Source organism: Burkholderia sp. AU16741, from assembly GCF_002223345.1.
GTDB classification, from domain to species: domain Bacteria; phylum Pseudomonadota; class Gammaproteobacteria; order Burkholderiales; family Burkholderiaceae; genus Burkholderia; species Burkholderia sola.
This window is the reverse complement of record NZ_NKEZ01000003.1, coordinates 1,137,079-1,194,749: the sequence shown is the minus strand read 5'-3', so window position 1 is coordinate 1,194,749 and position 57,671 is coordinate 1,137,079. Positions and strand designations below refer to the sequence as shown.

The following is a 57,671-nucleotide window of genomic DNA, read 5'->3' as shown; positions in this document are numbered from 1 at the left end:
CGCGGCAAGCGCGGCGGCACTACGCGTCATCAATCCTCCGTTCGGTCGCGCGGGACCGTGTAACTCTGCGCCATCGCGACGACGACCTTGCGCGGCCCCTCGAACGGGTCGCGTGCATGCGCGGTCAGCATGTTGTCGAGCATCAGCACGTCGCCGGTGCGCCACGGGAACACGATGCGCTGCTGGTCGAGCACGCCGCGGATCTGCGCGAGCGCATCGGCCTCGAGCGGTTCGCCGTCGCCGTAATACACGTTGCGCGGCACGTTCTCGAGCCCGACCGCGTCGACGAGCGCTTCCTGCATGTCGTCGTCGAGCGCCGACAGGTGAAACAGGTTCGCCTGGTTGAACCACACTCGGTCGCCCGTGCGCGGATGACGCGCGACGGCCTGGCAGCGTTCCCGCGTGCGCAGCAGCAGTTCGCCGTCGTCGTCCGTGCGCCATGCGCATTCGATGCCGCGCGCCGCGCACATCCGCTCGACCTCGGCCGGCTCGTCGGTGCCGAACGACTGCTGCCACGGCAGATCGAGCCCCTGCCCAAAATTGCGCACGTACAGCAGCTCGCGCTTCTCGAAGCGCGCGACGAGCGCCGGATCGAGCGCGCGGTACACGGCGCGGCTGTCCGCGATCGGCGTCGCCCCGCCCTTCGGCGCGGCGAGCGCGCAGTGGAACCAGATCCGCAGCGGCCATTCGCGCGTGTACGACTGCTCGTTGTGCAGCGGAATCGCGCGGTGCGGCGGGTATTCGGTCGACGTGTAGACCGCGCCCTCGACCTGGCTGCGCGGCGTCGACGCGTATTCATAGCCGATCAGCGGATCGCCGAACGAGGCCGCGAATTGCTGGAACGTGTCGATCGACGGCACGCGAAAGCCCGTGAACAGCACGCCGCCCGCCCGTTCGAGCGTGTCGGCCGCGATCTCGCGCGCGAGCGGCGCGACGTCGTCGATCGACATCCCGTCGTTGCCGCGCGGCGACACGACGGTGGGCAGCCCCGGCTCGATACGCAGGTCGTCGAGCGTCGGCAACGAAAGCAGGGTCATGCAACGTCCTCTTCAGGTGACGCGCCGCACATGCGGCGCAACGGGTCACGACGCGCGCGTTGCGCGCTCGCCGTCCATCGCGCGGCGCAGGCTCGCGGGGCGCATGTCGGTCCAGACGGTTTCGATGTGCGCGAGGCAGTCGGCCTTCGGGCCGCTCACGCCGACTTCCCGCCAGCCGGCGGGCACGGGCCGGAACGTCGGCCAGATCGAATACTGTTCTTCGTCGTTGATGACGACCGTATAGACGAGATCGTCGGTGTCGGCGGAAGGCGTCGGGGCTTGCGTCATGATCGGAAATCGCTGGGCGGTTGAAGGAAGCGAAGCGGCGAATTCGGCCGCTCCTGTCTGATAGACGGTTGGGCGGCGCGTTTTTTTACCGCCGCCGTGCGCGACCGCCCAGGAACACCGGGCAGGCGACGCCGCGGTGGCACGCGTCGAGGCATTCCGCGCAGTGGCGCTCCGCGTCGCGCACCATGAAATGCACGAGCGTCTGCGACACGTTCAGCGCGCGCGCCGCGGTCTGCAGCGTCTCCTCGCGCAGCCGCACCATCTCGAACGCCGCCCGGCTGCGCGCCGGCAGGTCGTCGAGCGCGGCCCACACGCGCCGCAGCGTGTCGCGCGTCATCAGCGCGGCTTCCGGCGTCGGTTCGGGCGACGGCACGTCGTAGCCGTCGTCCTCTTCCGTGTGATAGACGTTTTCGAGGCTTTGCCGGCGGCACGCGTCGATCGATGCGTTGCGCACCATCCGCGTCACGTACGCGACCGGCTGGCGCACCGCGTCCTGATTGGGGAATTCGACGAGCTTCACGAATACGTCGTGCACGATGTCCTCCGCGCGGCTCGCGCAGCCGACGAAGCCGCGCGCGACGTTGACGAGCATCGCGCGATGCGAGATCAGCACGTCGAGCAGCGCGCCCTGCGCACGGGGCTCGGACGCCCGGCGCACGCGCGGCGCGGCGCGCGCCGGCAAGTCCGGATAACTGCCGAGGAACGGGTTTGCCGCTGCCGCCGTCGGTCGGTCGAGCACTTCCGCCATCGCCATCGATCTGCTCCGTCAAATTCCGAGATAAGGGAATTTAACGTAAACGCAAATCATTCTCAATCCGATTACGAGATGACCCTTTGAATTGTCGGGATTTGTCTGATCAATTGCCGGAATGTCCGCGTTGACGGACGGGATGAACGCGAGGTGTCCGCGGAGCACGGCAAGCTTTCCGCGCCAAAGGAAATTGCCGGACGGCCGAAACGGCCGAGGTCCATGATGTCGGCCCCGCCCTGCATCGACGCGCGACGCCGGCCGCGCGATCCGCACGGCTTGCGTGACGCCGGCAAGCTGTTTCCGCGATCCGACGGCACGCATGCCGCCGCGCCCCCCGCCGTCAGTAGATGAACAACCGGATCGTCGCCGTCGCATCGAATCGTCCGATCTTCGGCGGCCCGAACGACTTCAGCACCGCGTCCATCGGCACGCTCTGGTTCATCACGTTGGACGCGAACTGAGCCAGCGTGAACTGCTGGTTGAACGGAATGGCCTTGCCCTGGCCATCCTCGATGCCAATCCCGAAATTGCTGTCCTTCGCCGGCACCAGCAAGCCGTTCTGGACCGGAAAGCTCGTTTCGAAATACCCGTCCACCCGCACCGCGACGTTGCATTTCTTGGTCAACGACAGCGAAAAACGCTTGCGCGGCACCGCCGGCATGAAGCCGTTACCGGCCGCCTGCACCTGCCCGAAATTGACGATGCCCGGTTCGGGCGTCACGAGCACGTCGACGAAGCACGGCGTCGGCTTGAGGTTGCGCAGGCCGCTCAGCCGGTACTGGAAGCTCGTGCCGAACGCATTCAGCCCGAACTCGCCGTCGAACTGGAACACCGTGTAGATATCGCTCGGCGGCTGGACCCAGTTGCCCTTCTTGCGCACGACGACCTGGTAGTCGATGCTGATGTTCGTGCGTTGGCAACGCCCGCGGTCGAAGTCGTACCGGCTGCACGGCGGCACCGCATAGCCGGTAAACACCCCGCCGCCGCGATTGCTGGTCTTGTCGAAATAATCGACGCCCTTGTAGCGGATGCCGATCTCGAGCCCCCACGCGACAGGGTCCGTGCGATTCGGATTCGCGTAGAAGTAGACGTTGTCGACGACCTTCAGGCTGCCGGCGTCCCCCAGATCCTTGTAGCAATACCCCGACGTCGTGCGCACCGGCGACACCCAGATCACGTAGCCGTCGGGCGCGTCGGTCGGATACGACGCCACGCCGCCGATCGGCTCGGTCAACGACGTCGCGCCGCTGTTCGTCAGGCAGCGCAGCGCCCACGCCGGCTGCACGGCCGCGATCAGCAGCGCGAGTACGACCCAGCGCAACCATGCCGCCGGCGCCGCCCGATCGCGCATGCCCGCGCTCATTTCTTCACGCTCTTGCACGCACCCGCGTCGCACGCATACTCGACCGCCACCTGGCCGCCGTAATCGTCGATATGCGTGACGAACAGCGTCGCTGGCGTCGCGGCCTTGAACGGCACGTCGGCCGTGCTCATCGGGCTCACCATCACCGGCTCGATCGGCACCGGCGTCTTCTGCGCGCCCGCGCTCACGTCGACCACCGTCACGTGGTACGGCGTCGGGTTGTCGAACACCAGCTTGTGCGCGGCCGCATCCACCCGCAGCGTCATCGGCAGCGTCCAGTCCTCGTCGCGCGCGGGCTGCACCGCCTTCGGCCGGTAGAACAGCTTCATCTGCGTATGCAGCGCGATCTGCAGCGTATTCGGCGTATCGGTCTTCGGCGGCACTTCGCGGATGTTCAGGTAGAACACCGTTTCGCGATCGGCCGGCAACCCGGTGCCCGGCAGCTTCGCGATCCGCAGCACGTTGCGCTCGTTCGCCTCGATGCGTTGCAGCGGCGGCACGACCATCAGCGGCGACGTGGTCCTGTTGCCCTTCGCGTCCTCGAGCCACGACTGCACCAGATACGGATACGTCGCGCTCTTGTTGGTGATCGTCACGATCGCGGCCTGCTCGCCTTCGTTGAAGATCACGCGCGTGCGATCGGGCACGATCGCCGCCTGCGCGGCGCCTGCCAGCATCGCGCCGGCGCTCGCGAACACGCACAGCGCGCGCCGCGGGAAAGAAAGGGAGAAAGCGTTCTTCATCGCTGGATCCATGAAAATCATCGGTCGACCCGCGCGGCCGCCGCATGCGACTCGCCCGGTGTCCGGCACGTCACCGGAATCGGCGTGCCTTCGAGTTGGAGCTGGTTCGGCAGTGCGTCGATCGTGCACAGCGTGCGTTCGCCCGCCCGCACCGCCAGCGCGGATTTCGGCTGAACCTGGGTCAGGAACGCCGCGCCGCCCTCGCCGACGATGCCGAGTTCCTTGCCGTTCGCCGCGTCCTGCACCGACGCGCCGAACGGCAGCGCCTTGCCGGCCGCGTCGGTCAGCGTCAGGTACAGGTTGCTGCCGCGCGCGGCGGAGAACTTCACGAAACCGATCGCGCCGTCGGTCAGCACCATGCGCTGGATCGGGTTCGTCACCTGCACTTCGAGCGGCAGCTTCTCGACGTTCACGGTCGCGTCGTACACGTTGTAAGGCGAGATGCCGTCGAGCACCGCGTAGCCGCGCGAATCGGTGCGCGTGAGCGTGCCGGACAGCGGCACGTCGGGCACGCCGTCGGTCGACACCAGCAGCCGCGTATCGCCCGCATTGCCGTTCGCGTGCGCGGACACGCCGTACTGCGTCGCGACGAACGAGCCGTCGACTTCGAGCGACGCGGCCGCATACGCATTGGCGAGCGTCGATGCCTGCGCGGTGAGCTGGTACGCCGACGTGCGCTGCCGGAAGCTCGCGTTCGCCGACGCGCGGCCGTCGGTCTCGCCCGCATTGACCTGATAGGTGCGGCCGGCCGGATCGTCGTAGATGTAGCCGGCGTTCACGCTGGTGCTGCCGTTGCCCGTCGTCAGGTTCGACGTGACGGTGTGGCGGCCGCCGATCGGCAGCGTCGCGGTGACCGAGAACTGGTTGCCGCTCGCACCGGCGCTCTGCGTGCGGAATGCCGACACGCTGACGTTCAGGTTGCGCAGCGTGCCGATCGAGAACGCGCGCGTGAGCGTCAGGCCGACGCGCTGCTCGTTCGCACGCGCCCAGTAGGTCGTCTGGTCGTAGGAAAAATAGGTCGACGTGTCGCCGAAGCGCTTCGACAGCGTCGCCGAATAGCGCTGCTTGCTGTTGGCGAGGCCGTACGCGGTCGGGTCGCCGGAAAACTGCGCGAAGCTGGTGTACTCGCGCTCCGAGAAGCGGTAGCCGAAGAAGCGCACGTCCGCGTCGAGCCCGTCGAAGTGCTTCGAATAGTTGATGCGATACGAATTGCCGTTGCGTGTCGCGCCGTTCCACCACAGGCGCGCCCGCGCATGCGTGACGTCGGCCGACACCGCGCCGAAGGCGCCGAAATCGCGACCGACGCCGAGCGCGATCGACGTATAGCCCGACGCGGCGATGAAGCCGCCATAGGCGGTGACGTCGAACGGCAAACCGTACGCGATTTCGCCGAAACCGAAGAACGGCGTGACGCCGGCGCCGCCGAACAGGCGCGGCTTGCCGACCGCTGCCTTGTAGCGCAACTGGCCGGTGCGCGCGAGGAACGGCACGGCGGCCGTCGTCACCTGGAAGCGCTGCACGCTGCCGTCCTCTTCCTCGACCGCGACGTCGAGCGTGCCCTGCACGCTCGTGTTGACGTTCTGCAGCGCGAACGCGCCCGGCGACACGCGCGTCACGTACAGCACGCGGCCGGCCTGCGACACGGTGACGGTCGCGTTGGTGCGCGCGACGCCCGAGATCAGCGGCGCATAGCCGCGCAGCGACGGCGGCAGCATGCGGTCGTCGCTGCGGATCGACGCGCCCGTCAGCGCGAACGTGTCGAAAATGTCGGAGCTCAGGTAGTCGTCGCCGAACGTCACCGTCGACTGGATCGACGGCAACGCGCGAAACGCATACAGCCGGCTGAAGCGGAACGTGCGGTCCGCGTACGCGGTGTTGCCCACGTTCGATTGCGCCTGGTAGTCGCCGCGAACACGCCACGCCTCCCAGTTCGCGCCGACCGTCCCGTACGCCTGGATCGCGTTCGTCTGGCCGCCGCCCGCACCGAAGTTGCGGTTCGTGTTCGCGATCACGCGATAGTCGAGCATCGCGCCGGGAATCCCTTCGGACCAGTGCTCCGGCGGCAGGTAGGTCGAATCGGTGAACTCGAGCGCGGCCTGCGGAATCGTGATCTTGAGCCGCCCGTCGCTTTTCAGGTAACGCACGGTCGCCCCTTCGATCGCGGCCAAGTCGACGCAACTGCCGCCCCGGAAGCGCGGCAGGTCCTTGACCAGCGACGGCTTCAGGCCGAACCGCGCGACGAGCGCCGGTCGCAGGCACGGCTTGCCCGCGCCCGTCGCATCGACCGCGACGAATTCGATCGGCTGCAATCCGAGATACAGGTCGTTGACCTGCACGTCGAGCATGTACTCGCCGGGCAGCGTGAAGTCGGCTTGCGAGAACTGCGACAGGTCGACGTTGCGCGTTCCGTCGATGTCGAGGAACGACGAATTGAATTCCGTCGCCTGGCTCTGGCTGCCGACGACCAGCACGGAGACGCAAAGGAAGGAATGTCTGATTCGCACGCGGTGCTACCGGGAGTCCGAGGAGAACGGAAACGGGAGGAAAGATGAAGGAGGACGGCATGCACGCCCCCTCCTCCGGTACGGACGCTTACTGGTAGCGGACCGTGAAGTTCGCGACACCGTCGGCGGTACCCGGCGTCACGCCGGCTGCCGTCGCTTCGGACATCGCCGCGAAGCGCGCGACGTTCGTGCCGTTCTGCAGCACGGTCGGCGCCTTCTGCTCGGCGCCGTTGTCGAGGTATTCGCCCGACGCGGCCTGCAGGCGAATGCCGACGTTGGTTGCCGAACCGATCGTGGCGAGCAGCTTCGGCTGGCCCGCGCTCGACGTGCCCGTGAACGTGAAGTACGCGTTCTTCGCGACGCTCGTGTCGCAATCGGTCAGCTTGATGTCGAAGTTGGTCGGCGTGGACTTGTCGCCGGCTTGCTTGAACACGTTGGTCGGCACCTTGCCGAGGTTCACGGTCTGGTTGACCGAGCCCGAATCGATGCCGCATGCGCCCGCGACGATCTCGCCCGTGAAGTTGATCGTGCCGGTGCCCGCCGCGAAGGCCGAGGTGGACAGGGCCGCGAGTGCGACAGCGCTCAGGATGGATTTTTTCATGACGTTTCCCGTGAAAAATGCAAATGGAATGGACAACGTGACGGATACAAACGGCAGCGTATGGCGGCTCCCGCCCGGCACGAGGCGTGCATTATCGAGATAACCATGAAAGATTTCTGTAAATCATTGTCAAATGCATCTGACAATGTTCGATTTACCCCTCTAAAACGCCATTCTTTCTTTTTGATTTCCAATGACAGGGATTTTATCCGCAGTCCTTTTTGATTTTCCGGAACCGATTGAAAATTAAGGGCATTTCTTTCCGACAATCACCGGCACCGCGTTCTTCCTTGCTGGCATTGGCTTGTGCAGGGCCGACACTCAAAGGACAAAACATTGTCCAATGCCGCCATCGTTGTCCGATTACAACTCGAATATCGAATCATTTTCAACTGACAAGAAATTAACGATGGCATTTCATCAACACGGATTTATCACGCAAACGATTGCGCAAGAATACAAACGTTTTACCGCGACACTTTGCCGTCGCCATTCATTCCAATATGTTGATTAATCCAATCGTCAATTACCGAACTTGAATCGCATGCATGCGCGGCCGCTGGAACGCGGCCGGCATGCCCGATTGGACGAGATGAAACGGGAAGGAACGCGACACACGTTTGCGCCGGAGCGCGACACGATCGGTCGCCGGGTGCGGATGGCGGGCAAGCGGCCTGCGCCCTGCCGGGAGATGAAAAGGATGCGGGGAACAGCGCCAGGAAGCGCCGATGCCGAGCGGCAAAAGGCGGCCGCACGACGCATCGTACGGCCGCCTCCATGTCGCCCGACCCGCTGCGGCGTCAGGCGATGCGTGGCACGTCGCACGTCACGCGGAAGCCGCGGCCTCCGCCGTAGCCGGCGCCCAGCCGCCGCCGAGCGCGCGATACAGCGCGATCGCGTTCGCGAGCCTGAGCTGCCTGAGCCGGATCAGCTCCTGTCCCGACTCGTACGTGCTGCGCTGCGCGTCGAGCAGCTCGAGATAGGTCGCGACGCCGCCCGCGTAGCGGCGCTCCGCGAGCTTCAGCCGCGCGCCGTCCGCCGCATACACGTCCTGCTGCGCGGCGAGCTGCCGGTCGATCCAGTCGCGTGCGGCGAACGCATCGGCCACTTCGCGAAACGCGGTCTGCACCGCCTTCTCGTATTCGGCGACCGCAATGTCCTTGCGTGCGTGCGCGACGTCGAGATTCGCGCGATTGCGGCCGCCCGCGAAGATCGGCAGCGTGATGCGCGGCGCGAACGTCCACACGCTCGTGCCGGCCGCGAACAGGCTCGAGAACGCGTCGCTCACCGACCCGTAGTCGGTCGTCAGCGCGATGCGCGGGAAGAACGCCGCGCGCGCCGCGCCGATGTTCGCGTTCGCGGCCTTCAGCCGCGCCTCGGCCTGCCGGACGTCCGGCCGCCGTTCGAGCAGCGCGCTCGGCGCGCCGGGCGCCACGGGTGCGATCGACAGCGTGTCGAGCGCGGTCGCGTCGTCGGGCACGTTGCGCGCGAAGTCGCCCGCCAGCAATTGCAACGCCCGTACGGCCTGCGCATGCTCGCGCTGCAGCGCGGCCTGCGACGCGCGCGCGGACGCCACCAGCATCTCGGCCGACCGCAGCTCGATCGCGTCGCTCGTGCCGGCGGCATAGCGGCGCTGCGTGAGCGCGGCCATCCGTTCGCGCGCATCGAGCGTGCGCCGAGCGAGTGCCCGTTGCTCGTGCAACGATCGTTCGGAAACGTACGCGCCCGCCACTTCGGCGATCACGCCGATACGGACCGTGCGCTGCGCATCGGCGGTCGCGAAATACTCGGCGAGCGCCGCGTCGGACAGGTTGCGCACGCGGCCGAACAGGTCGAGCTCGTATGCGCTGACGCCGACGCCCGCCCGATACAGCCCGCTGATCGCGCTTTCGCGCACGACCGGGTCGTACTGGCGCGCGCGTTCATAGCCGAGATTCGCATCGACCGACGGCATCCGGTCCGCGCGCTGCACGCCGTACAGCGCGCGCGCTTCCTCGAGTCGGCCGGCCGCGATCCGCAGGTCGCGGTTGTTCGCGAGCGCCGCGTCGATCCACGCCTGCAGCGCGGGATCGGTGAAATAGGCATGCCAGTCGTCGAGCAGCGCGGCATCCTGTGCCGCGCTCGATCGGGTCACCGGCGCCGTACTGCCGTCGACCGGCGCATAAGTCGCCGGCACGGGCGCCGTCGGACGCTCGTAACGCGGTGCGAGCGAGCACCCGGCGAACCCGGCGAGCGCGAGCGCGGCGGCCAGCGCGAGCGGAGCCCGCCGCGCGGCGCGTGCATTCAGCGCGAACATCATGGTTGCGAACCCTCCATCGTCGTCGGCTGCGCGCCGCCGCGCCGGCGCGGCCCGACGTCGAACAGGCGGCCGACGATCACGAAAAACAGCGGGACGAGGAACACCGCGAGCACGGTCGCCGTGATCACGCCGCCGAGCACGCCGGTGCCGATCGCCGTTTGCGCGCCGGACGCGGCGCCCGACGCGAACGCGAGCGGCAGCACGCCGACGCCGAACGCGAGCGACGTCATCACGATCGGCCGCAGCCGCAGGCGCGCGGCCTCGAGCGCCGCGTCGACGAGCGACATGCGCTGCGCGACGAGATCCTTCGCGACTTCGACGATCAGGATCGCGTTCTTCGCGGACAGCCCGATCGTCGCGATCAGCCCCACCTTGAAATAGATGTCGTTCGGCATCATCCGCAGCGTCACGCCGAGCACCGCGCCGATCACGCCGAGCGGGACGACCAGCATCACCGCGAACGGAATCGACCAGCTCTCGTAGAGCGCCGCGAGCACGAGAAACACGACGAGCACCGACAGCGCGAACAGCATCGGCGCCTGCGCGCCCGACAGCCGCTCCTCGAACGACTGCCCCGACCACGCATAGCCGATGCCGGCCGGCAGCTTCGCGGCGATCCGCTCGATCGCGGTCATCGCCTCGCCGCTGCTGTGGCCGGCCGCGGCCGAGCCGTTGATCGTGAACGACGGATAGCCGTTGTAGCGCGTGAGCTGTGGCGGCCCCATCGTCCAGTGCAGCGTCGCGAACGCGGCGAGCGGCACCATCTCGCCGCGCGCGTTGCGCACGCGCAGCTTCTTCACGTCGTCCGGATCGAGCCGGTGCCGCCCGTCGGCCTGCACCATCACGCGCCGCACCTGTGTGCCGTGCATGAAGTCGCCGATATAGTCCGAGCCGAACATCACCGCGAGCGTCGTGTTGATCTCGTCCATCGACACGCCGAGCGCGGACGCCTTCGCGCGATCGATGTCGAGCTTCAGCTGCGGCGCGTCCTGCGTGCCCGCGAACATCAGGTCGGTGAGCGCGCGATCCTTGCCGCCCGCCGCGAGCAGTTGCTCGCGCGCGGCGCTGAACGTCGCGTAGTCGAGCCCGCCGCGGTTCTGCAGCCGGAAGTCGAAGCCGCTCGACGAACCGAGGTCGGGCAGCGCCGGCGAGTTCATCGCGAACACCGTCGTGTTCGGCGTGCCCGCGAAGCGTTCGTTGATGCGTGCGACGATCGACTGCACGTGATCGCGCGCGGCCTTGCGTTCGTTCCAGTTCTTCAGCGTGACGAAGATCATCCCGCCGTTCGGCCCTTCCCCGTACAGGTTGAAGCCGCCGAGCGCATATGTATAGGCGGCCGGCTCGTCGCGGCGGATCGCCGACTCCACGGCGCGCACGCTCTGCATCGTTTCCGCGAGCGGCGTGCCTTGCGGGCGGATCACCATCACCATGAAGTTGCCCTGGTCCTCGTCCGGCAGGAAGGCGCTCGGCAATTGCGTGAGCATCAGCACCGCGGCCGCGGTCAGCGCGCCGTACACGACGAGCCAGCGCACCGGCTGCTTCAGCATCGTGCCGACCCGCGCCGCATAGCGCTGCGTTGCGCGCGCGACGAAGCGGTTGAACCCGCCGAAGAAGCCGCGCTTCTCGTGATGGTCGCCTGACACCGGCTTGAGGAGCGTCGCGCACAGCGCGGGCGTCAGCGACAGCGCGAGGAACGCCGAGAAGCCGATCGACACCGCGAGCGACAGCGCGAACTGCCGGTAGATGTTGCCCACCGCGCCGCCGAAGAACGCCATCGGCACGAACACCGACGTCAGCACCACGGTGATTCCGACGATCGCGCCGCTGATCTGCCGCATCGCCTTGACGGTCGCGTCGTACGGCGCGAGCCCCTCCTCGACCATCAGCCGCTCGACGTTCTCGACGACGACGATCGCGTCGTCGACGAGGATGCCGATCGCGAGCACCATCCCGAACATCGTCAGCACGTTGATCGAGAAGCCGGCCGCATACATCACGCCGAACGTGCCCGCGAGCGCGACCGGCACGACGAGCGTCGGAATCAGCGTCGCGCGCAGGTTCTGCATGAACAGGAACATCACGAGGAACACCAGCATGCCAGCCTCGATCAGCGTCGTGACGACCTTGTTCATCGACACGCGCACGAACGACGACGTCTCGTACGGGATCTGGTATTTCACGCCCGGCGGGAAGTATCGGGACAGCTCGTCCATCGTCGCGCGCACGCGCTTCTCGGTGGACACCGCGTTCGAACCCGGCGCGAGCTTGATGCCCATCCCGGTCGCGACCTTGCCGTTCACGTACGACGGATAGTTGTAGTCGTTGCCGCCGAATTCGATGCGCGCGACGTCGCGGAGGAACAGCGCGGCGCCGTCGGCCCGCGCGCGCAGCGCGATCGCGCCGAAATCGGCCGGCGTCTTCAGCGGCGCGTCCGCGAACACGGTCGCCGCGATCGGCGCGCTGTCCGGCACCGCGCTGCGGCCGATGTCGCCGATCGTCACGCGCGCGTTGTGCGCGCGCACGGCCGACGCGATATCCGACGCGGTGAGGCCGTGCCCGGCCAGCTTCACCGGGTCGGGCCAGATCCGCATCGCATATTCGGCGCCCCAGAACTGCACCTTGCCGACACCCTCGACGCGGCGCAGCGCCTGCACGACGTTCGCCGACGCGTATTCGCCGAGCTGCACGTCCGTCATCCGGCCGTCGTCGGACGTCAGCGACACGACGAGCTGGATGTTGTCGGCGGCCTTCTCGACCTGGATGCCGTCGCGGCGCACGGGCTCGGGCAAGCGCGCATCGACCGTCTTCAGCCGGTTCTGCACTTCGACGGCGGCAAGATCGGCGTTCACGCCCTGCTTGAACGTCAGGTACAGCGACGCCGCGCCGGCGCTGCTCGTCGCGGACGTATACAGCAACCCCGGCGCACCGTTCATTTCGCGCTCGATCAGCGCGGTCACCGATTCCTCGACGACCTGCGCGGACGCGCCCGGGTACGCCGCATAGATGCTGACGACGGGCGGCGCGATGTCCGGGTACTGCGCGACGGGCAGCGCGCGGATCGCGAACAGGCCACCCAGCATGATGAAAATGGCGATCACCCACGCGAAGACGGGGCGATCGATGAAGAAACGTGCCATGTTGGTTTGAACCGGTCAGGTTTGACGGGCGGCCGCCTGCGATGCGGCTGCTGCCGGCGCCGCCTTCGACGGCGGCGCCTTTTCGACGGGCTGGACGGCCGTATCGGGCGCGAACTGCGCGACGTCGTCGACGATCACGCGCTCGCCGCCCGCGAGGCCGCGCGTGATGCGCCAGCCATGGCCGCTCATCTGGTCGGCCGCGACCTCGACGTCCTTGACCTTGCCGTTCGCGCCGACGACACGCACCGACGTACGGTCGGCCGTGCGCAGCAGCGCGTCGCGCGGCACGAGGATCGCCCGCTGGTCCACCGCCGTGTCGAGCGCGATCCGCACGTACGCGCCCGGCAGCAGCTCGCGCTCCGGATTCGGGAACAGCGCGCGCATCGCGACGGTGTCGGTGGTCGGATCGACCGCGAGATCGCTGAACAGCAGCTTGCCCTTCAGCGGATACGCGGTGCCGTCGGCGCGCAGCAGCGTCACCGCGACGTCGTGCTGCGCGATGCCCGTCGCGCGCCCGCTCTTCACCGCGCGGCGCAGTGCGTCGACATCGGCGGCCGGCTGCGAGAAGTTCACGTAGATCGGATCGAGCTGCTCGACGGTCGTGAGCGGCGTCGCCTGGTCCTGGCCGACGAGCGCGCCCTCGGTCACGAGCGCGCGCCGTGCGCGGCCCGCGATCGGCGCGGTGACGGTCGCGTAGTCGAGTTGCAGTTGCGCGCGCGCGAGTTCGGCCTTCGCCGACGCGACCTCGGCCTTCGCCTGCGTATCGGCTGCGACGGCTTCGGTGTGGTCGCGCTCGCTCACCGCGCGATCGCGCACGAGATCGTCGTAACGGCGACGCTTGTCGGTCGCCGCGAGCGCGGCGGCCTGCGCCTTCGCGAGCGCGCCCTGCGCGGCGTCGCGCGCGGCCTTCAGCGGCGCGGGATCGATGCGGAACAGCACCGCGCCCTGCTTCACTTCCTGGCCTTCCTCGTAGGTGCGCGCGGTGACGATGCCCGCGACTCGCGCGCGGACTTCCGCCTGCCGGTACGCGTCGAGCCGGCCCGGCAGTTCGACGGTCATCGGCACGGCCGTCGGGCGCACAGTCACGACGGTGGCCTGCTTGGTCTCCGGCGCTGCGTCCTTATCGCTCTTTCCGCATCCGGCCACGGCCAGCAGCGCCGCGAGCGCGAACGGCGCCAGCCGCATGCGGCGCCACAGGGTGCGTGTGTTATTCATGTTCCGACCTCGGATCGTTCGCCGCCGATACAATGCGGCGGCTCAGGGTGGCCGATTATAATCAGTCACGACTGATTAAATACATCCGCTTTCAATCGGCTGACGCACTGTCTCAATAAAACGACAGCGAACTGTAAGGAATTTCACGACATGGCCCGCAAGACCCGGGAAGAATCGCTCGCCATCAAGCACCGGATCCTCGACGCCGCCGAGCTCGTGCTGCTCGAAAGAGGCGTCGCGCAAACCGCGATGGCGGACCTCGCCGAGGCGGCCGGGATGTCGCGGGGCGCCGTCTACGGCCACTACCGCAACAAGATGGACGTGTGTCTGGCGATGTGCGATCGCGCGTTCGCGCGCACGTCCGAAGGATTCGACGCGGGCGACGGCCTGCGGCCGCTCGCTACATTGCGGCGCGCCGCGTCGCACTACCTGCAGGAATGCGGCGAGCCGGGCCCGATGCAGCGCGTACTCGTGATCCTCTATACGAAATGCGAGCAGAGCGAGGAAAACAGCGCGCTGCTGCGGCGGCGCATGCTGCTCGAGCTGCAGATGCCGCGGATCACGAAGGCGTTGCTGCGTCGCGCGATCGCAGCCGGCGAAGTTGCCGCCGATCTCGACGTGCATCTGGCCGCCGTCTATCTCGTATCGCTGCTCGAAGGCGTGTTCGCGTCGATGATCTGGACCAACCGGCTGCGCGGCAACCTGTGGAACGACGCCGAGGCGATGCTCGACGCCGGTTTCGACGCCGTGCGCACGTCCGCCGCGCTGCGTCGGCGCACGCAAAAATTGCCTGACCAACGAAAATCGTCGTAACAAATGCTGATTTAACCCGACTTACCGCAGTGCGAAACGAGTGAGCCGACCCTCTTTAAAATTTTTAACGTTTCGCGGAACATCGGTAGACTGACGCTGTCATCTTTCTTTAGCGTCTTCGTGATAACCGGGTTCGACCCGGTATGCACGCCGCCGTTCGAAGCGGGCACCGCCCCGCAGGTTGGGTCGAACGGAAACGACACAGGCCCCAGGCGGGGCCTGTTTTGTTGCACGCCCGCCGCCCGCCCCGTCGCCGTTCGACGGATGTGCCGCCGGCGGCCCCCGCCCACACCCCTTTGAACCGCTTTCCTGGATGTGGACACCTTGGTCAAGCCTGTCGCAACCCCTGATGCCGTCGCGCCCGGTCGCGCGCAGCGCGCCGTGCGCGCGCTCGTGCCGGCCGCCGTGCTCGGCGCCCTCGCCGCATTCGGCCTCGCCGCCGCGCTGCCGGCCGTGTCGCAACTGCCGGGCGCCGTCGATTCGGGCACGGCCGCGCTGCCGCAGCGCGTGCTGTCCGATACGCCGTTTCCCACCGCGCAGCATTTCGTGACGAGCGAGCTCGCGCGCACGATCGGCGAGCGCAACGAACATCTCGATCGCAACAACGATCGCAGCCTGCAGCCGGGCCTGTTCGCGCCGCTCAGCGCGCATCGCAACGACATGCTCGGCTACACGAGCCTGTTCCAGTTCGCGTCGCCCGATCACCGGCAAGGGATGCGCGCGGGCGACATCGAGCTCACGCTGTCCGATACGCTGAACCGTCTCGACGTGCCGCCCGAAGTGCGCATCCAGCTCGGCGACCTCGTCACCGGCAAGGTCGCGATGCGCGCGAGTGCGCAGCGCGGCGACTATTACCGCGTCGCGTTCGACACGAACGACGGCACGCCGCGCCTCACCGCGCTCGAGCTGCGCGTCGCCGGCCGCACGTTCGGTGCGATCTGGTTTCGCGCGCCGGGCGCCGACCACGGTGCGTACTACACGCTCGACGGTTCGCCGCTCGAAGCCGCCGCGTTCACGATGCCGGTCAAGTGGACGCGCATCAGTTCGTTCTTCGGCGAGCGCATCCATCCGCTGTCGCAGGCGATGGCGTTCCACACGGGCGTCGATCTCGCCGCGCCGAGCGGCACGCCGGTCGATGCGGCGGCCGACGGCGTCGTGTCGTTCGTCGGCACCGATCCGGGCGGCTACGGCCGCTATGTGATCGTCGATCATGCGGACGGCTATTCGACGTACTACGCGCACCTGTCCGCATACGCTCGCGGGCTGAAGGTCGGCGAAACCGTGAAGCAGGGCCAGCGCATCGGCTCGGTCGGGATGACGGGCGCGGCCACCGGCCCGCACCTGCACTTCGAGGTGCGGGTTGCGAACGATCCGGTCGATCCGCTCGTCACGCTCGCGAACGCGCAGACGGGGCTGTCCGACATGCAGCTCACCGCGTTCCGCCAGGAAGCCGCGCAATGGCGCTTCCGCCTCGCGTCGATCAACAAGACGCCGTTCGCGTTCGCGCAGAACGACGGGCCGCTGTGGGGGGATTTCGCGACCGGTTCGTCGACGCTGCGCGCGGTTTTCGATACGCACTACTCGGCGGAACGAGGCTGACTCCGAGGCACACGGTCCTGGCGGTTGGAGAAGAGCGTACGGTTGTCAGAATGCTCGCGTGCTCTTCTCTACACCGTCGGCTGGTCACGGGCTTGAGCCGACGTTTTGGTGCGGGATAAGGGCAGACCTCCGCCCGATACCGCCGGCGGGGTGCACTTACCCCTCGCAATTGACCGAGATAGGTTCCGTCATGACAAACAAGACCGCGTTTATTCAGAACTGAGCAGTCAGCTGAAAACCGAGCGTCACTCGCGCAGTCGGAAAACCCGACGGCTTGTAGATAGGCGTACCCGCGAAGCAATCGTACGCATAGGCTCCGAATCGCGTGCCCACGCTGCCCTTTATGCCGATCACGGCGCCGGCCAATTGCGTCCCGACGAGGACGACAGGCTGCGGGCCCCATACGCGACCATAGTCGAGTCCCGCATAAAGTGCCTGCCCCGTCTGGCCGATCGCCGCCTGCAGTTCGTTGCGCCAGTAGAAGCCGCGTGCGGCGGCCAGCATCGTTTCACCGTCGAAGCCGCGTACCGTGTAGCGGCTGCCGATCGTCAGGTCGTCGATGTAGTACAGCGTGTTCCCGGTGTACTGGCCGTGGAATGTGCCGACATAGCGGAATGGCTGCTTGCCGATCGCGAACGGCACCGACAGGTTCGCGTCGAACACCGCCATCTTGAAGCGATAGGTTGGCCCGCCACCGGCCGCCAACGTGTCGTCCTGTGCGCCCAATCCACCGACACCTTGACGATATGCAAGCGAGTCGTCGAGCTGTGCGCCGCCGAAGTAGTGGCGATCGGTCAGGCCGAGTTCGATCATCGTGTTATTGCGGCGCTGCTGTGAGATCTCGGTGTCTTCGATAAAGCTTTGTCCGAAACGGCGCGACAGGCGAACGTAGGCGCCGAATACGTCGTTCTGACTACGCGACAACACGCGGGCCAACTTGAAATCAACCGTCTTCGAATTGCCGCTCGCGACGAATGTCTGGTTCACGCCGGCAATCTGCTGGTAGTACGTGTTCGTGTAGGCGGACAGCGTGGCCGTCCAGTAGCCCCATGGAATCGAGTAGAAGCTGTTCCAGCCGTGCGAGCCAAGGCGCTTGTCGCCGAATTCGAGATCCTGGCTCACGCCGATGTTGAAGACGTCGTTCAAGCCGAGTGGGTTGTCGATGCCAAGCGACAGGTTGCCTTGCAGCTTGCCGGTCGCGCGCGTGCCGGCGTTGTCGACCGATGCGACGACCGTCCACGGCTTGCCGCGCTTTACGTCGAGCACGACGTCGCTTTCGCCAGGATGTTCGCCCGGAACGATTTGCATCGACACGTCCTGGCTCGATACGCGCTTCATTTGCTCGAGGCCTTGTTCGAGGTCGCGCAGGTTCAGCACCTCACCGTCGCGGGTGGGGAAAGCTGTTTTCCATGTACCCCGCAGTTTTTCATCAGCGAAGCGCACATGGTGAATCGTGCCCGGAATCAGCGAGAGTTTGAGCGTGCCGGTCGATAGGTCTTGCTCGGGAACGAGCACGCGTGTCGTGACGTAGCCGCGCGCCAGAATTGCCTGGGATAGCCCTTTGACTAACACGTCGACGCCTTGCTTACCGACGCATTGCCCTGCGTAGTGGTTCAGCCATGCACGGCGTTTCGGCAGGAAGCGCCGGATACGCTTCGGCCTTCGGTACATCGGAACGCACGGAAGGAGTACGCACGGCCGCGTCGCGCTGCTGCACGTCACGGTGCTGCTGCGCCTGTCGATCCTGCTCGGCGTTCGCCCGTGCTGCGGCGGCTTGGTCCGCATGCGTCTGGGCCTGCTGTGTATATCCCGTCATTGGTACAAGGAAAGCAATCGACAGAAGGACGACGGGCGTGCTGATTCTCATTCGTAAGCGTGCGTTGAGTTTGTTTTAGGGTTTGGGGGCAAGGTGACCAGGAATCCAGACCCACTCCGTCCCACTCCATTTCCAGAACCCCATCACCCACGTCATGGTCGACCATGAAGGAAGGACGGGCGACATCTCTGGTTTGGAAGGCGGGCGCGGCGGCGCGTCGGGTGGCACTGTTTCACATGCCGCGAGCAAGGCAAGCATAGCAACCGACGTGATTAAAAATATTGCTTTCAAAATCCCCTTTTCCCCTCACGCAATCATTTCCATTTATCTTCGTCCAGCTTCATTTTCTCATCAATATAAGCGTCAGTTTCTTTATCCAGCGGCTCATCAGCAGAAAGTTCCACAACCTCTTTGACCCCTTTAACAGGAAGCAGTGAAGCCAATGTGTCATGATCAGAAATCTCTAAAAGCCCCCACTCAAGAAGTGCAGTTAAATAGCCGCGCCACACAGACGCGACCTCGGCCGTAGGGCCTCGCCATTCCAATTGACGCAGAATTCTATTTCTTAATTCCTCTACTGTCGGATATCCATTAATCAAAGCTGTCATTTCGGCACCCTCGGGACGTACACCGTCCCCTGTGAAGTAATAATAGTAATGCTTTGAATTTTTTCTCCAGATCCACTATCACGACTCAATGCTCGACTAATTCCACGCGTTGCAATTTCCGGCGTCATGCCAGCCTGATTCCTTGCATCGATAATAATGCCACCGGATTGCCCGCGCGCGTCCATCGCCGTGCTCGAAATCGCCTTCGACAATCCGTCGGAATCCTGCTTTACCACGTTGGTCATCGTCTTGAGTTCGTACTTCTTGCCATCGATAAGGAAGTCGCCGGACCGGCCAACGTTACTCGACGGAATCACCTCGACAGTTCGGCCGCCGCTCACCATCTCGTTGATGAAGCCGCGCTCAGCTGCGGTTAGGTTTTCCGTCGAACCGATCAGCTTGCCAGCGGCAGCAGCCCCGGCACCCGCTACAGCCGCCCCCGTGCCGGCCGGCATCGCTCCGCCAGCAGCCAAATCGCCGACAGTGATCGCCGCCTGATTTCCGCAGAGGATCGGATTCGCCGCACAAGCCTTGATCGCTGTACCAATTGCTGTCGCTGTGTCCGGAAACAACGCCACGCCGCCCGTTACCAATGCGGCCACCGCTGCGGCAGAGGAAGTTAGCGTACTGTACTTTTCCTGCTGAGCCTTGTCTCGATTGGCCGAACTCGCGACCGCTTGTGCAGGCGGCACATTCATGCCTACGCCATTCGGATAATACTTCCCGTACATCGCTACGTTGGCCTTTTGATCCGGCGTCGCGTAGAACATATATCCGGGGCCACTATTTCCATCAGCAGGAAGCAACCCATGCGCTTGATTCAGAAAGGCGTTTGCGGCCTGATTGAGTCGGATGTCGGCCAATTACGACTTAAACCATTGGGAAACTCGGCCAATTAGCCCCTGCGAAGGCGGCACCCACCCCGACTTCAGAAAATCGTAGACGTCATCGTAGTGATCGAGAGGCTTGACCGGCATCAGCCCCATCGGCACAAGCGGATGATCGACTTCAATTTGGATTCCACGACGCCAGCAAATCTTTGTCTCAAGCGTCCCAAGATATGAGATGAAGTCCTCCAAATCCGGCCAAGCGCTCTTGATGTTTGCGTGCCGCTTCTCGATCAGCGACCTCAATCCCGCAGCATCGCGCGATAGAAGTAAGGAGAAAAAATACTCGCCGCTTTCGATCGCTTGCCGATCAGCCTTGATTCCCTTTTTCCTCACTTCCTCGATAAGCGCCTCCAGCTCCCGATCTTTACCCAAGATCGCGAGCTGGAATCTGTATTGCAGTGCCGCTGCCGATTTTGGATCGCCTCTTCCGTCAAGCAGGACTGAGGTCTCAACCTTTGCAGCTCGCTCGATAATGCCCTGATCATCGGATAGAATTGCACAAAGCAACTCAAGTCCCGTTGTGAAACTAGCACCTCCATCCAAACCACTGCTCTCAATAGAAAGCTTTGAAGATAGATAGAAATTCTGCTTGCTGGCTGATATATCGCTATCTCCAAAATAATCAACAACAGCTTGCGAACGTGCGCGGCTTGCCAGCCCACTGTAGACTGCACCAAGGCGGACTTTTGTTCGCCGATATACGGCGTCATGAACGAGCTCAGGTAGCAACTTCTGCTCATTCCGAACGAGATTCATCAACTTTTCCAAGGCTACTTGATTGCTCATGGCGTATTCCGAGGGACTTTTACTATCACCATCCCGTTAGAGTCAACGACAGACCCTTGACAAGGATGTCAATGCCCTGCTTGCCGACGCACCGGCCCGTCAACTTCAATTTTGGGTGCTCTAGCTTCTTGGAAACGCTGCGCTAATGAGATGTTCGTCATGTCAATATCCCAGTCTGCGATACGGATCTACTTTTGCATGGTCTTGCGGCCACCGAGGCACGAATTCCTTCCCACCATCACGGGCGGGGACGGGCTCGTGATTCAGTTCCATCGATCGTTCAGTTGTTGCTGATCTTCTGGAATATCCTCCGGTGGACTGAACTGCTTTATGAAACCACTCCTTATCAAGGCCAGTGCAAGCGCGCCGACTGTGTTCAGCGTGCTGCCAACCTCAGTTCGCAATCCATTCTTCTATACCGTAGACTTCTCAATCGCCCCCCTCACGACATCTTGAAATTCTCCGCGTTTCAAAATAACTTGCCGAACACTGCTAAGGTCTTCCCTGACCCCAGAGATCAGCTTCGCCCGCTCTCCGAGCTCCACAAGAAAGAGGTAATACCCTTCATCAGAGAGGCTTTCCGGTGATACGAGATGCGTGAAATCGCTGACCTCGGCACCCGAATCAATTGAGGGAAAAGCGAGTTTGCAAAGTCGCTTATATGCAGAATCCAGCGGCAAATTAAACACCTCCTCGTTTTCGACAGGATGATTCATGGCGTTCAGCAGACTTAGTCCATGAAGATCGACTCCGATCGTAGACCGCAGGGACCAAATCAATTCTCCCGCGACGAAGCAACCAAAGCATCCATTCTTGAAACTATCGGTCGACCAAGATTCAACTGAGTCGAACCAAATGGCGAACGTATCAGGGTTGCCAGATAACATTTACTTCCCCTTAAAACCGAGTGATCGTCTGACGTCGATCGGAATCTTCGAAACGTTGAGCGGCGCGGATAAATCGCCAGTAGAGCCGGACCAGTGATAAACGCCATTTCCGTCCGAGTAGAATCGATTGATGTTGCCGCGGGAATCGATAGCATAACGCACGTTGTCCCCTCCCGGAATTGAGGAGTTAAACAGGTCCAGCGAATTGCCAGGTTCAGTACCCGAGCAGGCTGGTTTCGCCCTTCGGCACGCCGACGCCCATGTAGTCGTTCGAGATCGTAAACGCCGGGATCTCGTAGTTCTGCTTGTCCGGCACGTTCGCGAGCAGGCCGATCAGCTTCGGGCCATCCTGAGTGATCGCCTGCACGTTGCCCGCGCGCAGCGCGGCGAATGCGAACGGCGTGTCGTCGTACGCGACGATCGTCGCCTTCGGGAATTTCTCGCGCAGCGTGATCTCGTTGGTCGTGCCCTTGTCCGCGCCGACGCGCAGGCCGTTCAGCTGGTCGGCCGACTTCAGCACGCCCTTCTTCGCGAGAAACTGCTGGCCCGACGAGAAATACGGGATGCTGAAGTCGACCTGCTTCGCGCGCTCGTCGGTGATCGTGAAGTTCGCGACCACGAGATCGACCTTGCCGGACGTCAGGAACGGGATGCGGTTCGCGGGGTTGGTCGGTTGCAGTTGCAGCTTCACGCCGAGCGTGTCGGCAAGCGCCTTCGCGTAATCGACGTCGAGACCGACGATGTGGTTGCTTTTCGCGTCGACATAGCCGAACGGCGGATTGCTGTCGAACGTCGCGACGCGCAGCACGCCGGCCTTCTTGATGTCGTCCAGACGATCCGCATGCGCGACGGTGCCTGCGGTGATGAGCGCGACCCCGATGAGCCACGCAGCGAGCGTGTTGATTTTCATGAGCACGACCTGATTTGTCATGGAGGCCGCCGCGGATCGCGCGGCGGCACGGTTCGAAGCACATCGCGACGGAGTATGCCGTCGCGAAGCCACTAACGTATCAGCGCGTGCGGCGAATCCGAACCAACAAATGGCGCTTTGCTCTGCGGATTTCGTGATGAAGCGCGGCCCACGCATCGCGCGCGTTCATCACGCCGCCCCACGCTCGCGCTCACTCGTCGCCGTCATCCGTGCCGCCGGCGGTGGACACCGCACACAGAAATTCACCGTCGCCATTGTCCTGCAGGTAGTCGAGCGACCGGTCCATGCTCAGGAACGACAGCGTGCCCGATGCGCCAAGTGCGAACAGCGTGCGGTGGTCCGGCGCGAAGATGGCCTGCGACACGCCGCCCGTCACCGGAAATTCGCCGACCGTGCGGCGCGTCGCGGTCTTGATCACGCGCAACGGCTTGTCGTCGTATCCGGTCACCGCGATCAGCGTGCCGTCGCCATTGCCGTCGAAACCGTGCATCGACGTCTGGCAGACCGGATAGCTGTCGCGCGCGACCAGGCTCGACGCGTCGCGCCACTGCACCGACGACGCGTTGTAGAACCACGTTCCCGCACCGTTCGCGCCCGGCATCGCCTGAATGAAATCCTGATCGACCGGATAGGTCTGGACCGGGGCATTCGTCGCCGTATCGAACGCGACGATCGCGCCCTTCTGCATCGCGTAGGCATACAGTCGCCGGCCATCGGGCGACAACCACATCGACAGCGCGCGGCCGAACTCGACGCCCGCCGCATCGTGCTCGCCGAGCGGCAGCGTCGCGATGACCTGCGGCCAGTGCGCGAGGCTGACGACGGAGATCGTGTCATCGAGGCTGTTCAGCACGTAGAGCCTGTCGTTCGAGGCGGACGCGACGACCGCGCGCGGAAACCGGCCAAGCGCCACGCCGTCGACGATCGCGCCGCTGTTCAGGTCGATCCGCACGAGGCCGTTCTGGCGCATCGACGCGACGTAGGCGTACCGCTCGTCCGGGCTCACATAGACGCCGCTCGCGCCGCGCCCGCGGCACATATTGCCCGGGCAGCCGTCGAGCCCCGTCTTGAACGGCTCGCCCGTGACGGTGCGCACGACCGCGCGTCGATTGACGTCGACGACGACGAGCGTGTTCGCGTCGATGTCGGTCACGTACAGGCGCTTGCCGGATGCTCCGAGCACCATCGCGTACGGCGACTTGCCGACCGGCACGACCGTGCCGGCGGCCTGCTCGGCTGACACCGGTGCCGGACGGTGCTGCTCGTCGTCGCGGATCTGCGCGTCGATCGCCGCCGCCTGCCGTTTCGCCTGACGCTGCGCGGCGTCGTGCGCCATCTCCCGATCCATCTCGACACGCCACGCCTGCAATTCCTCGCTGCCGGCCCGCTGCGCGGCGAACAGCATCGCGGCGCTGCCGAGCACCGCAAGCATGAGCGGCACGACGACACCGCCGCGGACCTGCCCCGGCCCGCCGGCGCCGTAGATCAACCAGCCGGCGACGAAGCCGGCGATCACGCCGCCGAGATGCGCGGCCTGGTCGATGCCGCCGATGAAGAAGCCCGACGCGAGATTGATCGCGATCACCTGCCCGACCGCACCGAGGTTGATCACGCCCGGCGCGTCGTGCCCGCCTTCGCGCGCGCGGCGCAGCGCGAAGGCCGCGGCCGCACCGGCCAGCCCCATCAGCGCGCCCGACGCGCCGACGCTCACGACCGGCTTGATGCCGCTCGTCTGAAGCGCGACACCGAACGCGAGGCTGGTGCCGGCGACCTCGTGATAGCCATGCCACAGCGCGCTCAACAACGAGCCGCCGAGTGCGGACAGCAGATAGACGACGCCGAATCGCAGCGTCCCGCCGACGCGTTCGAGCACGGCGCCGAGCACGACGAGCATGTACAGGTTCAGCGCGAGATGCGTCCAGCCGCCGTGCAGGAACGCGCTGGTCAGCAGCCGCCACGGCTGCCCGGTAAGCGTATAGGGCGCGAAGTTCGCGCCCCAGTCGAGCAATAGCCCGTTCGATAGCGGGCCATACGACGCTTGCCGCCACATCAGCATAAAGATGACTGCATTGACGACGGCCAGCAGAATCGTCAGCCACGGCATCGGGCGTTGTTGTTCTCTCATAGGGATCTTGGTATGGGTTGCCGCGCGCAAGCCGCGCGAGCGCCATTATATTTCGCGTCCCGTCAGGAGAACGTGGCGACACTGGCCTGCGGATCCGGAATAAAAAGACGCCCGCTGCACGCAGCGGGCGCGAATCCCAGTCAAGGAGGTGTCACAGGAACTACGCAGCCAGATTAAGGAAATCGCGCGCCACGGACAACGAATCGATTTCCATATCGATATGACGGGCCGCGCTCATGTCGACATTCCCCGGGTCGAGCCGCCACGACCACCGCACGCGTCATCGCCCGTCGCAAAAAAACGTCCCGCCGATCGGCGGGACGTTCGTCATGATGCACGAGCGCGCAACACGCGGCCGATCACGGCTCGTGACGCAGATACCCTTCCTTGCTCGGATCGCGCATCCGCCACGACACGATCAGCGAGATCGCGCACAGCACGGTCACGTACCAGTAGAACGTTTCCTCGCTGCCGATCGACTTGAACCACAGCGCGACGTACTCGGCCGAGCCGCCGAAGATCGCGTTCGCCACCGCATACGACAGGCCGACGCCCATCGCGCGCACTTCCGGCGGGAACATCTCGGCCTTGATCAGGCCGCTGATCGACGTGTAGAAGCTGACGATCGCCAGCGCCACCGTGATCAGCACGAACGCGGCGACCGGGCTCGTCACGGTCTTCAGCGCATGCATCAGCGGCACCGTGCCGATCACCGCGAACGAACCGAACAGGATCATCGACGTGCGGCGGCCGATCTTGTCCGACAGCGCGCCGAACACCGGCTGCATCAGCATGTAGACGAGCAGCGCGACGGTCATCACGTTGCTGGCCGTCTTCGCATGCATGCCGGCGGTATTCACGAGGTACTTCTGCATGTACGTCGTGAACGTGTAGAAGATCAGCGAGCCGCCGGCCGTGAAGCCGACCACCGTGAAGAACGCGCCCTTGTGCTGCCATACGCCGCGGATCGTGCCGGCATCCTTCTTGTCGCGCGATGCGCTCGTCGACGTCTCGTCGAGCGACTTGCGCAGGTACAGCGAAATCAGCGCGGCCGCCGCGCCGACCACGAACGGAATGCGCCAGCCCCACGCTTTCAGCTCGCCGGCCGACAGCGTCTGCTGCAGGATCACGAGCACCAGGAGTGCGCACAGCTGGCCGCCGATTAGCGTCACGTACTGGAACGACGCGAAGAAGCCGCGCCGCCCCTTCAGCGCGACTTCACTCATGTAGGTCGCGCTCGTCCCGTACTCGCCACCCACCGACAAGCCCTGGAACAGGCGCGCGACCAGCAGCAGCGCCGGCGCGAGCGCGCCGATCTGCGCATAGGTCGGCAGCACCGCGATCACCAGCGACCCGCCGCACATCATCAGCACGGAGATCATCATCGCCGTGCGCCTGCCGTGGCGGTCGGCGATGCGGCCGAACAGCCAGCCGCCGATCGGACGCATCAGGAAGCCGGCCGCGAACACGCCCGCCGTGTTCAGCAGCTGCGTCGTCGTGTTGCCGCTCGGGAAGAACGCCGGCGCGAAGTACAGCGCGCAGAACGAGTAGATGTAGAAGTCGAACCATTCGACGAGGTTGCCCGATGAGGCGCCGACGATGGCGAACACGCGCCGCCGGGTGTCGTGCGCGGACAGCGCAGCTTGGTCGGTCTGGACGTCCATGGGGTGGTCTGTTCCTTGTAGTACTTTCTGGGCGAGACGGCTGGGGCCGCCGCGTGCGATCGCACGTGGCACCGGTTCCGGCGCACGGCGCTAGGGGATTTTAGCGAAATGTAAAGTAACAAGCGCTCCGGGTTCGTCCCGATGTAGAAGATTTTTCTCCCGCCACGCGTTCGTCATATGAAAACGCCAGCCCGAAGGCTGGCGTCCGATGCAAACATGGTCGACGCGACGATCACACGCGCACTTCCGGCGGCACGTAGCGGCACTCGTAGCGCTTGCGCACGGTGCCGGCCTCGTCGACGCTTTCCAGGTACACGTCGAACTGCCAGAGCCGCGCCATGTGCTTGAGCACTTCGTCGCTGTCGTTCGACAGGTGGCGGTTGTCGGTCATGAAGTGGCGCAGCGTGAGGCTGCGGTCGCCGCGCGTGTTGACGGCCCACACCTGGATGTTCGGCTCGCGGTGATGGATGTCGTACTGCCGCGACAACGCCTGCCGCACGTACTGGTAGCCGGAGTCGTCGTGGATCGCCGAGACCTCGAGCGAATCGCGCATGTCGTCGTCGAGCACCGAGAAGAGCCGCATCTCGCGGATCAGGTTCGGCGACAGGTACTGCGCGATGAAGCTCTCGTCCTTGAAGTTGCGCATCGCGTAGTGCATCGCCGGCAGCCACGGCGTGCCCGCGATCTCCGGAAACCACTTGTAGTCTTCCTCCGTCGGCGCTTCGCAGATCCGTCGGATGTCGCTCATCATCGAAAAACCGAGCGCATACGGGTTGATCCCGCTGTAGTACGGCTTCGTGACGGGCGGCTGGTAGACCACGTTGCTGTGCGAATGCAGGAACTCCATCATGAAGCCGTCTTCCAGCTTCCCCTGGTTGTACAGCGTATTGAGCAGCGTGTAGTGCCAGAACGTCGCCCAGCCTTCGTTCATCACCTGCGTCTGCCGCTGCGGATAGAAATACTGGCCGATCTTGCGCACGATGCGGATCACTTCCCGCTCCCACGGCTCGAGCAGCGGCGCATTCTTCTCAGCGAAATACAGCAGGTTCTCCTGCGGCTCGGACGGATAGCGGTCGTCCTGCTCCTCCGTGAGCTCGGGTTTCTTGCCCGGCAGCGTGCGCCACAGCTCGTTGACCTGCGACTGCAGGTACGCCTCGCGCTCGCGCCGCAGCGCCGCTTCCTTCGACAGCGACGGTTTCTGCGGCCGCTTGTAGCGGTCGACGCCGTAGTTCATCAGCGCATGGCACGAGTCGAGCAGTTCCTCGACGCGATCGAGGCCGTAGCGCTCCTCGCATTCCGCGACATAGTTCTTCGCGTACACCAGATAGTCGATGATCGCGTGCGCGTCGGTCCACAGCCGGAACAGGTAGTTGCCCTTGAAGAACGAATTGTGCCCATACGCCGCGTGCGCGATGACGAGCGCCTGCATCGTCATCGTGTTCTCTTCCATCAGATACGCGATGCACGGGTTCGAATTGATGACGATTTCGTAGGCGAGGCCCATCTGGCCGCGGCGGTAGCTCTTCTCGGTCGCGAGGAAGTGCTTGCCGAACGACCAGTGACGGTAGTTGACGGGCATCCCGACCGACGCATACGCATCCATCATCTGCTCGGCGCTGATCAGTTCGAGCTGGATCGGGTAGATGTCGAGCTCGTATTGTTCGGCGACCTGCGCGATGTGCGTGTCGTATTCCTCGAGCAATTCGAACGTCCAGTCGGACGGGCACGGCAGCGGCTTGCGTTCGGCAACGTTCATACGCGCTTCCTTCTGCCCGGAACCGGGCAAGTCGGCGGCCGGCGGCGGCGGTTCGGCCTGCGCGCGTTGCTGCGGTGCGGCAGGGCCGGCCGTGTCGTCGCCGGAGGGGCGCGGCTCGTAGCCGCGCGACTCGTTGTGCAGGTGGCGGGTCGTCATGACATTTCCACCTGCTTTTCGAACAATTCGCGAAACACCGGGTAAATGTCCGCAGCCGATTCCACTTTTTTCATCGCGAGATGCGGTTGCGACAAGGCCAGTTGCGCGTATTCCAGCCACAGATTCTGCTCTTCCGGCGCGACCTGGATATACGCGAAGTAACGCGTCTTGGTGAGGATATCCTCTTCCAGGATTTTGCGACACTTGGGCGAATCGTCAGTCCAGTTGTCGCCGTCGGACGCCTGCGCGCCGTAGATGTTCCACTCGGTCGGCGAGTAGCGCTCGTCCATCACCTTGCGCATCAGTTCGAGCGCGCTCGACACGACCGTGCCGCCGCTTTCGGTCGAGTGGAAGAAGGTGTCCTCGTCGACTTCCTCGGCGCGCGTGTGGTGACGGATGAACACGACTTCGATGCGCTCGTAGTTGCGCTTGAGGAACAGGTAAAGCAGGATGAAGAAGCGCTTCGCGAGATCCTTGCGCTGCTCGTCCATCGACCCCGACACGTCCATCAGGCAGAACATCACGGCCTGGCTCGACGGTTGCGGCTGCTTCACGCGGTTGATGTAGCGCAGGTCGAACGGATCGATGAACGGAATCCGCCAGATGCGCCCTTTCAGGTGATGAATCTCGGCCTCGAGCGTCGCGATTTCCGCGCGGCGGTCTTCGGGGTCGCTCTTCAGCGCTTCAAGCTGCGCCTCGAGCTCGCGCAGCTCGTTGACGAGCGGCGAACCGAGCGCGATGCGCCGGCCGAGCGCGCTGCGCAGCGAACGCACGACGTCGATGTTGTTCGGCGTGCCTTCCGCCGACCAGCCCGCGCGCACGTTCTTCCAGCTCGGCACCGTCAGCAGGTGCGTCTTCACGAGGCGCGGCAGTTCGAGATCGTCGAAGAAGTACTGCATGAACTCGTCGCGCGACAGCTCGAACACGAAGTCGTCCTGCCCTTCACCCTCGTTGCTCGCCTGACTGCCGCCGCCGCCCGAGCCGCCCTGCGGACGCGGAATCTTGTCGCCGCGCACGTAGTCTTCATTACCCGGGTGCACGTATTCGCGACGCCCGCCCGGCGCGTGCCGGAAATTCGGCTCCGCGATGTCCTTGCGCGGGATCGTGATGCTCTGCGTGCTCTGGATATCCTTGATGCTACGGCCGCGCACCGCGTCGGACACGGCACGACGAATGTAGTTCTTGACGCGACGCAGAAAGCGTTCGCGATTGGCGATGCTCTTGTTCTTGCCGGCCAGCCTGCGGTCGATGATTTGATGAAGCACTCCCGGTCTCCCGCTCGAAAGTCGATCTGCCGGGGCACTCGCCGCGCATGCCGTGTGCCGTCATGCGGGCGGCGCCTCTGAAAGCGCCCGTACGGACTCGCCGTACGGGCGCGATACCGCGCGCGTCATGACGACTTGCGCACGCGCAGGTACCAGTCGCAAAGCAGCCTTACCTGCTTCGGCGTATAGCCCTTCGCGACCATCCGGTTCACAAAGTCCTCATGCTTGCGCTGCTCCTCCGCCGAACCCTTGGCGTTGAATGAAATGACAGGCAACAGTTCCTCGGTGTTCGAGAACATCTTCTTCTCGATCACGACGCGCAGCTTCTCGTAGCTCGTCCACACCGGGTTCTTGCCGGCGTTCGCCGCCCGTGCGCGCAACACGAAGTTGACGATCTCGTTGCGGAAATCCTTCGGATTGCTGATCCCGGCCGGCTTCTCGATCTTCTCCAGTTCCGCATTCAGCGCGGCGCGGTCGAAGCTCTCGCCCGTGTCGTGATCGCGGAATTCCTGATCCTGGATCCAGAAGTCCGCATACGTGACGTAGCGATCGAAGATGTTCTGGCCGTATTCCGAATACGACTCGAGATACGCCGTCTGGATCTCCTTGCCGATGAACTCCGCGTAGCGCGACGCGAGCACGTCCTTCACGAAGGACAGATACTTCTGCTCGGTTTCCGGCGGGAACTGCTCGCGTTCGATCTGCTGTTCGAGCACGTACATCAGATGCACCGGGTTCGCCGCGACCTCGCTCGTATCGAAGTTGAACACGCGCGACAGGATCTTGAACGCGAAGCGTGTCGACACGCCGGTCATCCCTTCGTCCACGCCCGCGTAGTCGCGATACTCCTGGTACGACTTCGCCTTCGGATCGGTGTCCTTCAGGTTTTCGCCGTCGTATACCTGCATCTTCGAGAACAGGCTCGAATTCTCCGGCTCGTGCAGGCGCGACAGCACCGAGAACTGCGACATCATCTTCAGCGTGCCCGGCGCGCATACGGCCTCGGCCAGCGACGAGTTGCGGATCAGCTTCTCGTAGATCTTGATCTCTTCCGACACGCGCAGGCAGTACGGCACCTTCACGACGAAGATCCGGTCGAGCAATGCCTCGTTGTTGCGGTTGTTGCGGAACGCCTTCCACTCCGATTCGTTGGAGTGCGCAAGAATCACGCCGTCGAACGGAATCGCGCCGAAACCTTCGGTACCCTTGAAGTTGCCTTCCTGCGTGGCGGTCAACAGCGGGTGCAGCACCTTGATCGGCGCCTTGAACATTTCGACGAATTCGAGCAGGCCCTGGTTCGCGAGACACAGGCCGCCCGAGTAGCTGTACGCGTCGGCATCGTCCTGCGCGTACTGTTCGAGCTTGCGGATATCGACCTTGCCCACCAGCGACGAGATGTCCTGATTGTTCTCGTCGCCCGGCTCCGTCTTCGCGATGCCGACCTGCCGCAGGATCGACGGATAGCGGCGCACCACGCGGAACTGGCGGATGTCGCCGTTGTATTCGTGCAGGCGCTTGACCGCCCACGGACTCAGGATGCTTTTGAGGTAGCGGCGCGGAATGCCGTACTGTTCCTCGAGGATCGGGCCATCCTCGTCGTAGTCGAACAGCCCGAGCGGCGATTCGTTGACGGGCGAGCCCTTCAGCGCATAGAACGGCACGCGCTCCATCAGTTGCTTCAGGCGCTCGGCGATCGACGACTTGCCGCCGCCCACCGGGCCCAGCAGATAGAGAATCTGCTTCTTCTCTTCAAGACCTTGCGCAGCGTGGCGGAAGTATGCGACCACCTGCTCGATCACCTCCTCCATTCCGTAGAACTCACGGAATGCCGGATACACCTTGATGACCTTGTTCGCGAAGATCCGCGACAGGCGCGGGTCGTTGCGGGTATCGATCTGTTCAGGTTCCCCGATTGCTTCCAGCATGCGTTCACCAGCCGTCGCGTACGCGGATGGATCGTTCTTGCAGAGCGCGAGATACTCCTCCAGCGAGAGCTCTTCCTCTCGCGTTTTTTCGAAGCGGTTCGCGAAGCTGCTGTAAATATCCATGCTACCTCCCTCGCCTGAGTCTGAAGACGTGCCTGCCTTCGTACGACTGCGCAGAAGCAAGCGCGTTCGAATTCATCCTAAACCCTTTCTTATTTTTTTTCACGAACTCTTCGTATGAAGTTCGTCATTCTCGACAACACCGCTTGGACAACGCATTTCGTCGTTTTACAATCGACCTCCCGAGCCGCAGAAACTGCATCCGCCGCGTCTCGTCGAACATCGAAACGTCTCGTGCGTTGGACACCTCCGACGTCGCCGCTTCTCCCCTTCATCCCTATACGTTCGAGCGCTCGCGTGCGATGACACGCCGCGCGCACCGTTACAAATTTTTTTCGCAGTCCCTTACGGACATACCCGTACGACGAACGCGGGAACACGACGCGCACGCAGCGCTTCCCGGGGGATCCGTCGGCGCACGACGCGCCACGCACGTGCCGATGCACGCTCGATCGTCCGCGCTGTCACATTCGACCGGTCGCGGAAACGACGACGCCCGCAATCGCGGGCGTCGTGCGTCGCCAAATGGGGATAGATACGCGACGCGCGTGGATCAGAACGTCTCCCAGTCGTCGCCGCCCGCGGTCGCGGCGGCCGGCGCGGGCGCGGGCGCCGCCGATACGGCGGCAGGCTTGCGCGCCGGCGTCGCGGCGGCCGCGCGTTTCGGCGCGGCGTCGCGTTCGACGCGTGCGGCAGCCGGTGCGGGCGCCGCAGCCGAGACGGAAGGCACGGCAGACGCGCGCGGCGCGGGACGCGCCGCCACCGCAACGACGGCGCCCGCGCGGGCCGCTGCGTCGTCGAGCTGGAATACCGCCGCCGTTTCGCGCAGGCGGGCCGCCTGTTCCTCGAGCGACTGCGCGGCAGCCGCGGCTTCCTCGACGAGTGCGGCGTTCTGCTGCGTGACCTCGTCCATCTGCGTGACCGCGCGCGCCACCTGGTCGATCCCGCTGCTCTGCTCCTCGGACGCCGCCGCGATCTCGCCCATGATGTCCGTCACGCGCTGGACCGCGCCGATCACGTCGCTCATCGTGCGCCCTGCTTCGTCGACCAGCGTCGAGCCGGTCCGGATACGCTCCACCGACGCGTCGATCAGCGCCTTGATTTCCTTCGCCGCGCTCGACGAACGCTGCGCGAGGCTGCGCACTTCGCCGGCGACGACCGCGAAACCGCGGCCTTCCTCGCCCGCCCGCGCGGCTTCGACGGCCGCATTCAGCGCAAGAATGTTGGTCTGGAACGCGATTCCCTCGATGATCGCGATGATGTCCGCGATTTTCGCCGAGCTGTCGTTGATTTCGCCCATCGTGCCGACCACCTGGCCGACCACCGTATTGCCCTTGTTTGCAATCTCCGACGCATTCGCGGCCAGCGAGCTCGCCTGACGCGCATTGTCCGCGTTCTGCTTCACGGTGCCGGTCAGTTGCTCCATGCTCGACGCGGTTTCCTGCAGCGCCGAGGCCTGTTCCTCGGTGCGCGACGACAGGTCGATGTTGCCGGCCGCGATCTGGCGGGCCGCGGTCGCGATCGACTCGCTGCCGCCGCGCACGGTGCGCACCGTGTCGACGAGCCCGCGCTGCATCCTCGCGAGGCCTTCCAGCATCCGGCCCATCTCGTCGCGCCGGTCCACGACGATCGGCCGGCGCAGGTCGCCCGCGGCGATCGCGTCGAAATGCGACAGCGCGTCGGCGATCGGACGGCCGATCGCGCGGCTCAGCGCCAGCCACGACAGTACCGCGGCGCCGATGCCGGCCAGCAGCATGACGATCGCCAGCGCGCGCATCGTCCCGAACACCGATTCCGCCTGATCGAACCGCGCCTGCGCATTGGTGAACTGGAAGCCGCGCAGCGCTTCACCGGCCGCGGCCAGCTCGGTATAGCGCGCCTGAAGCTGCTTCGCGCCGTCGCCGATCCGGTCGTGATCGCCGGCCACGACCGCACTCGCGAACGCGTCGCAACTGCCCTGCAGCACCTTGCGCCGGGCGGCGACGTCCTGTGCAAGCCGGTCTTCGTCGGCTTCGCGCGGCAGCGCAAGGTATTTCTGCCACCAGGCGTCCGATTGCGCCCGCATCGCGCGGCTGCGCTCGATGGCCGCCGCCGAGTCGGGCGTACCGACCAGCAGCGCCGCACGGTCGAGGGCGAGACGCTCGCGCGCGGAGAACATTTCCGCCATCGCCACGTCGACCGCGCTCGGCATCTGGTTCGTGAAAATCTCGCGCATCGAATCGTTCGAGCGCGTCATCCCGTGCAGACCGAGCACGCCGGTGACCCCGAGCAGTACCGCCAGAAACGCCATCGTCAAACCGATGCGCGCACGAATCGTCAGGTTCCTGAACACCATCATCCATCCTGTGTTGCGTCGTCATGAACGGGCCGGGCCCGTTGGCTCGAAGCATTGCTTCACTCGGTGCATTTACGACCGCGCCACGCATAACTTGATGGTTTTGGCGTGTTTACTTCAAATTATTCGTCCGTATATTGAATAAGTCTGAATAAATGACGAAATTCGGGGCTGGATGGAGAATCGGGGTAAAGGCCTGGGGGAAGCGGCAACGGATTGCCGGCGGCGCGGCCGGCCGTCTCATGCGACGGACCCGGCAGCACGGCGAGCGGGAAACCGGTGATCCGGCCCTAGTCGGCCAGTTCGGCACGCGTCGGAATCGACGGCTGCGCGCCCGCGCGCGTAACCGACAGTGCCGCCGCGCGTTGCGCGAAGCGGATGGCTGTATCGACATCCGCGCCGGCCGCGAGCCGTGCGGAAAACCCGCCGATAAAGGTGTCGCCGGCCGCCGTCGTGTCGACGGCCTGCACGACCGGCGCCGGATAGTGGCGCGCGGTGCCGTCGGCCGTCAGCGCCAGCACGCCGCGCGCACCGAGCGTGATCAGTACGTTGCGCGCGCCGCCGGTCCGAAGCGCCCGCGCAGCGGCTTCGGCCTCCGCCGGGTCACGCACCGGCAGCCCCGTCAGCGCGGCCGCCTCGACCTCGTTCGGGATCAGGTAATCGACGAGCGGCAGCCAGCCGTCCGGCAGCGGTGCGACGGCCGGGGCCGGATTGAGCACCACCGTGCGGCCGAGCCGGCGCCCGGCCGATAGCGCCGCGAACACCGCGTCCGGCGGCGTCTCGAGCTGGCAGATCAGCACGTCGGCCGCCGCCAGCGCGGCCTCGTGCCGCGCGATCGTATCGGTCGTGACCTCGCCGTTGCCGCCCGCGACGATCACGATCGCGTTCTGGCTCGCATCGTCGACGACGATCAGCGCGACGCCGGTCGACGCCGATGCGCTCGTCGCGAGCCCCGTGCAATCGATTCCCTCGGCCTCGAGGCCCGCGCGCAGTGCCGCGCCATGCGCATCCGCGCCGACGCAGCCGATCATCGCGACCTGCGCGCCGAGCCGGGCCGCGGCGACGGCCTGGTTGCCGCCCTTGCCGCCCGCCGCCTGCGCGAACGCGTGCCCGGCGAGCGTTTCGCCCGGCAGCGGCAGCCGCGGCGCGCGCACGACGAGATCCATGTTGAGGCTGCCGACCACCGTCACGCGGCCGGCGCCCGTTGCGCGCGCCGTCATGCGCGCGCGCCCGGCGCGGCCGGCTCGCGGTAGACCGCCGTCGATTCGCGCAGCACGAGGCGCGGCGACACGACGCGGCGGCGGCTCGGCACGGCGCTCGAGCCGCCGCCGATCCGTTCGATCAGCGTCTGGGCGGCCATTTCGCCGAGCGCGCGCACCGACTGGCCGACCGTCGACAGTGCCGGATACGTGTAGCGGGAAAATTCGATGTCGTCGAAGCCGATGATCGAGCAGTCGTCGGGCACGCGCAGCCCGCGCTCGGCCGCCGCGCGCAGCGCGCCGACGCCCATCAGGTCGTTGCCCGCGAAGATCGCGCTCGGCCGCACCGATTCGAACAGCCGCGCCGCCGCGTGATAGCCGCCGAGGCACGAGAAATCGCTTTCGGCGATCGCGCCCGGCACGATGTCGACCCCGCGCTCGGCCATCGCGCGGATGAAGCCGTGCACGCGCATCGCGCTGACCGCGGTGTCGGTCGGCCCGGTGATGCAGCCGATCTTCGCGTGTCCGAGTTCGAGCAGGTGGCGCGTCGCCAGATACGCGCCGCGCTCGTGATCGATCTGCACGAGATCGGCCGCGAGCCCCTCGATGTTGCGGTCGACGACGACGAGCGGCGCATGGATGTCCGCGAGCGTCTGCGCGAGCACCGCGTCCTCGCCCGCCGACGCGACGATCAGCCCGTCGATGCGTTTTTCCTGCAGCACGCGCAGGTAGTTGCGTTGCTTCACGGGATCGTCGTCCGAATTGCAGAAGAACACGCAATAGCCGTTGGCCGCGCACTGATCCTCGATGCCGCGCGCCAGCTCGGCGAAGTACGGATTCGTGCTGTTCGGCACGACGAGGCCGATGGTCGCCGTCGCCCGCGCCTTCAGCGAGCGCGCCACGGCCGATGGCACGTAATTCAGCTCGCGGATCGCGCCCTCGACCTTCGCACGCACGTCGGCGGACACCGGCCGCGAATTGTTCACCACGTGCGAGACGGTCGTAAACGACACGCCCGCCATGGCCGCCACATCCTTGATCGTCGCCATTTCCCGTTTCTCTCTGGTCTGTTCTGTCTGTCTTTTTACCGCACGCGCGTACGCCGGCTCCGATACGTATCGAGCACGACCGCCACCACGATCACCGCACCCGTGATGATCCGTTTCGTCGGCTCGTTCGCCCCGATCTGCGCGAGCCCCGCGGCCAGCACGGAGATGATCAACACGCCGAAGAACGTGCTGATCACCGAGCCGCGCCCGCCCATCAGGCTCGTGCCGCCGATCACGACGGCGGCGATGACCTGCAGCTCGAGGCCCGCACCCGCGTTCGGATCGGCCGCCTCGAGCCGCGAAATCTGGAACAGCGACGCGAGCCCCGCGAGCGCGCCCATCAGGGCGAATACGAGGATTTTATACGGCCGCGGGTTAACCCCTGCAAGTCGCACCGCTTCCTCGTTCGTGCCGATCCCGACCAGATAGCGCCCGAACACGGTGCGCGTCAGCACGAACTGTGCCGCGATCATCACCGCGACCGCGATCAGGAACGCCGGCGAGATGCCCAGCGCGATCGGGTTCGACAGGAAGTCGAACGCGTCGCCGATATACGCGGTGCGCGAATTCGTCAGCTGGTACGCGAGGCCGCGCGCGGCCTCCAGCACACCGAGCGACACGATGAACGACGGAATCCGCCACCCGACCGTGACCGCGCCGGTGAGCGCGCCCGTGGCGGTCGCGACCGCGATCCCGATCAGCGCGGCCGGCAGCGGCCCCCACTGCCATTTCAGCGCGGCGACGCTGACCATCGACGCGGCGAGCGCGAGCACGGAGCCGACCGACAGGTCGATCCCGGCGATGATCAGCACGAACGTCATCCCGACCGACATCACGACGAGATCGGGAATCTGGTTCGCGATCGTGCTGAACGTGTCGTAGGTCAGGAAATGCGAGCTCAGCACCGAGAACAGCGCGATCATCGCGGCCAGCGCGCCGGCGAGCCCGAGATAGGTCGACACGCCGAGCCGCGTGCCGGACAGCGTGCGCGCGCGGCGCCCCGTCACGTCCTGCTGCGCGCCTGCGTCGGTCGAGGATACGGGAGGCTGGGTCATTGCTGTCGTCCTGTCGTCGAAGTGCCGGGAGCGGCGCCGCGCGCGTGCTCCGCATCCGGATGCTGCATGGCGGCCGCCGGCGTCTCGCGGCCGAAGCCGGCGAACGCCGCGGCCAGCAACGCGTCCTGGGTCCAGTTGCCGCGCTCGAACACGGCGGTCATGCGCCCGGCCGACATCACGCCGATCCGGTCGCAAATCAGCATCAGCTCGCGCAGGTCGCTCGATACGACCACCAGCGCGCGGCCTTCACGCGCGAGCGCGCCCATCAAAGTGTAGATCTCGAATTTGGCGCCGACGTCGATCCCGCGCGTCGGCTCGTCGAACAGCAGCACGCCCATGTCGCGCGCGAGCCAGCGGCCGATCACGACCTTCTGCTGGTTGCCGCCCGACAGCTCGCCCACCGGCTGCGCCGCGCCGTGCGTACGGATCCGCAGCGCATCGATCTGCTGCTCGGCGAGCGCCGTTTCGCGTGCCGAATCGACGATGCCACCGCGCGCGAGCCGGTTGAGCTGGCCGAGCGACACGTTCGCGGTGATCGACTGCGACAGCAGCAGCCCTTCGCCCTTGCGATCCTCGGTGATCAGCGCAATGCCCCGCTTCACCGCATCGACCGGCGACGCGATCCGCGCCGGCTTCAGCGGCTGGCCGACCGCGATCGTCCCGGCATCCGGCGTATCGGCGCCGTAGATCAACCGCAGCAGCTCGGTGCGCCCCGCGCCGATCAGCCCCGAGATCCCGAAGATCTCGCCCGCGCGCACCTCGAGCGACACGTCGCGCACCGCCGTCCCGCGCGTGAGGCCCGATATGGCGAGCCGCGGCGCGCCGAAGCGGCGCTCGCCGAGATCGATGTGTTCGCCGATCTCGCGCCCGACCATCAGCGTGACGAGCCCGTCGGAGGTCGTCGCCGCCATGTCGCCCGCATGCACGAGCCGGCCGTCGCGCAGCACCGCGACGCGCTCGGCGACGCGCGCGAGCTCCTCGAGCCGGTGCGAGATGTAGACGATCGCGACGCCGCGCGCCTTCAGCCGGTCGATCTGCTCGAACAGCAGCTCGACTTCGCGCGCGGTCAGCATCGCGGTCGGCTCGTCGAGAATCAGCACGCGGCAGTCGCCGATCAGGTTGCGCGCGATCTCGACCATTTGCTGGTGGCCGATGCCGAGCGCGCCGACCGGCGTATCGGGGTCGACCGCGTCGAGCCCGACCTGCGCCATCGCCGCGCGCGCGTCCTCGCGCAGCCGCGCGCGATCGATGATGCCGAAACGCCGCGGCAGGCGGTTCAGGAACAGGTTTTCGGCAACGCTGAGCGTCGGCAGCAGGTTCAGCTCCTGCATCACCATGCGCACGCCGAGCGCCTCGGCCTGCGTGCGGCTCGCCGGCGCATAGGCTTCCCCGCCGAGCTGCATCGTGCCGGCGGTCGGCTCGACGAGCCCGCCGATGATCTTCGACAGCGTGCTCTTGCCGGCGCCGTTCTCGCCGGTGAGCGCGAGCGCCTGGCCCGCGCCGAGCGTCAGCGTGACGTCGGCGAGGACGGGTTCGGCATAGGTCTTGCCGATGCCGGAGACGGACAGCACGGGGTGGGCTGAACGGGAGGGTTGGAAGGTCGGTTCCATCGCGATCCTGGTTGCGGCCGCGCGCACGGGGCGCGCGGGTATGACGCTCACAAGTGCATGTGCATGCAGTGGCCGTGATCGCGCTCACACCGGATAACGGCCGCCGCGCCGGATTCTTGAGCGCGGCGGCCGGACCGGTGCGGCGTTACTTCGTCACGAGATCCACCGGCGTCTCGACCACGCCGGACATGTCGGCCTGCTTGCGATGCTCGGCGATCGCCTTGAGCGCCGTGTCGATGCCGAACACGGCCTGCTTCGCCGCGTACTGGTCGGCGGTCGCGAGCACGCGGCCGTCCTTCAGCATCGGCTTGATCGCGTTGATGTTGTCGTAGCCGACCACGAGCACCTTGCCCTGCTTGCCGGCCGCGCGCACGGCCGACACGGCGCCGATCGCCATGTTGTCGTTGCCGCACAGCAGCGCCTTCAGGTTCGGGTATTCGTTGAGCATCGCGGCGGCCACCGCATTGCCCTTGTCGATTTCCCATTCGCCCGACTGCACCGACACGACCTTCATCCCGCCCGCCTTCATCGCGTCCTGGAAGCCGGCCGTGCGCTGCTGCGCGTTGGTCGTCGTCGACACGCCTTCCACGATGCCGACCTGGTCGCCCGCCTTCAGCCGCTTCGCGAGGTAATCGCCGATCTTGCGCGCGCCCTTGCGGTTGTCCGGACCGACGAACGGCACGTTCAGGTTCTTCGACTTCAGCACGTCGGGATCGAGCCGGTTGTCGATGTTCACGACGACGATGCCCGCATCGACGGCCTTCTTCACGACCGGCACGAGCGCCTTCGAATCGGCCGGCGCCAGCACGATCACATCGACCTTGGACACGATCATCTGCTCGACGATGCGGATCTGGTTCGCGGTGTCGGTCTCGTCCTTGATGCCGTTGGTGATCAGGTCGAACTGGTTCGCGTTGTGTTTCTGGTATTCCTTCGCGCCCGTTTCCATGGTCAGGAAGAACTCGTTGGCGAGCGACTTCATCACGAGCGCGACCTTCGGCTTGGCCGCGGACTGCGCGTGGACGACCGGGGCGGCGGCGACCGCGACGGCGGCGAGCGCGGCGGTCAGGAAGCGACGGCGAAAGCGGACATTCATACACATCTCCTGGCGACTGGCCCGAAGGCCGGATTGTTGTTCGGTTGTTGTTTTAATGAGAGCAAACGTTTGCGTCACACTACCCGGGCAATGGCCATCGATGCTGCTGTCGGTACCACGGAATGGAAACGAGGCAGACGGCCGACTGCCTGGCGCGTGCTGGCGTTGACGCGCCGCCGCCGGCGGGACGCCGGCGGAGTGAAGGCTATGCTGTACCGATTCGCTTCGGCGCGCAACCTGTCTAACCAATATTTAAGGGTTTATTCGGAGCGCGCGAGCGCGCTTCACGACGCGCAAATACGACACTCGCGATGCCGACGGCGGCTCGCCGAAGCGCCGTGCAGTTCGGCGTCGCCGGTTGTTCTTGTTTTTCTGTCGCAGAGGAATGCAAGCCGAGCGTCGGCCGATGCTTCGAGCGTGATGGCGGCCATCCCCGCCATCACGCACCGCCGCCCGGTGTGGCGTACGGCAAGGTGGGCGTCATGCGTATCGCGCGCCGTCCGCGGCGTCTGCCCGGACAGCGCGCGACACGCGCGAATCAAACGGCTTCGCGCAACAGCCCTGCGATTTCCGCTTCGTTCAGGTGCGGCGCGAACATTTCGATCAGCCGGTACGCGTAGGCACGCAGGAATGCACCCTTGCGCAGCCCGACCCGCGTCGTGCTCGCCTCGAACAGATGCTGCGTGTCGAGCGCGACGAGCCCCGTATCGCGCTGCGGGTCGTAGGCCATCGCCGCGACCACGCCGACCCCCATCCCGAGCTCGACGTAGGTCTTGATCACGTCCGCGTCGATCGCGGTCAGCACGACGTCGGGCACGGCGCCCGCCTGCGTGAACGCCTGGTCGATGTGCGAGCGGCCCGTGAAGTCCTGGTCGTACGTGATGATCGGGTATTCGGCGATTTCCTCGAGCGTCAGGTTCTCGCGGCCGACGAGCGGGTGGCCCTTCGGCACGACGACCGTGTGGTGCCACGAATAGCACGGGAACGTGACGATGTCCGGATAGCGGTCGAGCGCCTCGGTCGAGATGCCGAGATCGGCCTCGCCGTTCAGGATCATCTGCGCGATCTGCTGCGGGCTGCCCTGGCGCAGCGCGAGATGCACCTTCGGGAACACCTCGGTGAACTGCCGGATCACCTTCGGTAGCGCGTAACGCGCCTGCGTGTGCGTCGTCGCGACGACGAGGTGGCCGCTGTCCTGATCGGCGAACTGGCGCGCGACGCGGCGCAGGTTCTCGGCGTCGAGCAGCATCCGCTCGATCAGCTGGTGCACCGCCTTGCCGGGCTCCGTGAGCCCCGTCAGCCGCTTGCCGCGCCGAATGAAGATGTCGACGCCTAGCTCATCTTCCAGATCCTTGATCTGTTTCGACACGCCTGACTGCGACGTGTACAGCACGTTCGCGACTTCCGTCAGGTTCATGTTCTGGCGCACCGCTTCGCGCACGAACCGCAATTGCTGAAAATTCATGGGTATGCCTCTTAGGCTGTCGTTGTTTGCTTGTCGAATCGGAGCGAATCCCGCCCTCTGCCCTGCATTGTCTCGTCAACGTGCGGGAAATACCCGCACCGCGCGCGGCACGGCGGTCGCGCCGTCGCCGACCTGCAGCGCAAGCGCGCGCCATGCGTCGCGGTCGAGTTCCGCCTCGAGCGCGCCGCCCGCGCGCGCCTCGAGCTCCACGCGCACCGAACCGCCGAGCGGAATCACGCGCCGCACGTCCACCGCGATGCCGTCGCGGTGCCCTTCGCCCGCCGGCCACAGCTGCAGATCGTGCGGCCGCACGTACGCGTTCGCGGGGCCCGCGAAATCGGCGTCGACCTCGATCGGCGCAGCCGCGCCCTCGGCGACGAAGCCGCGCCCGGCAACCGTGCCCGGCAGCCGGTTCGCCGCGCCGAGGAACTCGTACACGAACGCGCTTTGCGGATGATCGTAGACGTCCTGCGGGCTGCCGACCTGCTCGACGTGGCCGCGATTCAGCACGACGATGCGATCGGCCACCTCGAGCGCCTCTTCCTGGTCGTGCGTGACGAAGATCGTCGAGATGTGCAGGTCGTCGTGCAGGCGACGCAGCCAGCCGCGCAGTTCCTTGCGCACCTTCGCGTCGAGCGCGCCGAACGGTTCGTCGAGCAGCAGCACCTTCGGCTCGACCGCGAGCGCGCGGGCGAGCGCGATACGCTGGCGCTGGCCGCCCGACAGCTCGGACGGATAGCGTTGCGCGAGCCAGTCGAGCTGCACGAGCTTGAGCAGCTCGTGCACCTTCTCGCGAATCGCGGCTTCCGACGGCCGCTCGCGGCGCGGCTTCACGCGCAGCCCGAACGCGACGTTCTCGAACACCGTCATGTGGCGGAACAGCGCGTAGTGCTGGAACACGAAGCCGACCTGGCGCTCGCGCGCGCCGACCGACGCGACGTCGAGCCCCTGCAGCACGACCTGGCCGGCGTCCGCGTGCTCGAGGCCCGCGATCACGCGCAGCAGCGTGGTCTTGCCGCAGCCGGACGGCCCGAGCAGCGCGACCAGCTCGCCGGGCGGAAAGTCGAGCGAGACGTTGTCGAGGGCCGTGAAATCGCCGAAGCGCTTCTGAAGGTGACGGACGGTGATACCCATTCTGGTTGCCTCTTTACGATTTCGACGAAACGGCGCCGACAGGGCCGGCATGTGCGGGAACGGCGTCGTGCTTATCGGCCAGTTCGGCCGCGAGGTGACGCTCGGCGATCAGCTTCAGCGCGAGCGTGACGAGCGCGAGCAGCGCCAGCACCGACGCCACCGCGAACGCCGCCGCGAAGTTGTATTCGTTGTAAAGGATCTCCACGTGCAGCGGCATCGTGTCGGTCACGCCGCGGATGTGGCCGGACACGACCGACACCGCGCCGAACTCGCCCATCGCGCGCGCATTGCACAGGATCACGCCGTACAGCAGACCCCATCTCACGTTCGGCAGCGTCACGCGGCGGAAGATCTGCCAGCCCGACGCGCCGAGCACGCGCGCGGCTTCTTCCTCGTCGGTGCCTTGCGCCTGCATCAGCGGAATCAGCTCGCGCGCGACGAACGGGAACGTGACGAAGATCGTCGCGAGCACGATGCCCGGCACCGCGAAGATGATCTGCACGTCGTGATCCTGCAGCCACGGCCCGAACCAGCCCTGCGCGCCGAACAACAGCACGTACACGAGGCCCGAGATCACCGGCGACACCGAGAACGGCAGGTCGATCAGCGTCGTCAGCAGCGCCTTGCCGCGGAATTCGAACTTCGCGATCGCCCACGACGCGCACACGCCGAACGCGAGGTTCAGCGGCACCGCGATCACGGCGACGGTCAGCGTCAGCTTGATCGCCGACCACGCATCGGGATCGGCCAGCGATTCGAGATAGAAGCCGACGCCCTTGCGCAACGCCTCGACGAACACCGCGGCGAGCGGCACGACGAGGAAGAACGCGAGGAACGCCAGCGCGATGCCGGTGAGCAGCCAGCGCACGACGCGCGACTCGCTGACGGGGTCGAGCCGCTTCGCGGCACGCGCGGCCGGCGACGGGGTTTTCAGCACGACGGTGGCCTTCTGGCTCATTGCTGGCCTCCTGCTGCGACGGCGGTGCCGGCGGCGGGCGCCGGGCCGCTCGCGCCCTTGCTCGTCCTGCGCTGCAGATACCACTGCAGCGTGTTGATCAGCAGCAGCATCAGGAACGACACGACCAGCATCACGACCGCCAGCGCGGTGGCGCCCGCGTAGTCGTATTGCTCGAGCTTGGTGATGATCAGCAGCGACGTGATCTCGGATTTCATCGGCACGTTGCCGGCGATGAAGATCACCGAACCGTATTCGCCGAGCGCACGCGCGAACGCGAGCGCGAAACCGGTGAGCAGCGCCGGCAGCACGGCCGGCAGCACCACGCGGCGGAACGTCAACCAGCGCGACGCGCCCAGGCAAGCGGCGGCTTCTTCCTGCTCGCGCTCGAAATCCTCGAGCACCGGCTGCACGGTGCGCACGACGAACGGCAGCCCGATGAAGGTCAGCGCGACCAGCACGCCGGCCGGCGTGAACGCGATCTTGATGCCGAGCGGCGCCAGATACTGGCCGACCCAGCCGTTGGTCGCGTACACGGCCGCGAGCGAGATGCCGGCCACCGACGTCGGCAGCGCGAACGGCAGGTCGACGACCGCGTCGACGAGGCGCTTGAACGGGAACGTGTAGCGCACCAGCACCCAGGCGACGAGGAAGCCGAACACGGCGTTGATCAGCGCGCCGCCGAGCGCGGCCGAGAACGTCAGCCGGTACGACGCGAGCACGCGCGGCGACGTGACGGCGGTGACGAACTGGTCCCACGACAGCGTCGCGGTCTTCAGGAACGTGGCGGCGAGCGGAATCAGCACCACGAGGCTCAAATAGGCCACCGTGATGCCGAGTGTCACGCCGAAACCGGGCAGCGCGCTCGGCTTGCGAAAGGTGTACGTCGTCATCGGATGCTCTTGCTGGGTCGATGCTGCTCACGGGCCCGACGCAAACGCCGGCGCAGTGCATCGCGCCGGCGGCCCGTCGGGGAGGCGGCGCGCTATCGTGGCGCGCCGCTTGTCGTTATGGTGTGACTGCGTGCGTTATTGCGGCTTGTAGATCGAATCGAACACGCCGCCGTCCGCGAAATGCGTCTTCTGCGCATTGGTCCAGCCGCCGAACGTGTCGTCGACCGTGTACAGCTTCAGCTTCGGGAACTGCTTGGTCAGCTCCGCCGGCACGTTCTTCGACCGCGGCCGATAGTAGTTGCGCGCCGCGATCTCCTGGCCTTGCGGGCTGTACAGGTAGTTCAGGTACGCCTCGGCCAGCTTGCGCGTGCCCTTCTTGTCGACCACCTTGTCGACCACCGCGACGGGCGGCTCGGCCAGGATGCTTACCGACGGCACGACGATCTCGAACTTGTCGGTGCCGAATTCCTTGACCGACAGGAAGGCCTCGTTTTCCCATGCGATCAGCACGTCGCCGATTCCGCGCTGCACGAAGCTCGTCGTCGCGCCCCGCGCGCCCGAATCGAGCACGCCTGCGTTCTTGTAGAGCTTCGTGACGAATGCCTTCGCCGACTGCTCGTTGCCGCCCGGCTTGTGCAGCGCGTACGCCCATGCGGCCAGGTAGTTCCAGCGCGCGCCGCCCGAGGTTTTCGGGTTCGGCGTGACGATCGAGATGCCCGGCCTGGTCAGGTCGTCCCAATCCTTGATTCCCTTCGGATTGCCCTTGCGCACGAGGAACACGATCGTCGACGTGTACGGCGACGCGTTGTCGGGCAGGCGCTTCTGCCAATCCTTGTTCACGAGCCCCTTGTTCGCGAGCGCGTCGATGTCGTAGGCCAGCGCCAGCGTGACGACGTCGGCCTGCAGGCCGTCGAGCACCGAGCGCGCCTGCGCGCCCGACCCGCCGTGCGACTGCTTGAAGTTGACGGTTTCGCCCGTCTTCGCCTTCCACTCCTTGCCGAACGCCTGGTTGAAATCCTGATACAGCTCGCGCGTCGGGTCGTACGACACGTTCAGGAACGTCGTGTCGGCCTGCGCGTGCGTCGCGACGCCCAGCGCCGCCGCCGCGCCCAGCGCGAGTGTTGCGATCAGGCGACCCACTCCGCCCGCCAGCCCCGTATTGCGCTTCGCCATCCTTGGTTCTCCAGTGTTGTCGGTATTGCGATGTCGGGCCAGTCTATCGAACGGGTTACATGATTAAAAATAATCGTTCCTCATTTTTTAATACTCAAAAGTGCTAACGCAGACGGGACGGACGGTTGCGGCGGACAAACCGGCGTCCGGGCGTCGCGAAATCGCGCCGGAACCGGCGCGATCGCGTCGAACCTCAAGTAACACTTGAAATTCCCCAAGTACTGTATAAAAATACAGCTCACTGTCTATCCATACAGTTGAGCCATGACCAAACTCACCGCCCGTCAGCAGCAAGTGTTCGACTTGATCCGTCGCGCGATCGAGCGCTCCGGATTCCCGCCCACCCGTGCCGAGATCGCGGCCGAACTGGGCTTCAGCTCGCCGAATGCCGCCGAGGAGCACCTGCGCGCGCTGGCGCGCAAGGGCGTGATCGAGCTGGCGGCCGGCGCATCGCGCGGCATCCGGCTGCTCGGCATCGACGACGCCCCGCACCAGTTCACGCTGCCGCACGCCGGCCTGATGCAACTGTCGCTGCCGCTCGTCGGCCGCGTCGCGGCCGGTAGCCCGATCCTCGCGCAGGAGCATATCTCGCAGCACTACGCGTGCGATCCCGCGCTGTTCACCAGCAAGCCCGACTACCTGCTGAAGGTGCGCGGCCTGTCGATGCGCGACGCCGGCATTCTCGACGGCGACCTCCTCGCCGTGCAGAAGCGCACGGAAGCGAAGGACGGCCAGATCATCGTCGCGCGTCTCGGCGACGACGTCACGGTCAAGCGCCTGATGCGCCGGCCCGGCGGCCTCGAGCTGATCGCGGAGAACCCGGATTACGAAAACATCTTCGTCAAGGCCGGCAGCGCGGATTTCGCGCTGGAAGGCATCGCCGTCGGGCTGATCCGCTCGGGCGAACTCTGACATTCGGTCTCGCTAGGAGAACATCATGGAACGCCTTTCCCGCCTGCTGCCTTTCCGTCAATTCGGTCGCCTGCGTCATCTGCGCGGCCGCACGCCCTGCGCACCGCTGTCCGCGGCGGCGCCTGTGCAAGAAGAAATCGCAGTCGAACGGCAGGCGTCCCTGCTGCCGTCAGCGCTTCCCGCGTTCGCGCGGGTGTCGCTGAACGCCGGTCTGAATCACGCGGAACCCGCGCGCCGTGCGCCGGTGCGCGTCTATCACGGCCGCTCGCGCCTGATCATGGTGGGCACGATCGATGCCGTGTGCCGGATGATCGATCGCTGCATCGCTGAGGAACGATCGGCCACGCCGGGCGGTCTCTGATTGCGGAATCTTCCCGCACCGGAGGCAACGTGACTGAACCGTCGCGCCGCGCATGGCGAATCAAGCCGCTGCTGATCGTTGCGCTGGTCGTCGCCCTCATTGCGGCGCTCGGCTATGCGTACGCGTCGCCGTATGTCGCGCTCGGTCGCCTGAAATCGGCGATCGATGCGCGCGATGCGCAGGCGATCAGCGAGTATGTCGACTTTCCGTCGCTACGCATCAGCCTGAAGCAGCAGGTCACGGAAGAGTTGATGCGCCGGATCGACGCCGTGAAGAAGAACAATCCGTTCGCGGTGATTGGCGCACTGATCGGGTCCGCGCTGATCGGCCCGCTGGTCGATGCGTACGCGACGCCGGAAGGCGTCGCCGCGTTGATGAGCGGATTGCCGCCGCGCGGCAATCCGGGCGAGCGCCCGCCTGAATGGTCGAGTCAGCCGCCAGCAGGCAATGCGTCCGGCAACGCGCCTGCCGCACCGCCCGCCAATCCGCCGCCGGCAAGTACTGCGGTACCGGGCGGCAACGCGGCTGCTTCGGCGGCATCGTCGCCGGCACCCGCGCCCGCCACACCGGCTAGCCCGAGCGAAACGCCGCAAGCGTCGCGCCAGCAGCAAACCAGCGCGGGCTATCGGAACATCGATGAATTCGTCGTCACGTATCAGCGCAGCGCCGATGGCACGCGCTATGCGGCGATCTTCCACCGCTTCGGGCTGTTCTCGTGGAAATTGTCCGGAATCGACCTGCACGCATAACAAGCTGCGCGTGATGCGCGCATCGCCAATGCAGTGCGACGCCTGACCGGCCCGTATCGCCGGTCAGGCTGTCAGGCGGGTCATCCAGCCTTTAGATCATTGGCTGCTCGCCGTGGCCGCTTCACGTTCGCGCGCGATTTCGGCCTTCTGCTCTTCCGCCGACGAACACGCGACCAGAATGCTGCAGTTCACGCGATCGAGCAGTTGCGTATTGCCCGACCCCATCCACCATCTCGACAATCCGCTGCGGCACCGGTGGCCGACGACGACGAGGTCGACCTTCAGCTCGGACGCGAGATTCGCGATTTCGTCGATCGGGTAACCGAATGCGAAATGGCCTTCGGCCTGGACGCCGCGCTCGCGCAGCCAGTTCACGCCTTCCTGCAGGATTTCGCGCGCGGTTTCCTCGAAGCGGCCGCATGCGACATCGGTCAGCAAACCCGCGCTTTGCGCAATGCTCGAACGCATGTCCACGACCGAAAGCAAGTGCGTTTCGGCCTTCAGATCCATTGCGAGATTGGCGCCGTAACGCAGCGCCTTGCGCCCTTCGAGCGTGCCGTCGTAACACAGCAAAATCTTGTTGTAGCTAGCCATGAAGCCTCCCTATCGCGACAACGAGCCTACGCATTCATCATGGTGCGCCGCAATTCAGGACGCAAGGGATGGAAAACGCTGATTCGCCCCGCGTGGCGCGTGCGCGATGATGCGGTGCACGATCGGTGCGCACTTGCATCGCACCGTGCACGCATGCCCTTGAGCGATGCAGCCGATGCACTAGAATGGCCCCGTTCCACGTCCGGCGCGCCATCTCGCGCCCGCGTCGCATGCTTCGGCCATGCCCATGTGACACGCCTTCGCGCGATCCGTTCGCACATCGGCCCGCGCACCGGCAGCGGAACGCGCCCGCTTACAACGACAACACGCCCATGTCCGTCGCACCGATCGATTTCCGAAACGTCGAAAAGCGCTATGGCGACAAGCTCGTCGTCAATGGCTTGTCCTTCAACGTGAAGGCCGGCGAATGCTATGGCCTGCTCGGGCCGAACGGCGCCGGCAAGACCACGACGCTGAAGATGCTGCTCGGCCTCGCGCATCCCGACGCGGGCACGATTGCGCTGTGCGGCGAACCGGTTCCATCACGCGCGCGACATGCACGCCGGCGCGTCGGCGTCGTTCCGCAGTTCGACAACCTCGACCCCGACTTCACCGTCCGCGAAAACCTGCTCGTGTTCAGCCGCTATTTCGGGATGTCGGCGCAGGCCGCACGCGCGCTCGTGCCGCCGTTGCTCGAATTCGCCAAGCTGGAGAACAAGGCCGACGCGAAGGTCGGCGAGCTGTCTGGCGGCATGAAGCGCCGCCTGACCCTCGCCCGCGCGCTCGTCAACGATCCCGACGTGCTGGTACTCGACGAGCCGACGACGGGCCTCGATCCGCAGGCGCGGCACCTGATGTGGGAACGGCTGCGCTCACTGCTCGCGCGCGGCAAGACGATCCTGATCACCACGCATTTCATGGAAGAAGCCGAGCGCCTGTGCGATCGGCTGTGCGTGATCGAGGAAGGCCGCAAGATCGCCGAAGGCGCGCCGCACGCATTGATCGAATCGGAGATCGGCTGCGACGTGATCGAGATCTACGGGCCCGATCCGGCCGCGCTGCGCGACGAATTGTCGGCGCTCGCGAAGCACACCGAGATCAGCGGCGAGACGCTGTTCTGCTATGTGACCGACCCCGAACCGCTCAGCGCGCGACTCAAGGGCCGCACGGGGTTGCGCTATCTGCATCGCCCGGCCAATCTGGAGGATGTGTTCCTGCGGCTCACGGGCCGCGAGATGCAGGACTGATCGACCATGGACGTTCGCAACTACTCCGCCACCACGCCGTCGGCCCCGCCACGCGAATCACGCTTCGCGATCGCGATGCCGGCGAACGCCAGCAACTGGGTCGCCGTCTGGCGGCGCAACTATCTCGTATGGCGCAAGCTCGCGCTCGCATCGATGTTCGGCAATCTCGCCGATCCGATGATCTATCTGTTCGGGCTGGGTTTCGGGCTCGGCCTGATGCTCGGCCATGTCGACGGCGTGTCGTATATCGCGTTCCTGGCGGCCGGCACGGTCGGCTCGAGCGTGATGATGTCCGCGAGCTTCGAATCGATGTATTCGGGTTTCTCGCGGATGCATGTGCAGCGCACGTGGGAAGCGATCATGCATACGCCGCTCGCGCTCGGCGACATCGTGCTCGGCGAGATCGTCTGGGCGGCCAGCAAGGCGATGCTGTCGGGGAGCGCGATCATGCTAGTCGCGGGCGTGCTCGGCTACGCCGAGTTTCCGTCGATGCTCGCGGTGCTGCCCGTGATCGCGCTGGCCGGCCTCGCGTTCGCCAGCCTCGCGATGATCGTCACGGCGCTCGCGCCGTCCTACGATTTCTTCATGTTCTACCAGACGCTCGTGCTGACGCCGATGCTGCTGCTGTCGGGCGTGTTCTTCCCGATCACGCAATTGCCGCCGCTCGCGCGGCACGCGGCGCAGGCGCTGCCGCTCGCGAATGCGGTCGAGCTGATCCGGCCTGCGATGCTCGGCCGGCCGGCGGCCGACATCGCGTTGCACGTCGCGGTGCTCACCGGCTACGCGGTCGGCGGGTTCTTGCTGTCCGCGTGGCTGTTCCGGCGGCGGATGATGCGCTGACGGCCGGCGCACCCGGCGCCGGCTTCATGCGACGACGTTACTCGTCGTCATCGCTCCACGGAATTTCGACGTCGGTCAGGAACGCGACGGTCGCGAGCGGGCCGCCTTCCTGGCGGCCGAGCTTGCCGTCCGCGCGATGCCATTCGACGCGGAATTGCGTGCCCGGATCGTCCGCCACCAGATACACCGTGCGCAGTTCTTCCTTGTCGGCTTCGTCCACCGGGCCGTCGAACGACACCAGCATCTTCTGCGGCCACAGGCCGTTGACGGGATCGTAAATGCGATCGCCTTGCGGAATGTCGATGCTGGCCTCGACGCCGATCGTTGCGGAAGCCTCGATGATCATCGTGCCGAGTGCGTGCAGCACGGCAGTCGCCCGCGCGGAATTGGCCTGGCGGATCGCGAGATCGCCGCGCGTCAGCGCCTTTTCGAGTCGAGGATGAATCTTCGGTTGGGTCATGCGTTTTCCTGTTTGCTTCTTGTAAAGGGCGCCACACGCGCGAAGCGGCGGCGCCGGATGAATATCAATGCGGTTATCGCACCGGGCCTGCGCATCAGAACCCGAACGCGATCGCGAGCAAGCCGCTCGCGATCCCGAATACGACGACGAGCGTCGCGACGATCGCCAGTATGTAAGGCTTGAATGAACGCGCGAGCATCGCGAGCGACGGCACGCTGATCGGCGGCAGCGTCATCAGCAGCGCGGCGGCCGGACCGACGCCCATGCCGAGCGACAGCATCGCCTGGATGATCGGCACCTCGCCGGCCGTCGGAATCACGAACAGCATGCCCGCGACCGCGAACGCGACGATCCAGCCGAGGTGATTGCCGATGTCCGGGCCGATGTGCGGGAACAGCCACGCGCGCGCGGCGCCGAGCAGCAGCACGAGCACGATGTATTCGGGCACGAGCCGCACGGCCATGCGCGCGAGCAGTTTCATCCAGCGGACGAACGGATTGCCGGCCGCGGCCTGTTCGGCCGTCAGCGCGGCGAGCTGTGCATCGTCGATGCTGCGGTCTTCGGGGCGTGCGATGCGGTTCAGCAGATAGCCGATCCCGAACACCATCGCGACGCCCAGCACGACGCGCAGCGCGCTCCAGTGCCAGCCGAGCACGAAACCCATGAATACCAGCGCGGCCGGATTCAGCACCGTGTTGCCGAGCCAGAACGCGACCGCGCCGCCCGGCGACGCATGGCGCGCACGCAAGCCCGCGACGACCGGCGCCGCGCAGCACGTGCACATCATCCCGGGCAGCGACAGCAACCCGCCCGCGGCGACGCTGCCGAAGCCCGTGCGGCCGAGCACGCGCGCCACCCAGTGCGCGGGCAGCAGCGCCTGCACGGCCGAGCCGAGCAGCAGGCCGAGCACCATCGCCTGCCAGATCGCCTTGCCGTATGCCCATGCGTAGTCGAGCGCCGCCTTCAGCGACGGCTCGGGCGCCGCCGCCGACGTGCCCATCAGGATCGACTGGCCGATCGAATGGTGCTCGGCGGCAACGAATGCCTTGTTGTAGTACGGGAACCATTTCACGTAGAACAATCCCGCGACCGCGATCAGCAGGAAGGTCATCCAGCCGAGGGCCGGGTTGGGTTGGGTGCGTGTGGTCGTCATCGTGTGGTGATCGTCGATTGGTTTTTGTGGGTTTCGGATGTCGTGCCGGCGGCAAGCGCGGCCGATGCGGGCAATCCGGCTTGCGCGAGTTCGGCCAGCAGCGTGCGGGCCTGGTCGCGCACGTCGGCCGCGTTGGGCCGGAACGTGAACGTCAGCGCCCGGTTCGGCTTGTCGTATGTCGCGCGATACGTGCGTGCGTAGGCGGGATCGTAATGTCTGTCGATCAGTTCGGTGAACAAATCGGCCCGCGCGCCGGCATCGACCAGCGCCTGCCAGCGCATCACCTCTTCGCGGCTGTGCAGGCCGATCAGCCGATGAAGCTGCGCCTTGAACGCGGCCGGTTCGTCGAACAGGTGCGCGTAATCGTCGAGCAGGAACGCGATCCGTTCGTCGTGCGCCGCCTCGACCTGCACCCACGGCCCCGCGTGAAATGCTTCGATCAGCGCGACCGGCAACTGCACGAGCCCGATCTTGCGGCTTTCCGACTCGACGAATACCGGCCATTGAGGGTCGAAACGTCCGAGCGTCTCGACGAGCCCCGAATCGAAGCCCTTCTGCGCCGGCTGCGGCTTGCCCGGCAGCGCACCGAGCAGCGAGCCGCGATGGCATGCGAGCGCCTCGAGATCGAGCGTCTGCGCGCCCGCGTCGCGCAGTGCGTTCAGCAGGCGCGTCTTGCCGCAGCCCGTATGGCCGACGAGCGCGATGTAACGAAAGCGCGTCGGTAGCGAATCGAGGGTCGCGCACACCGAGCAGCGGTATGCCTTGTAGCCGCCGTCGAGCTGACGCGCCTTCCAGCCGATCAGGTTGAACCACGTCGTCATCGAGCCCGAACGCTTGCCGCCGCGCCAGCAGTAGATCAGCGGCCGCCAGTTGCGCGGCCGGTCGGCGAACGTCGTGTCGAGGTGGCGCGCGATGTTGCGGGCCACCATTGCCGCCCCGACGCGCGTCGCCTCGTATGGCGACACCTGCCGGTACATCGTGCCGACGAGCACGCGCTCCTCGTTGCTGAGCACGGGCGCGTTCAGCGCGCCGGGGAGATGGTCCTCGGCGAACTCGAGCGGCGTGCGCACGTCGATGATCTCGTCGAACTCGCCGGCGCGATCGAGGGTAACAATCAGGTTCTTCAATTTGGCGTCGAACAGGGGCGATGCGGCTCGGAGAGCCGCATGGGCACGGAAGGCGGATTGACGATTATCTCACGGGCCGGCGTCCCGGGCCTCATGCGGCAGTCGGCGACGACGACGCGGCCTGCATCGCGTCGATCAGATGGTCGCGGAACGCACGCACCGACGCGGGCAGATCGCGGCCCGCCATCGTCTGCACCTGGATGCTGCGTTCGCGCAGTTGCGGGTTGGTCACGGGCACGACGACGAAGCCGTCCGCATCGGCGCGATCGCGCACCGACAACAGCCCCGTGAACATCACCGCGCCCGTGCGGCGCGCGTAGCCGTACATCGCCGCGGTGTTGTTGCTCGTCAGTTCGGGCTCGAGCAGCAGCCCGTCGAGCGCGCACGCGATGTCGATCAGCTGACGCACCGTCGTGCCGGCCTCGGGCAGCACGTGCGCGTGCCGCGCGACATCGGCGAGCGACACCGCGTCGCGCGCGGCGAGCGGATGATCGTGCCGGACCAGCGCAAAGACCGGCGCGCGCTCGGTGTGGTCGACACGCACGCCCTTCTCCGGCGCGAGGCTGAACGTCAATGCGACGTCCGCATCGCCGTCGCGCACGCGTCGGGTCGCGTCCGCCGGCGACACGACCCATACGGTGAAATCGACGCCCGGGTGGCGCGCCTTGAAGCTCGCGAGCACGCCGGGCAGGAAATCGATCGCGAACCCCTCGGAGCACGCGATCTTCAGCAGGCTGCCGTGCAGCGCTTCGAGCCCGCCGATGTCCTTCATCACGTGCTCGGCCTCCAGCAGGCTGCGCTGCGCGAACGCCAGCAACCGCTCCCCCGCCTCCGACAACGCCATCCCGCGCGGCCGCCGCTCGAACAACGGCGCGCCGAGCTCGCTTTCCAGCTTGGCGATCTGGCGGCTGATCGCCGATACGGCCACGTGCAGCCGCGCGGACGCGTCGCTGATCGAGCCGGTGCGCGCCACCTCGACGAAATACCGCAACGCCAGGCCATGCAGGAAAGCCGCCATCGTTCTGTCTCCGTGCCGCATCCGGCCGCGCTGCTTTGCCTTTTCGGCAAAGAAAGGTTCGAAATTCGATCATTGTGACAAAAAAACCGGCTTTCTAGAATCGATCGCACTTCCCGCTGCCTGCGCGGCCCGCGCACGGCGAACCCGACCGAGGAGACACGATTTGAGCCGTACCGCCGCCATCCAGCACGCGCTGAACCAATTCGAATCCGGCGCGTTCTTCACGACCCTGAGCCGCCGCGTCGCCCTGCGCACCGAAAGCCAGGAAAGCGGCAGCGAAGCCGCGCTGCGCGCCTACCTGACCGACGAGATCGCGCCCGAGGCCGCCCGCCTCGGTTTCACGTCGCGGATCGTCGACAACCCCGTGGACGGCGGCGGCCCGTTCCTGCTCGCGTCGCGCCACGAAGACGACGCGCTGCCGACCGTGCTGATCTACGGCCACGGCGACGTCGTGCGCGGCTACGACGCGCAATGGCGCGCGCCGCTGTCGCCGTGGACGCTGACGGCCGAGGGCGACCGCTGGTATGGCCGCGGCAGCGCCGACAACAAGGGCCAGCACACGATCAACCTGGCCGCGCTGGCGAGCGTGCTGGATGCGCGCGGCGGCCGGCTCGGCTTCAACGCGAAGCTGCTGATCGAGATGGGCGAGGAAACCGGGTCGCCGGGCCTCGGCGCGCTGTGCCGCCAGGAGCGCGACGCGCTCGCGGCCGACGTGCTGATCGCGTCCGACGGCCCGCGCATCGCCGCCGCGCGGCCGACGGTCTTCCTCGGCTCGCGCGGCGCGGTCAACTTCAAGCTGAGCCTGCGCGCCCGCGACGGTGCGCATCACTCCGGCAACTGGGGCGGACTGCTGCGCAATCCGGCGATCGTGCTCGCACATGCGCTCGCGAGCCTCGTCGACGCTCGCGGCGCGATTCTCGTCGCGGGGCTGCGCCCGCCGCCGATCCCGGCCGCGGTGCGCGACGCGCTCGCCGATCTTTCGGTCGGCGGCGGCCCCGGCGACCCGGCGCTCGACGCCGACTGGGGCGAGCCCGGGCTGTCCGCGGCCGAGCGCGTGTTCGGCTGGAACACGCTCGAGATCCTCGCGTTCAAGGCCGGCAATCCGGAGCACCCCGTCAACGCGATCCCGCCGGCCGCGTATGCGCACTGCCAGCTGCGCTTCGTCGTCGGCACCGACTGGGAAGCACTGCAGGCGCACCTGCGTGCGCACCTCGATGCGCACGGATTCGCCAACGTCGAGATCGACGTCGAGCGCGGCGCACCGGCGACGCGCGTGCCGCCGGACGATCCGTGGGTCCGCTGGGCCGTCGCGTCGCTCGCGCGCACCACCGGCAAGAAGCCCGCGATCCTGCCGAATCTCGGCGGCACGCTGCCGAACGAGGTGTTTGCCGACACGCTCGGGCTGCCGACGCTGTGGGTGCCGCACTCGTACCCGGCGTGCTCGCAGCACGCGCCCGACGAGCATCTGCTCGCAAGCGTCGTCAGCGAGGGGCTGCAGATGATGGCCGGCCTCTTCTGGGATCTCGGCGACGACGCGCCGCCCGTTCGCCGCGCGGCATCCGCCGCGGCCGGCGCCACCCTGTAACGCGCTTCGCCCCTTTCACGGGATCTGCACACACGATGAATACGACCACCCTCACCGCGCAGGACGCCGCGCACCCGAGCGCCGCGAAAATCCGGCGCATCATTTTCGCGGCGTCGATCGGCAACGCGCTCGAATGGTTCGACCTGATCGTCTACGGCTTCTTCGCGGTCACGATCGCCAAGCTGTTCTTCCCGGCCACGAGCGAAGCGACGTCGCTGATGCTGACGCTCGGCACGTTCGGGCTGTCCTACCTGATCCGGCCGATCGGCGGTTTCGTGCTCGGCGCGTACGCCGACCGCGCGGGCCGCAAGGCATCGCTGCTATTGTCGATCGCGATGATGATGGTCGGCACGCTGCTGATCGCGCTGATGCCGACCTACGCATCGATCGGCATTCTCGCGCCGCTCGGCATCATGTTGTCGCGGCTGATGCAGGGCTTTTCCGCGGGCGGCGAATTCGCGAGTTCGACCGCATTCCTCGTCGAACACGCGCCGCAGCGGCGCGGCTTCATGTCGAGCTGGCAGTTCGCGAGCCAGGGCCTCGCGACGTTGCTCGCGTCGGGCTTCGGCGCGTTGCTGACGGCCACGCTGACCTCCGCCCAACTCGAAAGCTGGGGCTGGCATGCTGTTGCCGCCGTCCCGAACCTCGCCGCTGGTTCAACCGTTGCTCGAATACGTCGGGTTTCCTGACAAGTTCGATTTCGTCGATATTCAATTGCGCCGATGTCTTGAACCCGGCCAAATGAACCGCGCGCGGCGCGTAACGCTGCATTTGGCGATCGAAGGCGTGCATGCCGATTCGCGCATCGCGCAGGCGCTCGCACCGTTATCGGTGGACAACATCGGCTTGTTCTGTACGCCAATCGTCAACCTGTTTGAACACGCGGGCGTCAAGTCATCGCGCGGCGAAACCGTCGCGGAATATCCGCTCGTGCCGAAGCCGAACCGCCCGGACATGCGCGGCATCTATTCGATTGACGCGGTTCGTGATCCAACAGACGGGACGGTCATTGCACCACTGAACGCATGGGGCGTCGGAAAGGGCGAACGATTTTGGCTCGCGCGTCACGATCCCTATGCGGCAACCCATCATCCCGGACGTGAAACGTCGTTGGTACTGCTGCGCGCCGACGGGACTGCGGCAACGAAGATGCCGCTGCAATTGGCCGTCGACCTCACGTGCACGAATCGCGACTGGCCGTCGCGGATGCGGATCGGCTCGTCCAAGGGCGATTTAAAGAACGAAAACGACCAAGTACCTTGCAAAATCACGCTGCTGAAACAGCCGACGCCGACTTATAGCGCGTCCCGTGAGACGGAAGCCCTGTGGCGCGTGATCGCGCTGACGACGGCCAACCTGACGCAGTTGACGCGTGAGGGGTGGCCCGACTTCGTGAAGCTCATGCGCCAGCTTGCTCCGAATGATCGACGGGCCGAACACGTCGGGGCACTTTCGTTCGTCAAGCGAAACGTCGTCGAGCGACTACTGGCGATCAAGCCGCATTCGGCCCTTGTGAGAGGCTTCGAAATCGTGATGGCGGCAGACGAAAGCGCATTCGTTGAAAACAGCATGGGAACGTTGATCCGTCTGCTCGATGGGTACCTGTCGCGCTACGCGCCCGCCAACGGTTTCACGCAGCTCGTCGTGCTGTCGAAGAACGACGGCTCCGTGATCGTTCGCTGTCCACTGCGACCGGGCCTCGCGCCGCTGTTGTAGCGTTACACGAGGCTCGAAATCAGGTGACAGCCGCACGTAGCGCGATGGCCGTGCCGCGCAATCGGGATGCCGTTGTCCTTCATCGAGTCGTCGCCTTCCTCTATGACATTCGGCGACACGCCGGGATGCTGCGGACACGACACCCGGTCGCCTTTGCGCGCGACGTAGCGGCCATCGAATTTCATAGTCGATGAACCCGTTTCGACTTTGCCGCCATGGTCGGTATCGTCGCCAACTCGAATAATATTGATCGACATATTTTTGCACTCAATCCAGATAAGATTGGCAACAACCCAAAAATCACACTCTCTATTGCGACGCGACATCAAGGGATGTACACATTAACCACATATCCAGCGGCGCTTTTCCCGACGAGTAGTTGACCCGACACCACCCTGCAGAAACATCTTCAACAACAGCGCGATCCCCTTTTATCAAGTATTTGTGAGTTTTATTTTTTATGCTCGAATCATCAAAAAGATAGCTTTTTTTATTGACGACAACCGGGATTTTCTTTCCATTGCTCATCAATGAAGAAAATTGGGAATCAATCGCGCGCAAAACATCATTCCTTGACTGGTATGGAAATTTATAAATTATATTTCGCCCATCCGACAACCAACTATAGTCCGCCCCAAACCATTCGGATGCCCGCTCGTCGCGGCG

48 protein-coding genes and 3 pseudogenes (2 of these 51 only partly in view) are annotated in these 57,671 nt (G+C 65.7%); 10 read left to right on the top strand and 41 right to left on the bottom strand.

Annotation, left to right across the window (positions count from 1 at the left end):
• The 11 genes from CFB89_RS07990 to CFB89_RS07940 form a co-directional block, all read right to left on the bottom strand.
• A protein-coding gene (locus tag CFB89_RS07990; RefSeq protein WP_089467404.1) for an ABC transporter ATP-binding protein crosses the window boundary here: on the bottom strand, nt 1–30 show its 5' portion. Its footprint begins 822 nt before the window's first position; the window shows 30 of its 852 coding nt (coding positions 1–30); its start codon is at nt 28–30; its stop codon lies beyond the left edge, outside the window.
• On the bottom strand, nt 30–1,037 hold the full coding sequence (locus tag CFB89_RS07985; RefSeq protein WP_089467403.1) for a TauD/TfdA family dioxygenase: 1,008 nt from the start codon (nt 1,035–1,037) through the stop codon (nt 30–32). The genes CFB89_RS07990 and CFB89_RS07985 overlap by 1 nt, the downstream gene beginning before the upstream one ends.
• Nucleotides 1,038–1,082: 45 nt before the next feature.
• The gene (locus CFB89_RS07980) at nt 1,083–1,325 is read right to left on the bottom strand and encodes an MbtH family NRPS accessory protein (RefSeq protein ID WP_006476052.1); all 243 of its coding nucleotides are present in this window, start codon (nt 1,323–1,325) and stop codon (nt 1,083–1,085) included.
• A gap of 85 nt (nt 1,326–1,410) precedes the next feature.
• Entirely contained in the window at nt 1,411–2,079 is a 669-nt protein-coding gene (locus tag CFB89_RS07975) for an RNA polymerase factor sigma-70 (protein ID WP_089467402.1), read from the bottom strand.
• A gap of 337 nt (nt 2,080–2,416) precedes the next feature.
• The gene (locus tag CFB89_RS07970) at nt 2,417–3,439 is read right to left on the bottom strand and encodes a fimbrial protein (protein WP_089467401.1); all 1,023 of its coding nucleotides are present in this window, start codon (nt 3,437–3,439) and stop codon (nt 2,417–2,419) included.
• Nucleotides 3,436–4,182: a molecular chaperone gene (locus tag CFB89_RS07965; RefSeq protein WP_089467400.1), complete on the bottom strand. Its 747-nt coding sequence runs from the start codon at nt 4,180–4,182 to the stop codon at nt 3,436–3,438. The genes CFB89_RS07970 and CFB89_RS07965 overlap by 4 nt, the downstream gene beginning before the upstream one ends.
• Nucleotides 4,183–4,199: 17 nt before the next feature.
• On the bottom strand, nt 4,200–6,653 hold the full coding sequence (locus CFB89_RS07960) for a fimbria/pilus outer membrane usher protein (RefSeq protein ID WP_089467399.1): 2,454 nt from the start codon (nt 6,651–6,653) through the stop codon (nt 4,200–4,202).
• A 121-nt stretch (nt 6,654–6,774) separates the two neighbouring features.
• The gene (locus tag CFB89_RS07955; protein WP_089467398.1) at nt 6,775–7,287 is read right to left on the bottom strand and encodes a fimbrial protein; all 513 of its coding nucleotides are present in this window, start codon (nt 7,285–7,287) and stop codon (nt 6,775–6,777) included.
• Nucleotides 7,288–8,113: 826 nt separating this feature from the next.
• Nucleotides 8,114–9,583 (bottom strand): efflux transporter outer membrane subunit, encoded by a 1,470-nt coding sequence (locus CFB89_RS07950; RefSeq protein WP_089467950.1) that lies wholly within the window; start codon nt 9,581–9,583, stop codon nt 8,114–8,116.
• A complete protein-coding gene (locus tag CFB89_RS07945; RefSeq protein ID WP_089467397.1) occupies nt 9,583–12,723 on the bottom strand; it encodes a multidrug efflux RND transporter permease subunit in 3,141 nt (1,046 codons plus the stop codon). The genes CFB89_RS07950 and CFB89_RS07945 overlap by 1 nt, the downstream gene beginning before the upstream one ends.
• Before the next feature lie 15 nt (nt 12,724–12,738).
• Entirely contained in the window at nt 12,739–13,938 is a 1,200-nt protein-coding gene (locus CFB89_RS07940; protein ID WP_089467396.1) for a MexX/AxyX family multidrug efflux RND transporter periplasmic adaptor subunit, read from the bottom strand.
• Nucleotides 13,939–14,088: 150 nt separating this feature from the next.
• Here CFB89_RS07940 and CFB89_RS07935 point away from each other — a divergent pair, with 150 nt between their 5' ends.
• Nucleotides 14,089–14,751, top strand: a complete 663-nt coding sequence (locus tag CFB89_RS07935; RefSeq protein ID WP_089467395.1) for a TetR family transcriptional regulator — start codon at nt 14,089–14,091, stop codon at nt 14,749–14,751.
• Nucleotides 14,752–15,075: 324 nt separating this feature from the next.
• On the top strand, nt 15,076–16,350 hold the full coding sequence (locus CFB89_RS07930) for a M23 family metallopeptidase (RefSeq protein WP_089467394.1): 1,275 nt from the start codon (nt 15,076–15,078) through the stop codon (nt 16,348–16,350).
• A 213-nt stretch (nt 16,351–16,563) separates the two neighbouring features.
• Here CFB89_RS07930 and CFB89_RS07925 read toward each other — a convergent pair.
• From CFB89_RS07925 to CFB89_RS07810, 23 genes and pseudogenes are all read right to left on the bottom strand, one after another.
• A pseudogene (locus CFB89_RS07925) lies at nt 16,564–18,166 on the bottom strand (ShlB/FhaC/HecB family hemolysin secretion/activation protein).
• Between the two features lie 75 nt (nt 18,167–18,241).
• The gene (gene bcpO / locus CFB89_RS07920) at nt 18,242–18,424 is read right to left on the bottom strand and encodes a CDI system lipoprotein BcpO (protein ID WP_089467392.1); all 183 of its coding nucleotides are present in this window, start codon (nt 18,422–18,424) and stop codon (nt 18,242–18,244) included.
• A gap of 56 nt (nt 18,425–18,480) precedes the next feature.
• Nucleotides 18,481–18,774, bottom strand: coding sequence for a hypothetical protein (locus CFB89_RS07915; RefSeq protein ID WP_256979603.1), 294 nt, complete (start codon nt 18,772–18,774; stop codon nt 18,481–18,483).
• Entirely contained in the window at nt 18,771–19,637 is an 867-nt protein-coding gene (locus CFB89_RS34080) for a hypothetical protein (protein WP_256979602.1), read from the bottom strand. Before CFB89_RS34080 ends, CFB89_RS07915 begins: the two co-directional genes overlap by 4 nt.
• A complete protein-coding gene (bcpI, locus tag CFB89_RS34075) occupies nt 19,638–20,450 on the bottom strand; it encodes a contact-dependent inhibition immunity protein BcpI (RefSeq protein WP_144030072.1) in 813 nt (270 codons plus the stop codon).
• Nucleotides 20,451–20,863: 413 nt separating this feature from the next.
• Nucleotides 20,864–21,337, bottom strand: a complete 474-nt coding sequence (locus CFB89_RS07900) for an immunity 42 family protein (RefSeq protein WP_089467390.1) — start codon at nt 21,335–21,337, stop codon at nt 20,864–20,866.
• A gap of 217 nt (nt 21,338–21,554) precedes the next feature.
• Nucleotides 21,555–22,247 (bottom strand): annotated as a pseudogene (locus CFB89_RS07895) (ABC transporter substrate-binding protein); the annotation flags it as partial.
• A 211-nt stretch (nt 22,248–22,458) separates the two neighbouring features.
• Nucleotides 22,459–24,393, bottom strand: coding sequence for a rhomboid family intramembrane serine protease (locus CFB89_RS07890; RefSeq protein ID WP_089467389.1), 1,935 nt, complete (start codon nt 24,391–24,393; stop codon nt 22,459–22,461).
• A 359-nt stretch (nt 24,394–24,752) separates the two neighbouring features.
• Complete coding sequence (locus CFB89_RS07885; protein ID WP_089467388.1) at nt 24,753–26,057, bottom strand: MFS family transporter; 1,305 nt, start codon at nt 26,055–26,057, stop codon at nt 24,753–24,755.
• A gap of 232 nt (nt 26,058–26,289) precedes the next feature.
• Nucleotides 26,290–27,969, bottom strand: coding sequence for a SpoVR family protein (locus tag CFB89_RS07880; protein WP_089467387.1), 1,680 nt, complete (start codon nt 27,967–27,969; stop codon nt 26,290–26,292).
• On the bottom strand, nt 27,966–29,234 hold the full coding sequence (locus tag CFB89_RS07875; protein WP_089467386.1) for a YeaH/YhbH family protein: 1,269 nt from the start codon (nt 29,232–29,234) through the stop codon (nt 27,966–27,968). Before CFB89_RS07875 ends, CFB89_RS07880 begins: the two co-directional genes overlap by 4 nt.
• Nucleotides 29,235–29,359: 125 nt before the next feature.
• Nucleotides 29,360–31,282: a PrkA family serine protein kinase gene (locus tag CFB89_RS07870; protein WP_027784391.1), complete on the bottom strand. Its 1,923-nt coding sequence runs from the start codon at nt 31,280–31,282 to the stop codon at nt 29,360–29,362.
• Between the two features lie 550 nt (nt 31,283–31,832).
• On the bottom strand, nt 31,833–33,614 hold the full coding sequence (locus CFB89_RS07860) for a methyl-accepting chemotaxis protein (protein ID WP_089467947.1): 1,782 nt from the start codon (nt 33,612–33,614) through the stop codon (nt 31,833–31,835).
• Nucleotides 33,615–33,904: 290 nt separating this feature from the next.
• Nucleotides 33,905–34,834, bottom strand: coding sequence for a ribokinase (gene rbsK, locus CFB89_RS07855; protein WP_089467385.1), 930 nt, complete (start codon nt 34,832–34,834; stop codon nt 33,905–33,907).
• Nucleotides 34,831–35,862 carry a LacI family DNA-binding transcriptional regulator gene (locus tag CFB89_RS07850; protein WP_089467384.1) on the bottom strand — a complete coding sequence of 344 codons (1,032 nt, stop codon included), beginning with the start codon at nt 35,860–35,862 and terminating at the stop codon, nt 34,831–34,833. The genes rbsK and CFB89_RS07850 overlap by 4 nt, the downstream gene beginning before the upstream one ends.
• Nucleotides 35,863–35,897: 35 nt before the next feature.
• Nucleotides 35,898–36,917, bottom strand: a complete 1,020-nt coding sequence (locus tag CFB89_RS07845) for an ABC transporter permease (protein WP_089467383.1) — start codon at nt 36,915–36,917, stop codon at nt 35,898–35,900.
• On the bottom strand, nt 36,914–38,527 hold the full coding sequence (locus tag CFB89_RS07840; protein WP_089467382.1) for a sugar ABC transporter ATP-binding protein: 1,614 nt from the start codon (nt 38,525–38,527) through the stop codon (nt 36,914–36,916). Before CFB89_RS07840 ends, CFB89_RS07845 begins: the two co-directional genes overlap by 4 nt.
• Before the next feature lie 145 nt (nt 38,528–38,672).
• Nucleotides 38,673–39,623 carry a sugar ABC transporter substrate-binding protein gene (locus CFB89_RS07835; RefSeq protein WP_089467381.1) on the bottom strand — a complete coding sequence of 317 codons (951 nt, stop codon included), beginning with the start codon at nt 39,621–39,623 and terminating at the stop codon, nt 38,673–38,675.
• Nucleotides 39,624–40,161: 538 nt separating this feature from the next.
• The gene (locus CFB89_RS07830) at nt 40,162–41,088 is read right to left on the bottom strand and encodes a CysB family HTH-type transcriptional regulator (protein ID WP_089467380.1); all 927 of its coding nucleotides are present in this window, start codon (nt 41,086–41,088) and stop codon (nt 40,162–40,164) included.
• 75 nt (nt 41,089–41,163) lie between these two features.
• Nucleotides 41,164–42,222 (bottom strand): sulfate/molybdate ABC transporter ATP-binding protein, encoded by a 1,059-nt coding sequence (locus CFB89_RS07825; RefSeq protein ID WP_089467379.1) that lies wholly within the window; start codon nt 42,220–42,222, stop codon nt 41,164–41,166.
• Nucleotides 42,223–42,235: 13 nt separating this feature from the next.
• Nucleotides 42,236–43,180: a sulfate ABC transporter permease subunit CysW gene (gene cysW / locus CFB89_RS07820; RefSeq protein ID WP_089467378.1), complete on the bottom strand. Its 945-nt coding sequence runs from the start codon at nt 43,178–43,180 to the stop codon at nt 42,236–42,238.
• Nucleotides 43,177–44,070, bottom strand: coding sequence for a sulfate ABC transporter permease subunit CysT (cysT, locus tag CFB89_RS07815; protein WP_089467377.1), 894 nt, complete (start codon nt 44,068–44,070; stop codon nt 43,177–43,179). The genes cysW and cysT overlap by 4 nt, the downstream gene beginning before the upstream one ends.
• 135 nt (nt 44,071–44,205) lie before the next feature.
• Entirely contained in the window at nt 44,206–45,243 is a 1,038-nt protein-coding gene (locus CFB89_RS07810; protein ID WP_089467376.1) for a sulfate ABC transporter substrate-binding protein, read from the bottom strand.
• Between the two features lie 264 nt (nt 45,244–45,507).
• On the opposite strand from CFB89_RS07810, the gene lexA reads away from it, so the two are divergent.
• The 3 genes from lexA to CFB89_RS07790 are packed head-to-tail and all read left to right on the top strand — an operon-like array spanning nt 45,508 to nt 47,265.
• Nucleotides 45,508–46,155 carry a transcriptional repressor LexA gene (gene lexA / locus CFB89_RS07800; RefSeq protein ID WP_006476077.1) on the top strand — a complete coding sequence of 216 codons (648 nt, stop codon included), beginning with the start codon at nt 45,508–45,510 and terminating at the stop codon, nt 46,153–46,155.
• A gap of 25 nt (nt 46,156–46,180) precedes the next feature.
• Nucleotides 46,181–46,516 (top strand): hypothetical protein, encoded by a 336-nt coding sequence (locus tag CFB89_RS07795; RefSeq protein WP_069621440.1) that lies wholly within the window; start codon nt 46,181–46,183, stop codon nt 46,514–46,516.
• Between the two features lie 29 nt (nt 46,517–46,545).
• Entirely contained in the window at nt 46,546–47,265 is a 720-nt protein-coding gene (locus tag CFB89_RS07790) for a DUF2939 domain-containing protein (RefSeq protein WP_089467375.1), read from the top strand.
• Between the two features lie 96 nt (nt 47,266–47,361).
• On the opposite strand, the gene CFB89_RS07785 is transcribed toward CFB89_RS07790, so the two are convergent.
• The gene (locus tag CFB89_RS07785; protein ID WP_089467374.1) at nt 47,362–47,859 is read right to left on the bottom strand and encodes a universal stress protein; all 498 of its coding nucleotides are present in this window, start codon (nt 47,857–47,859) and stop codon (nt 47,362–47,364) included.
• A 332-nt stretch (nt 47,860–48,191) separates the two neighbouring features.
• Here CFB89_RS07785 and nodI point away from each other — a divergent pair, with 332 nt between their 5' ends.
• On the top strand, nt 48,192–49,106 hold the full coding sequence (gene nodI, locus CFB89_RS07775; RefSeq protein ID WP_089467372.1) for a nodulation factor ABC transporter ATP-binding protein NodI: 915 nt from the start codon (nt 48,192–48,194) through the stop codon (nt 49,104–49,106).
• 6 nt (nt 49,107–49,112) lie between these two features.
• The gene (locus tag CFB89_RS07770) at nt 49,113–49,946 is read left to right on the top strand and encodes an ABC transporter permease (protein ID WP_089467371.1); all 834 of its coding nucleotides are present in this window, start codon (nt 49,113–49,115) and stop codon (nt 49,944–49,946) included.
• 37 nt (nt 49,947–49,983) lie between these two features.
• On the opposite strand, the gene CFB89_RS07765 is transcribed toward CFB89_RS07770, so the two are convergent.
• The 4 genes from CFB89_RS07765 to CFB89_RS07750 form a co-directional block, all read right to left on the bottom strand.
• Nucleotides 49,984–50,406 (bottom strand): hypothetical protein, encoded by a 423-nt coding sequence (locus tag CFB89_RS07765; protein WP_069621435.1) that lies wholly within the window; start codon nt 50,404–50,406, stop codon nt 49,984–49,986.
• A 94-nt stretch (nt 50,407–50,500) separates the two neighbouring features.
• A complete protein-coding gene (locus tag CFB89_RS07760; RefSeq protein ID WP_089467369.1) occupies nt 50,501–51,559 on the bottom strand; it encodes a permease in 1,059 nt (352 codons plus the stop codon).
• A complete protein-coding gene (mnmH, locus tag CFB89_RS07755; RefSeq protein ID WP_089467368.1) occupies nt 51,556–52,686 on the bottom strand; it encodes a tRNA 2-selenouridine(34) synthase MnmH in 1,131 nt (376 codons plus the stop codon). The genes CFB89_RS07760 and mnmH overlap by 4 nt, the downstream gene beginning before the upstream one ends.
• A gap of 91 nt (nt 52,687–52,777) precedes the next feature.
• Entirely contained in the window at nt 52,778–53,704 is a 927-nt protein-coding gene (locus CFB89_RS07750; protein ID WP_089467367.1) for a LysR substrate-binding domain-containing protein, read from the bottom strand.
• Between the two features lie 163 nt (nt 53,705–53,867).
• On the opposite strand from CFB89_RS07750, the gene CFB89_RS07745 reads away from it, so the two are divergent.
• The 3 genes and pseudogenes from CFB89_RS07745 to CFB89_RS07735 all read left to right on the top strand — a co-directional run bounded on the left by CFB89_RS07745 (nt 53,868) and on the right by CFB89_RS07735 (nt 57,005).
• The gene (locus CFB89_RS07745) at nt 53,868–55,289 is read left to right on the top strand and encodes a M20 family metallopeptidase (RefSeq protein WP_089467366.1); all 1,422 of its coding nucleotides are present in this window, start codon (nt 53,868–53,870) and stop codon (nt 55,287–55,289) included.
• A 35-nt stretch (nt 55,290–55,324) separates the two neighbouring features.
• Nucleotides 55,325–55,969: pseudogene (locus CFB89_RS07740) on the top strand (MFS transporter); the annotation flags it as partial.
• Nucleotides 55,911–57,005, top strand: coding sequence for a type VI secretion system baseplate subunit TssF (locus tag CFB89_RS07735; RefSeq protein WP_089467365.1), 1,095 nt, complete (start codon nt 55,911–55,913; stop codon nt 57,003–57,005). The pseudogene CFB89_RS07740 and the gene CFB89_RS07735, both read left to right, overlap by 59 nt.
• A gap of 2 nt (nt 57,006–57,007) precedes the next feature.
• On the opposite strand, the gene CFB89_RS07730 is transcribed toward CFB89_RS07735, so the two are convergent.
• Nucleotides 57,008–57,262, bottom strand: a complete 255-nt coding sequence (locus tag CFB89_RS07730; protein WP_089467364.1) for a PAAR domain-containing protein — start codon at nt 57,260–57,262, stop codon at nt 57,008–57,010.
• 52 nt (nt 57,263–57,314) lie between these two features.
• A protein-coding gene (locus tag CFB89_RS34070) for a hypothetical protein (protein WP_144030071.1) crosses the window boundary here: on the bottom strand, nt 57,315–57,671 show its end. The gene runs 492 nt beyond the window's last position; only the last 357 of its 849 coding nucleotides appear in the window; its start codon lies beyond the right edge, outside the window; the stop codon is at nt 57,315–57,317.

What these genes read in the sequence shown, in the direction of transcription:
- CFB89_RS07985 (WP_089467403.1), bottom strand. Translation starts at nt 1,037, where the DNA reads ATGACCCTGCTTTCGTTGCCGACGCTCGACGACCTGCGTATCGAGCCG.
- CFB89_RS07980 (WP_006476052.1), bottom strand. Translation starts at nt 1,325, where the DNA reads ATGACGCAAGCCCCGACGCCTTCCGCCGACACCGACGATCTCGTCTAT.
- CFB89_RS07975 (WP_089467402.1), bottom strand. Translation starts at nt 2,079, where the DNA reads ATGGCGATGGCGGAAGTGCTCGACCGACCGACGGCGGCAGCGGCAAAC.
- CFB89_RS07970 (WP_089467401.1), bottom strand. Translation starts at nt 3,439, where the DNA reads ATGAGCGCGGGCATGCGCGATCGGGCGGCGCCGGCGGCATGGTTGCGC.
- CFB89_RS07965 (WP_089467400.1), bottom strand. Translation starts at nt 4,182, where the DNA reads ATGAAGAACGCTTTCTCCCTTTCTTTCCCGCGGCGCGCGCTGTGCGTG.
- CFB89_RS07955 (WP_089467398.1), bottom strand. Translation starts at nt 7,287, where the DNA reads ATGAAAAAATCCATCCTGAGCGCTGTCGCACTCGCGGCCCTGTCCACC.
- CFB89_RS07950 (WP_089467950.1), bottom strand. Translation starts at nt 9,583, where the DNA reads ATGTTCGCGCTGAATGCACGCGCCGCGCGGCGGGCTCCGCTCGCGCTG.
- CFB89_RS07945 (WP_089467397.1), bottom strand. Translation starts at nt 12,723, where the DNA reads ATGGCACGTTTCTTCATCGATCGCCCCGTCTTCGCGTGGGTGATCGCC.
- CFB89_RS07940 (WP_089467396.1), bottom strand. Translation starts at nt 13,938, where the DNA reads ATGAATAACACACGCACCCTGTGGCGCCGCATGCGGCTGGCGCCGTTC.
- CFB89_RS07935 (WP_089467395.1), top strand. Translation starts at nt 14,089, where the DNA reads ATGGCCCGCAAGACCCGGGAAGAATCGCTCGCCATCAAGCACCGGATC.
- bcpO (WP_089467392.1), bottom strand. Translation starts at nt 18,424, where the DNA reads ATGCTTGCCTTGCTCGCGGCATGTGAAACAGTGCCACCCGACGCGCCG.
- CFB89_RS07915 (WP_256979603.1), bottom strand. Translation starts at nt 18,774, where the DNA reads ATGACAGCTTTGATTAATGGATATCCGACAGTAGAGGAATTAAGAAAT.
- bcpI (WP_144030072.1), bottom strand. Translation starts at nt 20,450, where the DNA reads ATGAGCAATCAAGTAGCCTTGGAAAAGTTGATGAATCTCGTTCGGAAT.
- CFB89_RS07900 (WP_089467390.1), bottom strand. Translation starts at nt 21,337, where the DNA reads ATGTTATCTGGCAACCCTGATACGTTCGCCATTTGGTTCGACTCAGTT.
- CFB89_RS07890 (WP_089467389.1), bottom strand. Translation starts at nt 24,393, where the DNA reads ATGAGAGAACAACAACGCCCGATGCCGTGGCTGACGATTCTGCTGGCC.
- CFB89_RS07885 (WP_089467388.1), bottom strand. Translation starts at nt 26,057, where the DNA reads ATGGACGTCCAGACCGACCAAGCTGCGCTGTCCGCGCACGACACCCGG.
- CFB89_RS07880 (WP_089467387.1), bottom strand. Translation starts at nt 27,969, where the DNA reads ATGACGACCCGCCACCTGCACAACGAGTCGCGCGGCTACGAGCCGCGC.
- CFB89_RS07870 (WP_027784391.1), bottom strand. Translation starts at nt 31,282, where the DNA reads ATGGATATTTACAGCAGCTTCGCGAACCGCTTCGAAAAAACGCGAGAG.
- CFB89_RS07860 (WP_089467947.1), bottom strand. Translation starts at nt 33,614, where the DNA reads ATGGTGTTCAGGAACCTGACGATTCGTGCGCGCATCGGTTTGACGATG.
- rbsK (WP_089467385.1), bottom strand. Translation starts at nt 34,834, where the DNA reads ATGACGGCGCGCGCAACGGGCGCCGGCCGCGTGACGGTGGTCGGCAGC.
- CFB89_RS07850 (WP_089467384.1), bottom strand. Translation starts at nt 35,862, where the DNA reads ATGGCGACGATCAAGGATGTGGCGGCCATGGCGGGCGTGTCGTTTACG.
- CFB89_RS07845 (WP_089467383.1), bottom strand. Translation starts at nt 36,917, where the DNA reads ATGACCCAGCCTCCCGTATCCTCGACCGACGCAGGCGCGCAGCAGGAC.
- CFB89_RS07840 (WP_089467382.1), bottom strand. Translation starts at nt 38,527, where the DNA reads ATGGAACCGACCTTCCAACCCTCCCGTTCAGCCCACCCCGTGCTGTCC.
- CFB89_RS07835 (WP_089467381.1), bottom strand. Translation starts at nt 39,623, where the DNA reads ATGAATGTCCGCTTTCGCCGTCGCTTCCTGACCGCCGCGCTCGCCGCC.
- CFB89_RS07830 (WP_089467380.1), bottom strand. Translation starts at nt 41,088, where the DNA reads ATGAATTTTCAGCAATTGCGGTTCGTGCGCGAAGCGGTGCGCCAGAAC.
- CFB89_RS07825 (WP_089467379.1), bottom strand. Translation starts at nt 42,222, where the DNA reads ATGGGTATCACCGTCCGTCACCTTCAGAAGCGCTTCGGCGATTTCACG.
- cysW (WP_089467378.1), bottom strand. Translation starts at nt 43,180, where the DNA reads ATGAGCCAGAAGGCCACCGTCGTGCTGAAAACCCCGTCGCCGGCCGCG.
- cysT (WP_089467377.1), bottom strand. Translation starts at nt 44,070, where the DNA reads ATGACGACGTACACCTTTCGCAAGCCGAGCGCGCTGCCCGGTTTCGGC.
- CFB89_RS07810 (WP_089467376.1), bottom strand. Translation starts at nt 45,243, where the DNA reads ATGGCGAAGCGCAATACGGGGCTGGCGGGCGGAGTGGGTCGCCTGATC.
- lexA (WP_006476077.1), top strand. Translation starts at nt 45,508, where the DNA reads ATGACCAAACTCACCGCCCGTCAGCAGCAAGTGTTCGACTTGATCCGT.
- CFB89_RS07795 (WP_069621440.1), top strand. Translation starts at nt 46,181, where the DNA reads ATGGAACGCCTTTCCCGCCTGCTGCCTTTCCGTCAATTCGGTCGCCTG.
- CFB89_RS07785 (WP_089467374.1), bottom strand. Translation starts at nt 47,859, where the DNA reads ATGGCTAGCTACAACAAGATTTTGCTGTGTTACGACGGCACGCTCGAA.
- nodI (WP_089467372.1), top strand. Translation starts at nt 48,192, where the DNA reads ATGTCCGTCGCACCGATCGATTTCCGAAACGTCGAAAAGCGCTATGGC.
- CFB89_RS07770 (WP_089467371.1), top strand. Translation starts at nt 49,113, where the DNA reads ATGGACGTTCGCAACTACTCCGCCACCACGCCGTCGGCCCCGCCACGC.
- CFB89_RS07765 (WP_069621435.1), bottom strand. Translation starts at nt 50,406, where the DNA reads ATGACCCAACCGAAGATTCATCCTCGACTCGAAAAGGCGCTGACGCGC.
- CFB89_RS07760 (WP_089467369.1), bottom strand. Translation starts at nt 51,559, where the DNA reads ATGACGACCACACGCACCCAACCCAACCCGGCCCTCGGCTGGATGACC.
- CFB89_RS07750 (WP_089467367.1), bottom strand. Translation starts at nt 53,704, where the DNA reads ATGGCGGCTTTCCTGCATGGCCTGGCGTTGCGGTATTTCGTCGAGGTG.
- CFB89_RS07735 (WP_089467365.1), top strand. Translation starts at nt 55,911, where the DNA reads ATGCTGTTGCCGCCGTCCCGAACCTCGCCGCTGGTTCAACCGTTGCTC.
- CFB89_RS07730 (WP_089467364.1), bottom strand. Translation starts at nt 57,262, where the DNA reads ATGTCGATCAATATTATTCGAGTTGGCGACGATACCGACCATGGCGGC.